50 protein-coding genes and 4 pseudogenes (1 of these 54 only partly in view) are annotated in these 57,531 nt (G+C 67.9%); 37 read left to right on the top strand and 17 right to left on the bottom strand.

The features are described from left to right. Positions 1-1,136, bottom strand: partial view of a TonB-dependent receptor plug domain-containing protein gene (locus tag ASE67_RS16725; protein ID WP_082457215.1) — the 5' end (the start) only. 1,774 nt of this gene lie to the left of the window's left edge; 1,136 of the gene's 2,910 nt are visible here — the first part of the coding sequence; it begins with the start codon at positions 1,134-1,136; the stop codon falls past the left edge of the window. 215 nt (positions 1,137-1,351) lie between these two features. On the opposite strand from ASE67_RS16725, the gene ASE67_RS16720 reads away from it, so the two are divergent. Genes ASE67_RS16720 through ASE67_RS16710 form a run of 3 tightly spaced genes read left to right on the top strand, consistent with a single transcriptional unit; the run spans position 1,352 to position 4,298 of the window. Beyond that, positions 1,352-2,578: an extracellular solute-binding protein gene (locus tag ASE67_RS16720; protein ID WP_055763919.1), complete on the top strand. Its 1,227-nt coding sequence runs from the start codon at positions 1,352-1,354 to the stop codon at positions 2,576-2,578. Next, a complete protein-coding gene (locus ASE67_RS16715; protein ID WP_055763917.1) occupies positions 2,575-3,456 on the top strand; it encodes a carbohydrate ABC transporter permease in 882 nt (293 codons plus the stop codon). Before ASE67_RS16720 ends, ASE67_RS16715 begins: the two co-directional genes overlap by 4 nt. Beyond that, entirely contained in the window at positions 3,447-4,298 is an 852-nt protein-coding gene (locus ASE67_RS16710; RefSeq protein WP_055763915.1) for a carbohydrate ABC transporter permease, read from the top strand. The genes ASE67_RS16715 and ASE67_RS16710 overlap by 10 nt, the downstream gene beginning before the upstream one ends. Here the strand turns inward: ASE67_RS16710 and ASE67_RS18810 are convergent. Further along, entirely contained in the window at positions 4,259-5,368 is a 1,110-nt protein-coding gene (locus tag ASE67_RS18810; protein WP_055763912.1) for an ABC transporter ATP-binding protein, read from the bottom strand. The genes ASE67_RS16710 and ASE67_RS18810 overlap by 40 nt on opposite strands. A 135-nt stretch (positions 5,369-5,503) precedes the next feature. Between ASE67_RS18810 and ASE67_RS16700 the strand changes: the two genes are divergently transcribed. Further along, positions 5,504-7,147: a M28 family metallopeptidase gene (locus tag ASE67_RS16700; RefSeq protein WP_055763910.1), complete on the top strand. Its 1,644-nt coding sequence runs from the start codon at positions 5,504-5,506 to the stop codon at positions 7,145-7,147. Positions 7,148-7,155: 8 nt separating this feature from the next. Here ASE67_RS16700 and ASE67_RS16695 read toward each other — a convergent pair whose 3' ends face one another. Continuing rightward, the gene (locus ASE67_RS16695) at positions 7,156-7,851 is read right to left on the bottom strand and encodes a hypothetical protein (RefSeq protein WP_055763908.1); all 696 of its coding nucleotides are present in this window, start codon (positions 7,849-7,851) and stop codon (positions 7,156-7,158) included. Positions 7,852-7,997: 146 nt separating this feature from the next. On the opposite strand from ASE67_RS16695, the gene ASE67_RS16690 reads away from it, so the two are divergent. Beyond that, the gene (locus ASE67_RS16690) at positions 7,998-8,654 is read left to right on the top strand and encodes a TerC family protein (protein ID WP_055763906.1); all 657 of its coding nucleotides are present in this window, start codon (positions 7,998-8,000) and stop codon (positions 8,652-8,654) included. 124 nt (positions 8,655-8,778) lie between these two features. Here the strand turns inward: ASE67_RS16690 and ASE67_RS16685 are convergent, their stop codons facing one another. Both ASE67_RS16685 and ASE67_RS16680 read right to left on the bottom strand, forming a co-directional pair. After that, positions 8,779-10,161 (bottom strand): M20/M25/M40 family metallo-hydrolase, encoded by a 1,383-nt coding sequence (locus tag ASE67_RS16685; protein WP_082457227.1) that lies wholly within the window; start codon positions 10,159-10,161, stop codon positions 8,779-8,781. A gap of 159 nt (positions 10,162-10,320) precedes the next feature. Continuing rightward, entirely contained in the window at positions 10,321-10,704 is a 384-nt protein-coding gene (locus ASE67_RS16680) for a MerR family transcriptional regulator (RefSeq protein WP_082457214.1), read from the bottom strand. A gap of 115 nt (positions 10,705-10,819) precedes the next feature. Here ASE67_RS16680 and ASE67_RS16675 point away from each other — a divergent pair, with 115 nt between their 5' ends. From ASE67_RS16675 to ASE67_RS16590, 20 genes and pseudogenes are all read left to right on the top strand, one after another. Continuing rightward, complete coding sequence (locus ASE67_RS16675; RefSeq protein WP_055763902.1) at positions 10,820-11,953, top strand: thiolase family protein; 1,134 nt, start codon at positions 10,820-10,822, stop codon at positions 11,951-11,953. Then, the gene (locus tag ASE67_RS16670) at positions 11,953-14,268 is read left to right on the top strand and encodes a 3-hydroxyacyl-CoA dehydrogenase/enoyl-CoA hydratase family protein (protein ID WP_055763900.1); all 2,316 of its coding nucleotides are present in this window, start codon (positions 11,953-11,955) and stop codon (positions 14,266-14,268) included. Before ASE67_RS16675 ends, ASE67_RS16670 begins: the two co-directional genes overlap by 1 nt. Before the next feature lie 182 nt (positions 14,269-14,450). Then, the gene (locus ASE67_RS16665; protein WP_055763898.1) at positions 14,451-14,645 is read left to right on the top strand and encodes a hypothetical protein; all 195 of its coding nucleotides are present in this window, start codon (positions 14,451-14,453) and stop codon (positions 14,643-14,645) included. Positions 14,646-14,742: 97 nt separating this feature from the next. Next, a complete protein-coding gene (locus ASE67_RS16660) occupies positions 14,743-15,063 on the top strand; it encodes a hypothetical protein (protein ID WP_055763896.1) in 321 nt (106 codons plus the stop codon). A 25-nt stretch (positions 15,064-15,088) separates the two neighbouring features. Then, on the top strand, positions 15,089-15,454 hold the full coding sequence (locus tag ASE67_RS16655) for a CsbD family protein (RefSeq protein WP_055763894.1): 366 nt from the start codon (positions 15,089-15,091) through the stop codon (positions 15,452-15,454). A gap of 7 nt (positions 15,455-15,461) precedes the next feature. Beyond that, positions 15,462-16,979: a PAS domain S-box protein gene (locus ASE67_RS16650; RefSeq protein ID WP_055764018.1), complete on the top strand. Its 1,518-nt coding sequence runs from the start codon at positions 15,462-15,464 to the stop codon at positions 16,977-16,979. Beyond that, complete coding sequence (locus tag ASE67_RS16645) at positions 16,976-17,167, top strand: hypothetical protein (protein WP_055763891.1); 192 nt, start codon at positions 16,976-16,978, stop codon at positions 17,165-17,167. Before ASE67_RS16650 ends, ASE67_RS16645 begins: the two co-directional genes overlap by 4 nt. A gap of 39 nt (positions 17,168-17,206) precedes the next feature. After that, positions 17,207-18,118 carry a hypothetical protein gene (locus ASE67_RS16640; RefSeq protein ID WP_055763890.1) on the top strand — a complete coding sequence of 304 codons (912 nt, stop codon included), beginning with the start codon at positions 17,207-17,209 and terminating at the stop codon, positions 18,116-18,118. A 67-nt stretch (positions 18,119-18,185) separates the two neighbouring features. Then, complete coding sequence (locus ASE67_RS17895; protein WP_082457213.1) at positions 18,186-18,326, top strand: entericidin A/B family lipoprotein; 141 nt, start codon at positions 18,186-18,188, stop codon at positions 18,324-18,326. 184 nt (positions 18,327-18,510) lie between these two features. Beyond that, positions 18,511-19,728 carry a thermonuclease family protein gene (locus tag ASE67_RS16635; protein ID WP_156348673.1) on the top strand — a complete coding sequence of 406 codons (1,218 nt, stop codon included), beginning with the start codon at positions 18,511-18,513 and terminating at the stop codon, positions 19,726-19,728. Then, on the top strand, positions 19,725-20,150 hold the full coding sequence (locus tag ASE67_RS16630; RefSeq protein ID WP_055763886.1) for a hypothetical protein: 426 nt from the start codon (positions 19,725-19,727) through the stop codon (positions 20,148-20,150). Before ASE67_RS16635 ends, ASE67_RS16630 begins: the two co-directional genes overlap by 4 nt. A gap of 149 nt (positions 20,151-20,299) precedes the next feature. Beyond that, positions 20,300-21,217, top strand: coding sequence for a dihydrodipicolinate synthase family protein (locus ASE67_RS16625; protein WP_235511973.1), 918 nt, complete (start codon positions 20,300-20,302; stop codon positions 21,215-21,217). After that, positions 21,217-22,212, top strand: coding sequence for a 4-hydroxyproline epimerase (locus ASE67_RS16620; RefSeq protein WP_055764015.1), 996 nt, complete (start codon positions 21,217-21,219; stop codon positions 22,210-22,212). Before ASE67_RS16625 ends, ASE67_RS16620 begins: the two co-directional genes overlap by 1 nt. Positions 22,213-22,242: 30 nt before the next feature. Then, positions 22,243-23,658, top strand: a complete 1,416-nt coding sequence (locus ASE67_RS16615; protein ID WP_055763883.1) for an amino acid permease — start codon at positions 22,243-22,245, stop codon at positions 23,656-23,658. After that, positions 23,655-24,887: an NAD(P)/FAD-dependent oxidoreductase gene (locus tag ASE67_RS16610; protein ID WP_055763881.1), complete on the top strand. Its 1,233-nt coding sequence runs from the start codon at positions 23,655-23,657 to the stop codon at positions 24,885-24,887. The genes ASE67_RS16615 and ASE67_RS16610 overlap by 4 nt, the downstream gene beginning before the upstream one ends. A gap of 263 nt (positions 24,888-25,150) precedes the next feature. Further along, positions 25,151-25,816: a GntR family transcriptional regulator gene (locus tag ASE67_RS16605; protein ID WP_055763879.1), complete on the top strand. Its 666-nt coding sequence runs from the start codon at positions 25,151-25,153 to the stop codon at positions 25,814-25,816. Positions 25,817-26,137: 321 nt separating this feature from the next. Continuing rightward, positions 26,138-29,086, top strand: a complete 2,949-nt coding sequence (locus ASE67_RS16600) for a TonB-dependent receptor domain-containing protein (RefSeq protein WP_156348672.1) — start codon at positions 26,138-26,140, stop codon at positions 29,084-29,086. 20 nt (positions 29,087-29,106) lie between these two features. Continuing rightward, positions 29,107-29,844 (top strand): annotated as a pseudogene (locus tag ASE67_RS18870) (sugar-binding domain-containing protein); the annotation flags it as partial. Then, entirely contained in the window at positions 29,836-32,247 is a 2,412-nt protein-coding gene (locus ASE67_RS16595) for a glycoside hydrolase family 2 TIM barrel-domain containing protein (RefSeq protein WP_443025612.1), read from the top strand. The pseudogene ASE67_RS18870 and the gene ASE67_RS16595, both read left to right, overlap by 9 nt. Beyond that, positions 32,244-34,511, top strand: coding sequence for a S9 family peptidase (locus ASE67_RS16590; protein WP_055763872.1), 2,268 nt, complete (start codon positions 32,244-32,246; stop codon positions 34,509-34,511). Before ASE67_RS16595 ends, ASE67_RS16590 begins: the two co-directional genes overlap by 4 nt. Before the next feature lie 176 nt (positions 34,512-34,687). Here ASE67_RS16590 and ASE67_RS16585 read toward each other — a convergent pair whose 3' ends face one another. Further along, complete coding sequence (locus ASE67_RS16585) at positions 34,688-37,369, bottom strand: DUF5695 domain-containing protein (protein ID WP_055763870.1); 2,682 nt, start codon at positions 37,367-37,369, stop codon at positions 34,688-34,690. Positions 37,370-37,443: 74 nt separating this feature from the next. Between ASE67_RS16585 and ASE67_RS16580 the strand changes: the two genes are divergently transcribed. From ASE67_RS16580 to ASE67_RS16570, 3 genes are read left to right on the top strand one after another with little or no spacing between them, the layout of a single operon-like run. Continuing rightward, complete coding sequence (locus ASE67_RS16580; protein ID WP_156348671.1) at positions 37,444-39,816, top strand: glycoside hydrolase family 127 protein; 2,373 nt, start codon at positions 37,444-37,446, stop codon at positions 39,814-39,816. Between the two features lie 17 nt (positions 39,817-39,833). After that, the gene (locus tag ASE67_RS16575; RefSeq protein ID WP_082457226.1) at positions 39,834-40,838 is read left to right on the top strand and encodes an Ldh family oxidoreductase; all 1,005 of its coding nucleotides are present in this window, start codon (positions 39,834-39,836) and stop codon (positions 40,836-40,838) included. Continuing rightward, on the top strand, positions 40,835-42,583 hold the full coding sequence (locus ASE67_RS16570) for a DUF885 domain-containing protein (protein WP_055763865.1): 1,749 nt from the start codon (positions 40,835-40,837) through the stop codon (positions 42,581-42,583). Before ASE67_RS16575 ends, ASE67_RS16570 begins: the two co-directional genes overlap by 4 nt. Positions 42,584-42,598: 15 nt before the next feature. Here ASE67_RS16570 and ASE67_RS16565 read toward each other — a convergent pair whose 3' ends face one another. The 7 genes from ASE67_RS16565 to ASE67_RS16535 form a co-directional block, all read right to left on the bottom strand. Beyond that, positions 42,599-43,720: a copper resistance protein B gene (locus ASE67_RS16565; RefSeq protein ID WP_055763863.1), complete on the bottom strand. Its 1,122-nt coding sequence runs from the start codon at positions 43,718-43,720 to the stop codon at positions 42,599-42,601. Continuing rightward, entirely contained in the window at positions 43,717-45,468 is a 1,752-nt protein-coding gene (locus ASE67_RS16560; RefSeq protein WP_055763862.1) for a copper resistance system multicopper oxidase, read from the bottom strand. Before ASE67_RS16560 ends, ASE67_RS16565 begins: the two co-directional genes overlap by 4 nt. A 30-nt stretch (positions 45,469-45,498) precedes the next feature. After that, positions 45,499-46,092: an RNA polymerase sigma factor gene (locus ASE67_RS16555; RefSeq protein ID WP_055763859.1), complete on the bottom strand. Its 594-nt coding sequence runs from the start codon at positions 46,090-46,092 to the stop codon at positions 45,499-45,501. Next, positions 46,089-46,526, bottom strand: a complete 438-nt coding sequence (locus ASE67_RS16550) for a periplasmic heavy metal sensor (protein WP_055763857.1) — start codon at positions 46,524-46,526, stop codon at positions 46,089-46,091. Before ASE67_RS16550 ends, ASE67_RS16555 begins: the two co-directional genes overlap by 4 nt. After that, positions 46,523-46,792, bottom strand: coding sequence for a hypothetical protein (locus ASE67_RS16545; RefSeq protein WP_055763855.1), 270 nt, complete (start codon positions 46,790-46,792; stop codon positions 46,523-46,525). Before ASE67_RS16545 ends, ASE67_RS16550 begins: the two co-directional genes overlap by 4 nt. 82 nt (positions 46,793-46,874) lie before the next feature. Then, positions 46,875-47,321: a PaaI family thioesterase gene (locus ASE67_RS16540; RefSeq protein ID WP_055763853.1), complete on the bottom strand. Its 447-nt coding sequence runs from the start codon at positions 47,319-47,321 to the stop codon at positions 46,875-46,877. After that, complete coding sequence (locus ASE67_RS16535; protein WP_055763851.1) at positions 47,318-47,878, bottom strand: TetR/AcrR family transcriptional regulator; 561 nt, start codon at positions 47,876-47,878, stop codon at positions 47,318-47,320. Before ASE67_RS16535 ends, ASE67_RS16540 begins: the two co-directional genes overlap by 4 nt. Positions 47,879-47,976: 98 nt before the next feature. On the opposite strand from ASE67_RS16535, the gene ASE67_RS16530 reads away from it, so the two are divergent. From ASE67_RS16530 to ASE67_RS18305, 9 genes and pseudogenes are all read left to right on the top strand, one after another. Continuing rightward, a complete protein-coding gene (locus tag ASE67_RS16530) occupies positions 47,977-48,765 on the top strand; it encodes an SDR family NAD(P)-dependent oxidoreductase (RefSeq protein ID WP_055763849.1) in 789 nt (262 codons plus the stop codon). Further along, positions 48,762-49,763, top strand: a complete 1,002-nt coding sequence (locus ASE67_RS16525) for an NADP-dependent oxidoreductase (protein WP_055763847.1) — start codon at positions 48,762-48,764, stop codon at positions 49,761-49,763. Before ASE67_RS16530 ends, ASE67_RS16525 begins: the two co-directional genes overlap by 4 nt. Next, complete coding sequence (locus tag ASE67_RS16520) at positions 49,753-50,607, top strand: alpha/beta fold hydrolase (protein WP_200922248.1); 855 nt, start codon at positions 49,753-49,755, stop codon at positions 50,605-50,607. The genes ASE67_RS16525 and ASE67_RS16520 overlap by 11 nt, the downstream gene beginning before the upstream one ends. A gap of 46 nt (positions 50,608-50,653) precedes the next feature. Beyond that, positions 50,654-51,637, top strand: a complete 984-nt coding sequence (locus tag ASE67_RS16515) for an aldo/keto reductase (RefSeq protein ID WP_055763843.1) — start codon at positions 50,654-50,656, stop codon at positions 51,635-51,637. A gap of 61 nt (positions 51,638-51,698) precedes the next feature. After that, complete coding sequence (locus ASE67_RS16510; protein ID WP_055763841.1) at positions 51,699-52,778, top strand: fatty acid desaturase family protein; 1,080 nt, start codon at positions 51,699-51,701, stop codon at positions 52,776-52,778. Between the two features lie 76 nt (positions 52,779-52,854). Continuing rightward, positions 52,855-53,061: a hypothetical protein gene (locus tag ASE67_RS18310; RefSeq protein ID WP_156348670.1), complete on the top strand. Its 207-nt coding sequence runs from the start codon at positions 52,855-52,857 to the stop codon at positions 53,059-53,061. Positions 53,062-53,196: 135 nt separating this feature from the next. Next, positions 53,197-53,481: pseudogene (locus ASE67_RS18865) on the top strand (insulinase family protein); the annotation flags it as partial. 34 nt (positions 53,482-53,515) lie between these two features. Further along, a complete protein-coding gene (locus tag ASE67_RS18665; protein WP_055763839.1) occupies positions 53,516-54,055 on the top strand; it encodes a hypothetical protein in 540 nt (179 codons plus the stop codon). 240 nt (positions 54,056-54,295) lie between these two features. After that, positions 54,296-54,952, top strand: coding sequence for a hypothetical protein (locus ASE67_RS18305; protein WP_156348669.1), 657 nt, complete (start codon positions 54,296-54,298; stop codon positions 54,950-54,952). 280 nt (positions 54,953-55,232) lie between these two features. On the opposite strand, the pseudogene ASE67_RS18860 reads toward ASE67_RS18305, so the two are convergent. The 4 genes and pseudogenes from ASE67_RS18860 to ASE67_RS17880 form a co-directional block, all read right to left on the bottom strand. Then, positions 55,233-55,652 (bottom strand): annotated as a pseudogene (locus ASE67_RS18860) (IS3 family transposase); the annotation flags it as partial. A gap of 79 nt (positions 55,653-55,731) precedes the next feature. Next, a pseudogene (locus ASE67_RS18855) lies at positions 55,732-55,954 on the bottom strand (transposase); the annotation flags it as partial. A 425-nt stretch (positions 55,955-56,379) separates the two neighbouring features. Further along, positions 56,380-56,757: a hypothetical protein gene (locus ASE67_RS18300; protein WP_156348668.1), complete on the bottom strand. Its 378-nt coding sequence runs from the start codon at positions 56,755-56,757 to the stop codon at positions 56,380-56,382. Positions 56,758-56,803: 46 nt separating this feature from the next. Continuing rightward, on the bottom strand, positions 56,804-57,214 hold the full coding sequence (locus tag ASE67_RS17880; protein WP_082457211.1) for an AraC family ligand binding domain-containing protein: 411 nt from the start codon (positions 57,212-57,214) through the stop codon (positions 56,804-56,806). Positions 57,215-57,531 lie beyond the last annotated feature (317 nt).

Here is a 57,531-nt window from a genome sequence, read left to right as displayed (position 1 = left end):
AGCGCGATGGTCGCGGGATAATTGCCGCCATAGCCGCTGAAGCTCGTCACCTCGCTCTGGACGAACTTGCCCTCGGCCGACAGTTTGAACGCGTCGGAAAAGTCGAACCGGGCAAGCGCGTTGACCGCGTGGCGTTCGGTGCGCGGCAGGATGTCGCCGACATAGCCCGCCACCGGCGTATCGTCGCCACCGACCGAATAGCCGTCGTTCAACAGGAACCGGCCGGGGGTATAGGCGGCACCGTCGCCGCGAAACACCTGGTCGCCGATCACGACATAGCCCTGGTTCGATCCGTAGGGGTAGCGCAGGTCGCGGACGGGCGCGACCTTGTAACTGCCCGAACGGGTCGGATCGTAATCGTCGGTGTTCACGAAATATTGCCGCTGGGCGAGCGCCAGATAATCGCGGTCGTCGTTCGCCAACGGATCGTCGGCGTTATATTCGTAAGCCAGCGTCAGGTTGCCGCGCCCATCGGCGAAATTGCGCCCGGCGATGACCGATGCGAAGCGGTTGCCGGCATCGCCGCGTTCCGAAATCCCCGCCTGCACCCGCGCCGCCACGCCATCGAAATTGCGGCGCAGCACGAAGTTGACGACGCCCGACACCCCGTCCGCGCCATAGATCGCCGATGCCGCGCCGGTCAGCACGTCGACCCGTTCGATCAGGTCGGTCGGGATGGCGTTGATATCGACCGCCGCCGTATCGGGCTGTCCCGCGACATGCCGCCGCCCGTTGACCAGCACCAGCGTGCGGTTGGGGCCAAGGCCACGCAGGTCGAGCAGGTTCAGCCCGACCTGCCCCAGCGCGCCATCGGCCTGGCTGCGCCCGGCGGTGCGCGTGCTGTCGAGCGAATTGGTCAGCGCCGGCACGCGTTGCAGGAAGGTGGTGACATTGGTCGTCCCCGATTGCCGCAGGTCGGCGGCACCGAACGACACCACCGGGTTGGGCGCGGCGTAATCGGGGCGGGTGATGCGCGATCCGGTGACGACGATCTCCTCGCCGCCTGTGCTGGCGGTGTCCTGTCCGTCGCTGGCCGCTTCGGTCGGGGCGGCGGGCGTGGTCGTCTGGGCCTGTGCATGGGCAGCGGCAAGGAGCGCCACCCCGGACAGGAGGTGGCGGCGCGTGATGGTCGGCATGGTCGAAACAGTCCCCCTGGACCGTTCGATCTTTGTCGAACGATCTTCACCACCACAACGCACCGGCGGGCAGATCGATACCGTACGGCGGCGGACCATGTTTTGCGAAGTTTCCCGATGTTTCCACGACATCGCGACTGGCGTGGACGCCGGCGATCCGGCACGGTCGCACGGTGACGGGTCCCCGGACATGCAGCGGGCCGACCCGCCGGACCATGCTGGCGCTGTTGCCGGCATTGGCGGTCGGCGGCGGTTGCGGCGCGGCGGCGGGGGTGGCCCCGTTGCGCGTGTGGGCGATGAGCTATGAGGGCGATTATTCGCCGCACCTGATGCCCGACTTTACCGCCGCGACCGGTATCCCGGTCGATGTCCAGTCGCTGCCGACCACCGCTTCCCACGAAAAGCTGCTGACCGCACATGCGGGCAACGCGCTGCCCGACGTCCTGATGCTGTTCAACGGGTGGGTGCGCGAATTCGCGATGATCGGGGCGGTGGCGCCGGTGCCGTCGCCTGCGCTGACCGCCGGGCTGATTCCGGGCATGCGCGAGGCGCTGCGCATCGACGGGATCGATTATGCCGTTCCCTGGTCGGTCGCGCCGCAGGTCCAGTATTTCCGCCGCGATATCGTGGCCGCCGCCGGCTATGCCACGCCGCCGCTCGACTGGGCGGGGTGGCTGCGGATGGCGCGCGCGATCAAGCGGCGACGGCCCGACGACTATGTGTTCCTGATGCTGCTCAACTGGCCGACCGCGCTGCTGACGATGATGACGCAGGCCGGTGCGACGATGCTGCGCGACCGGGCGACGCGCGGCAATTTCCGATCCGACCCGGTGCGCCATGCCTTTGCCTTCTATGCGCAGCTGTTTGCCGAGGGGCTGGCCCCGCGCGCGCTGTCGACCGAGGTGCAGGACCCGCTGGCGGCGTTCGCGCAGGGGTATTTCGCGATCTGGCCCAGCAGTCCCACGACGCTGCTCGACCTCAGCCGTCGCGCCGGGGAGATCCCGGCGACCCGCTGGGGCACCGCGCGGCTTGCCGGGCCGAACGGTCCCGGCCCGGTATCGGGCGACAGCGCCAGCCTGTGCGTCGCGGCCGGCACGACCCGGCCGGCCGCCGCCTGGGCGCTGGTCCGGCACATGACGTCGCGGGCGAGCGAGCTTACGTTCCAGCGGATGATCGGCAACCTGCCCGCGCGGATCGATGCATGGAATTCGCCGCAACTGGCGCAACCGGTGCTGGCGGCGTTTCGCGAACAGATGACGCAGCCCGCGCCGATCCCGCCCGCGGTCGAATGGGAACGCATCCAGATCGAGGTGCAGCTGGCCGCCGAGCGCGTGGTGCGCGGCATCCAGACGATCGACGAAGCGCTGGGCGCGCTGGACGCGCGGGTCGACCGGTTGCTGGCGCAGCGCCGCGCACTGGTCGATGCGGGAAAGATCGCATGACGCGCGAAGCCCGCGCCGGATGGCTGTTCACCCTGCCGGTGCTGACGATCATCGTCGCCGTGTTCGTGCTGCCGACGTTGCTGGCGATGGCGATCGCCTTCACCGATTATTCGATCTATGCGCTGGCCGATCCGGGCAACCTGCACGTCGTCGGGTTCGCCAATTTCGCGACGCTGTTCGCGACGCCGCTGTTCTGGCGTGCGATCGGCAATACGCTGCTCTTTGCGCTGCTGGGCGTGCCGATGGCGATCGGCGCGTCGCTGTTCGCGGCATTGCTGCTGAACGATGCGACCGTCCGGTGGAAACCGTTGTGGCGGGTCGTGCTGTTCGCGCCCTATGTCACCAGCATCGTCGCGACCGCCGTCGTGTGGCGGTTCCTGTTCAATACCCGGTTCGGGCTGGTCAACCAGGCGCTGGGCGTCGTCGGCGTGCCCGCCATCGACTGGCTGGGTGATCCGGCCACGTCGATCCCGGCGATCCTGATCTTCGTGACGTGGAAGATATTCGGCTACAACATGATCGTGTTCACCGCCGCGCTGGCCGCCGTGCCGACCGACCTGATGGAGGCGGCGCGCCTCGACGGGGCGGGGCGCTGGACGCGGTTCCGCCATGTCACGCTGCCCGCGATCGGGCCGACATTGGTGCTGGCCGGGGTGATGAGCGTCGCGGGGTTCCTGCAGATCTTTGCCGAACCCTATGTCATGACGCTGGGCGGGCCGGCGCAGAGTACGACGACGATCCTGTATTTCATGTTCGACGAAGGGTTCAAATGGTGGAACCTGGGACAGGCGAGTGCGGTCGCGTTCGTCCTGTTCCTGATGATCCTGGCGGTGACATGGGTTCAGACGCGCTATGCCCGGCGGCGCGAATGGCTGTGAACAGGAAACGCGCGATCGTTGCCAACGCGCTGGTCGTGGCCCTTGGCGTGCTGACGATCGCGCCGCTGGCGTACATGGTGATCGTGTCGTTCATGCCGCGCGGTGAATCGACCATGTTGCCGATCCCGCTATGGCCGTCGCGCTGGAGCCTGGAGAATTATCATGAGCTGCTGGTGCGGCGGCAGATCGACGGGGCGTGGTTCGATTACCGCATCCTGCCCGCGCTCAGGAACAGTATCGGCGTCGCTGCGCTCTCGACGCTGTTCGGCCTGCTGCTGACCGTCCCGGCGGGCTATGCGATGGCGAAGCTCAAGTTTCGCGGGCGCGAACGGGTGCTGAAGCTGCTGATCGCCGCGCTGGTCGTGCCGGGGCAGGTGGCGATGCTGCCGCTGTTCCTGATCTTTCGGCAGCTGGGGCTGGTCAACAGCTATGCCGGGGTGATCCTGCCGGGGCTGGCGGGCATTTTCGGCGTGCTGTTCGTGCGGCAGGCGATGCTGGCGATCCCCGACGAGCTGATCGACGCCGCGCGGATGGACGGGGCGGGGGAGGGGCGCATCTTCATCGGCATCGTGCTGCCGCTGCTGACCCCAATCGTCATCACGCTGGCGCTGTTCCTGTTCCTGGGCAGTTGGAACGATTTCCTGTGGCCGCTGATCGTGCTGGCCGACCAGCATCGCTATACGCTGCCGGTCGCGGTCGCCGCGATCGCGCGCGAACATGCCGCCGATGGCGAATTGATGATGGCGGCATCGGTGGTGACGACGATGCCGGTGCTGCTGCTGTTCCTGGCGCTCCAGCGCTTCTACCTGACCGGATTGCTGGGCGGCGGGGTCAAGGGATAGGCACGGCCGTCGGGCGCGAACAGGTGCGTGTCGGCGGGCGGCACCGCAAAGCGCAGCACCTCGCCCAGATGCACCGCGCGGTCGCCGGGCAGTTGTGCGACGATCGCCCCCGCATCGCCCCGCCGCCCGAGATGCGCGAACGACAGCGGGCCGAGGCGTTCGAACAGCTCGACCGCGCCGACGAACGCGCCGTCCGGATCGGGCAGCAGGTGTTCGGGCCGCACGCCCAGCGTCACCGCGCTGCCGATCGCGCTGTCGGGCACCTGCGCGCTGGTCCGCACCACTGCGCCATCGTCGATCCGGACGCTGGCGCCCGCCGCGTCGACATCGACGATGGTGGCGGGCAGCAGGTTCATGCCGGGCGATCCGATCGCGGCGGCGACGCTGAGGCTGGCGGGGCGGCGATAGACGTCGAGCGGCGCGCCGACCTGTTCGATCCGCCCGGCGTGCATCACGACGATGCGGTTGGCGAGGGTCATCGCCTCCAGCTGGTCGTGCGTGACATAGATCATCGTCATGCCGAGCTGCTGGTGCAGCCGTGCGAATTCGTGCCGCATCCGCGCGCGCAGCGCCGTGTCGAGGTTGGAGAGCGGTTCGTCGAGCAACAGCACCTGCGGCCGGCGGACGATGGCGCGGGCGATCGACACCCGCTGCCGCTGACCCCCCGACAGCGCGCGGGGCTTGCGCGCCAGCAGCGCGGTCAGGTCCAGCATCGCCGCCGCTTCGCGCACCCGCTCCGCGATTTCGGGCTTGGGCAGGCGCGCGACCTTCAGCGGAAAGGCGATGTTGTCGGCGACGGAGAGGTGCGGATAGAGCGCATAGGACTGGAACACCATCGCCACGCCGCGCGTCGCGGGCGGGGCATGGGTGACGTCGCGGCCGCCGATCGCGACGGTGCCCGCGCTGGGGCTCTCCAGCCCGGCGATCATCCGCAGCAACGTCGACTTCCCGCAACCCGACGGCCCGACCAGCACCACGAATTCGCCCGCCGCGATGGTCAGCGTCGCGGGCTGTACCACGATGGTATCGCCGAACCGCTTGGTCAGATCCGTCAGTTCGACATCGGCCATCATGCCCCTCCGTCCGTCGCCACGACCGGACAGCGCGTCGCCAGCCTATCCTGTTGCAACCGGTAGCGGATTTGCGCGCGGGGTCCAGCATCGGTACGATCGGGCATCCCTGCATCCGCCTGGAGTTCGTGCCCGATGAAGCGCCTGATCCTCACCACCCTGCTGCTGTCGACCGCCGCCGTCGCCGCGCCCGCGCCAAAGGCGCCGACCTTCGACACGCGGCGCATCTCGCGCGATATCGAAACGCTGGCGAGCGATGCGTATGAGGGGCGCGGGCCGGCGACGCCGGGCGAGGAAAAGAGCATCGCCTATATCGCGCAGCAGATGAAGGCCGCCGGGCTGCAACCCGCCGGGGACAAGGGCAGCTGGTATCAGGACGTGCCGCTGCTGAAGTCCGATATCGTCGGCACGCCGCAGCTGTCGATCACGGCCGCCGGCACGAAACGCCCGCTGACCCAGGGCAGCGAGATCGCGGTGCGCGCGGCGATGACCGGGCAGACATCGGTCGCGATCGCGAACGCGCCGCTGGTGTTCGTCGGATACGGCGTGAAGGCGCCCGAGCGGAACTGGGATGACTTCAAGGGCGTCGACCTTAAAGGCAAGATCATGGTCGTGCTCATCAACGACCCCGATTTCGACGGGGGCGAGGGCGATTTCGGCGGCAAGGCGATGACCTATTACGGTCGCTGGACGTACAAGTACGAGGAAGCGGCGCGGCAGGGCGCGGCGGGTGTCCTGATCGTCCACGAAAGCGCGCCCGCCTCCTATGGCTGGGCCACGGTCAAGAATTCGAACACCAACACGATGTTCGATATCGTGCGCAAGGACCCCGCCGCGTCGCATGTGCCGATGGAGGGCTGGATCCAGCGCGACCTGGCGGCCGATCTGTTCAAGCAGGCCGGGCTGGATTTCGAGGCGGCGAAGGCCGCCGCGCGCAAGGCCGATTTCCGCGCCATCCCGCTCAAGGCGACGCTGGACGCGGCCTATACGGTGAAGCCAGAGGTCATCACCTCGCACAATGTCGCGGGTATCCTGCCGGGCGCGAAGCATCCGGACGAGACCGTGATCTATTCGGCGCACTGGGATCACCTGGGCGTCGGACAGCCCGATGCGAAGGGCGACCGCATCTATAACGGCGCGCTCGACAATGCGTCGGGCGTCGCCGCGTTGCTCGAACTGGCGCGGGCATATGGCAGCGCGCCGAAGCCCGACCGCTCGGTCCTGTTCCTGGCGGTGACGGCGGAGGAAAAGGGGCTGCTGGGGTCCGAATATTACGCCGCCAATCCGCTGCGCCCGCTGGCGACGACGGCGGGGGTCGTCAACATGGACGGCCCGTTCGGCAGCGAAAAGACCCGTGACTTCAGCATGTACGGCATCGCCAAACTCGACCTGCTGACGATGCTGACCGAAACGGCGGGCACCGAGGGGCGGCGCTACACCCCCGATGCGCGGCCCGAGGCGGGGCTGTTCTATCGCTCCGACCATTTCTCGTTCGCCAAGCGCGGCGTGCCGGCCCTGTCCTACAGCCCCGGCCGCGACCTGGTGGTCGGCGGCGCGGCGCGTGGCAAGGCCCTGGAAGACGCCTATACCCGCGACCGCTATCACCAGCCCGCCGACCAATATGATCCGAAGTGGAACACGGGCAGCGTGCAGAGCGACATGACGATCCTCTACACGCTCGGCCGTCGCCTGGCCGATGGCCGGGTCTGGCCGAACTGGTCGACCGACAGCGAATTCCGCGCGACGCGCGACCGGACGGTAAGCGCGCGGGGGAAATAGGGGGGACGCTACCGCACCGGTGCCTGCCACGGCACCGGTGCGGTGGCCGGTTTCCAGCAGCCCTCCAGACTTTTTGCAAAGGCATCGGCCCACGCGCCGGCCGTGCCGGGCTTCAGCCAGCCTTCATAGCTGTGGCTGAGCAGGTAATCGCCTATCTCCAATCGGATACTGTCGGCGTGCAATATGATTTCCGGCAAGCGCCGGTCGAAATCGATTCCCGCGGCGAAGCGTAACGTGCCCATCGTCGCGAGATGCGCCATCGCCTTCGGGCATCGCCGCACGTCCGCCTCGACCCATTCCAGTCCCGCACCGTCCAGTCCCCGGCGCAGTTCGTCGTCGCTGGCAACGCGGCGCTGTTCCAGCGTCCCGATCAGGCGATAACCGCGCAGGCGCGGGCGGTCGGGTTGGCCGGGAAAAGGCGCGCGGAGCATCCGGGCGATCAGCCGCTGGCCGCAGTCGAGGTCGGCGTCGACCGACCCCGGATCGGTTCGGCAGCCACGCCGCACCGCAATAGCATAGATCGGGACCCGGCGATCGTCGCCGACATAGCGGATGGCGATCGCCGGTTTCGGCGTATCGGCAAAGAACCGTGCCGGATCGAACGCCAGCACCCGCGTCCGTTCCGCGACGTCGTAGCGCGGCGCGTCCTGTGCCGGGGCGGGCGCAGCGATGGCGAGGGCGGCAAGCGGTGCGAGGCGGAGCATGACGCATCCTGCCACGGCGCGGGTTGGTACGACAGGCTGTATTGCGACCAAGGAACCTCGCCCCCGCCCGCCGGTTCGACACGCCAGTATACTGAACGTGCGCGCGGCGCTGGTTCCGTGACGCTTTCTCGCTATAGGCTGCCCCGATGAACGAACTGTGGAACCATATCGTCGCCGATTTCGCCAATATCGGCAGCCCGTCGGCGCTGGCCGCCTTTGGGCAGGTCGTGTTGATCGACATCATGCTGGCCGCCGACAACGCGATCGTCGTCGGTGCGCTTGCCGCCGGGCTGCCCGCCGAGATGCGGCGCAAGGTCATCCTGATCGGCGTCGGCGCGGCGCTGGTGCTGCGCGTCGCCTTTGCGCTGGTCGTCACGCAGCTGTTGCAGGTCACCGGCCTCGTCTTTGCCGGCGGGTTGCTGCTGGTGTGGGTCGCGTGGAAGATGTGGCGCGAGCTGAAGGAAGGCGGCGATGCCGGCGACGAGGCCGCCGAGCTGAAGGCCCGCGCGCCGCGCACCTTTGCCAGCGCCGCCTGGGCGGTCGCGGTCGCCGACGTGTCGATGAGCCTCGACAATGTGCTGGCCGTTGCCGGTGCGGCTCGCGAGCATCCCGGCATCCTTGCCATCGGCCTGATCCTGTCGGTCGCGCTGATGGGTGTTGCCGCCAACGTGCTGGCCCGCGTGATCGAGCGGTATCGTTGGGTCGCCTATGTCGGCCTTGCGGTCATCGTCTATGTCGCGTGCAAGATGATCTACGAAGGGCTGGTCGACCCGTCGCGCGGCGTGCTTACGCTGTTCGGGTAACGCATTTACCGCCGTATATATGGCCGTCGCCCCGGGCTTGACCCGGGGTGGCGCTTGCTTTCCGTCGCGCAAGAAGAAGCGGGACCCCGGATCAAGTCCGGGGCGGGGCGGGCGTGATGCGTGCCTACCCCAGCGTTCTCAGCAGCGATTCCCACCATGCGACGCCCGGATCGAACGTCGCCACCGGCACGCGTTCGTTCAGCCCGTGGGCGAAGCTGTCGCTGGGCTTCATGAACACCCCGCCGACCCCGAAGCTGGGGATGCCATAGGCGCGGAAGTGCATCGAATCGGTCGCGCCCGCTTCCTGCGCTGGCACCACCAGCAGGCCGGGCGCGCGCTTTGCCACCGCCGCCTTCACCGCGCCCAGCACCTTGGGGTCAAGCGGGGAGGCGCCGGCCTCGATCGTGCCATTGTCGTTGAAGCGCACCGTGACCTTCGGATCGGCGGCCAGTGCGACCAGTTTCGCCTCGACAGCGGCGCGCGGGGTGCCGGGAAAGATGCGGCAGTTGATATTGGCGACCGCGCGCTGCGGCAGGGCGTTCGGCGCATGCCCGCCGTTGAACATGGTGGGCACGCAGGTGGTGCGGACCTGTCCGATATAGCGTTTGTCGGCAGACAGGATGTCGGCAGCGGCGGTGTCGGCGGGATTGGCGGAGAACGCCCGCATCGCCGCGCCCAGCGGCCCCGGCGTCATCGTCGCGGTGCCCGCCAGCGACGCCTTCGTGATTTCGTTCTGTTGTGGGGGGAAGCGATAGGCGGCGATGCGGGTCACCGCCGTCGCCAGATGGACGATCGCATTGTCCGGCCCCGGACGGCTGCTGTGCCCGCCGGGATCGGTGACGCTCAGATGCCAGTCGCCATAGACCTTTTCCGCCGCCTGCAACGCATAGACCACCGGCTTGCCATCGTCGCCCAGCTGCCCGCCGCCGGCATCGGCGTTGAGCACCAGCGCGGCATCCTTGAACGCCGCCGCCGCCGCCTTCGTCGTCTGCATCGTGGTTTCCTCGTCGCCGGTCAGCACCAGCACGACGTCGCGCTGCGGCACCCATTTCGCACGGCGCAGCTGCATCAGCGTGGCGACCGCCATCGACAGCCCGGCCTTGTTATCGAGACTGCCCCGCCCGAAGACATAGCCGTTCTCGACGACCGGCGTGAACGGATCGCGGGTCCAGTCCTTCGGATCGGCGGCCACCACGTCCATATGCGCCAGCACGACGACCGGTTTCGCCTTGCGGTCGCGCCCCGGCGTGCGCGCGGTCAGATAGCCGGTTTCGCCGAGCGCCACGAACTGCACCTCGGCGGGCGCGAAGCCGGCGGACAGCAGCTTCGCCTTCAGATACGCGGCATAGGCCGGCACCTGTCCGTTGCCGGCGACCGTCTGGAACTTCACCCCGTCGACCAGCAGGGTCAGCGCTTCCTTGCCCCCCGGCGTGGTGGCGCCGTCCTGTGCCTGTGCGGCGCCCGCGCACAACATGGTGGCCCCGATCGTCGCAAACAGTACGCGCATGATAGTCTCCATCCCCGGTTCGCCCAAGGGTGCGCGGTCCCGCCCGATCCCGCAAGGGGCACATTGGCGGCGGAAGGCAGATCGCCCTTCCGGCCGTACCCCCGCGCAGGCGGGGGTACGTATCGGGGCGGATGGCGCATCCTGCCCGGAGCGCCGCCGCTACCGCCCGCCCTTGCAGCGATGCGCCAGCGCGGTCTGTTCCAGTTCCTCCAGCTCGGCGACGGTCTGCTCCAGCGCCTGGCGTTGCAGGTTCAGCGCGTCGATCCGGCTGCGGCAGCGTTCGGCCAGCGTCCGCATCTGTTCATCCTGTCCGGGGTCGCTGCTGTAGAGGTCGAGGAATTCCTGGATCTCGCGCAGGGTGAACCCCAGGCGCTTGCCGCGCAGGATCAGGCGCATCCGCACGATGTCGCGGTGGCTGTAGGCGCGGTTGTTGCCGACGCGCACCGGGTGGATCAGCCCCTTGTCCTCGTACAGCCGCAGCGTGCGCGGGGTGATGCCCAGCGTGTCGGCGACGGCGTGGATGCCGCTCAGTTCCTCGTCCATCACCCTAGTCCCTGTCGGCCATTGCGCCCCGTCCATATACCCTATAGGTAACATAGCTATCGTATAGGGCATATAGCCATGACACGCATGGCAGACCGTGGAAAGGATCGCTTCGATGAAGGCCGTAATCGCAGGCTATGTTCGCTCCCCCTTTCACCTGGCGGGCAAGGGCGCGCTGGCGCGGGTCCGGCCGGAGGATCTGGCGGCGCAGGTCGTGCGCGGCCTGATCGAGCGCACCGGGGTCGATGCCGCGCTGATCGAGGACGTGGTGATGGGCTGCGCCTTTCCCGAAGGGGAACAGGGCTTCAACGTCGCGCGGATGGTGGCGCTGCTGGGCGATTTGCCGCTGTCGGTCGGCGGCATGACCGTCAACCGCTTCTGCGGATCGTCGATGAGCGCGATCCATATCGCCGCCGGGCAGATCGAGGTCGGCGCGGGTGAGGCGTTCATCTGCGCGGGCCTCGAATCGATGAGCCGGGTGCCGATGGGCGGCTACAACCCGCTGCCCAACCCTGCGCTCGCCGCCAAGAGCGCCGGGGCCTATATGGGCATGGGCGACACCGCCGAGAATGTCGCGACCCAGTATCAGATCACCCGCGATGAACAGGACGCGTTCGCCGTCGCCAGCCAGCGCAAGGCCGGTGCCGCACGCAGCTCGGGTAAGCTGACCGACGAGATTATCCCGATCCAGACCAAGGGCGGCGTGGTGAGCGAGGACGGCACGATCCGTCCCGACACCACCAGCGAAGCGCTGTCCGGCCTGAAACCCGCCTTCCGCCAGGACGGATCGGTCACCGCCGGCACGTCGTCGCCGCTGACCGATGGGGCGAGCGCGGTGCTGGTCACGTCGGAGGAATTCGCGACGAAGCACGGCCTGACCATCCTTGCCCGGATCAAGTCGATTGGCATTTCGGGCTGCGCGCCGGAAACGATGGGGCTGGGCCCGATCGGCGCGTCGAAAAAGGCGCTGGAGCGTGCCGGGCTGACCATCGACGATATCGATGTGGTCGAGATCAACGAGGCGTTCGCGGCGCAGGCGATCGCCTGCATCCGCGACCTTGGCATTAGGCAAGACGCGATCAACCTCGACGGCGGGGCGATCGCGATCGGCCATCCCTTGGGTGCTACGGGCGCGCGGATCGTCGGCAAGGCGGCGGCGCTGCTGGCGCGCGAGGGCGGTCGCTATGCGCTGGCAACCCAGTGCATCGGCGGCGGACAGGGCATCGCCACCGTGCTGGAGCGCGCATGATGGACGCGGCGATCCGCAAGGTCTGCGTCATCGGCGCAGGGGTGATGGGCGCCGGCATCGCCGCGCATGTCGCCAATGCCGGGGTGCCGGTGCTGCTGCTCGATATCGCCAAGGACGGTCCCGACCGTGACGCGGTGGCCAAGGGCGCGGTCGCGCGGATGCTCAAGACGGACCCTGCGCCGTTCATGTCGAAATCGGCGGCCAAGCTGGTCGAGACCGGCAATATCGACGACCATCTGGAGCGCATCGCCGAATGCGACTGGATCGTCGAGGCGATCGTCGAGCGGCTCGATATCAAGCAATCGCTCTATGCCCGGATCGAGGCGCTGAAGCGTCCCGGTACGGCGGTATCGTCCAACACCTCGACCATCCCGCTCGACCATCTGGTGGCGGGGCGGAGCGAGGCGTTTCGTGCCGATTTCCTCATCACCCATTTCTTCAACCCGCCGCGCTATATGCGGCTGATCGAGATCGTGCGGGGCACCGACACCGATCCGGCGGTGGCGGGCAAGGTCGAGGATTTCGTCGACCGGCATCTGGGCAAGCGGATCGTGCGGGCGAAGGATACGCCGGGCTTCATCGCCAACCGTATCGGCACCTATTGGCTGGCGGTCGCGATCAACGCGGCGATGGATTTGGGGCTTACCGTCGAGCAGGCGGACCAGATCGGCGGGCGGCCGATGGGCGTGCCCAAGACCGGTATTTTCGGACTGGTCGATCTGGTCGGCATCGACCTGATGCCGCTCCTGTCCAAGAGCCTGACCGCGACGCTGCCGCAGGGTGATCCCTATTTCGACACGGTGCGGCCGATGCCGCTGGTCGACAAGATGATCGCGGAAGGGTTCACCGGCCGCAAGGGCAAGGGCGGCTTCTATCGCTTCGACAAGGCGACGCGGACCAAATATGCGATCGACCTCGACACCGGCGAGTATCGCGAACAGCAGACGCCGGCCGACCTGCCCGCCGATGCGGCGAAGTATCTGGGCAAGCTGATCGAACTGGACGGGCCGTCGGGCGATTATGCCTGGGCGATCCTCGGGCGCGTGCTGCCCTATGCCGCGATGCTGGTGGGTGAGGCGGCCGACGATATCGTCGGCATCGATGACGCGATGAAGCTCGGCTATAACTGGAAATATGGGCCGTTCGAGCTGATCGACCGCATCGGCGCGGCGAAGCTCAGCGGCCGGCTGCGCGCCGAGGGGCGCGACGTCCCGCCGATCCTCGACACCGTGGGCGACCGGACCTTCTACCGGGTCGAGGGCGGCAAGCGGCAATATCTGACGCTGGATGGCGCGTACGCCGATGTGGTGCGCGGGGAGGGCGTGCTGCTGCTCGCCGACGTCAAGCTGCGGTCGGAACCGGTTCTGCGCAATGAATCGGCGGCGCTGTGGGACGTGGGCGACGGCGTCGTCTGCTTCGAATTTACCGGCAAGAGCAACGCGCTCGACGACAAGGTGGTCGCGCTGCTGAACGAGACGATCGCGGTGGTGAGCGATCGGTTCAAGGCGCTGGTGATCTATACCGACGCGGCGAATTTCTCGGTCGGGGCCAACCTGTTCCTGGCACTCTGGGCGGTGAAGTCGGGCGCGTGGGAGCAGATCGAGCAGATGATCGCCGGCGGGCAGGCGACGTTCAAGGCGCTGAAATACGCGCCGTTCCCGGTGGTTGCGGCGCCTGCCGGCATGGCGCTCGGCGGCGGGTGCGAGATTTCGCTCCACGCCGATGCGATCCAGGCGCATGCCGAGACCTATATGGGGCTGGTCGAGGCCGGTGCCGGCCTCGTCCCCGGATGGGGCGGGCATGGCGAATTGCTCGACCGGATCGCGAAGGCGAAGGGCACCCCGCGCGGGCCGATGCCGGCGGTGGGTGTGGCGTTCGAGACGATCTCGACCGCCAAGGTGTCCAAGTCGGCGGCGGAAGCGCGCGAGCTGCACTTCCTGCGGGCGCGCGACGGCATCACCATGAACCGCGACCGGTTGCTGGCCGATGCCAAGGCCAAGGCACTGGCGCTGGTCGAGGGCTATGCCCCGCCCGAACCGCCGGTCTATCGCCTGCCGGGGACAAGCGGTCGCATCGCGATTGCCGACGTCGTGCGCGGCTTCCGCGCGAAGGGGCTGGCGACGCCCTATGACGAAGTGGTGTCGGGCCGCGTGGCCGAGGTGCTGACCGGCGGCGACACCGACATCATCGACGTCGTGACCGAAGACGCGCTGCTGACACTGGAACGCCGCGTGTTCCTCGACGCGATGCGCGACACCCGTACGCAGGACCGCGTGACCCATGTGCTGCAGACGGGCAAGCCGCTCAGAAACTGACGCTCCTCGTCACCCCGGATCAAGTCCGGGGTGACGTTGTGTTTGGGTTGAGAGGCGCGAAGGCTGTGCGGGGGCACGGGCGCGCCGGCGCGACATCGGGGCGCAAACAGGTGCCGAACAACCATGCCGACAGGTAGTTCTGCACGATAGCCGGAACGATACCGTACCGATACTATCGCACCATGTCCCTGACCGCCCGTCCCGCCGCCCCGCTTCTCTCCGCGACGGAGGAGCGCACCTATCTGATCGGCCGGTCGGAAGTACATCGGCAACTCGCTGAAAATACCACCGAAATAGAAATACGCGCGATTCATTTGCGCATGTCGCGACTGTACGCCGAACAGGCGGCCCTGATCGTGATGGTACTTTCGGACTAGGTAATCCCGCAAAGATACCAGGAACGCTAGTCCTTCCGGTCGGTTGATGCGCCCTGACCGGTCGCGCCCCTGCGGCCGTGTCGTGGGAGACCGGTCCATGAAGGCAGTTGCGATTACCCTGCTCGGCACGCTTGCGCTGGGCGCCTGCGCCGCGCCTGCCACCCGTATCTCGACCGGACTCCAGCGCTATGGGCTGGACGCGCAGCGCGCCGATTGCGTCGGCACGCGCCTGCAGGGCGACCTGTCGCTCGGCCAGCTGCAGCAGCTCGGCCGTGCCGCCGCCGCGTACAAGAAAGACGATCCCAACCCGGCCGCGCTGACGGTCGGCGACCTCGTGCGCGTGGCGGGCGAGATCAAGGACCCGGCGATCGCGCTGGCGGTCGGCAAGGCCGCCGCAGGCTGCAACGTCCTCCCCTGATCCTCCATTCGGAAAGGAAAGCATCATGAACAAGGATGAATTCGAAGGCGGCGTCCGCTACGCCACCGGCAAGGTCGAAAAGACCGTCGGCGATGTCGTCGACCATCGCGGCCTGCAGGTCGACGGCGTGGTCGATCAGATCGCGGGCGGCGCGCAGCATAGCTATGGCCGCGTCCGCGAGATCATCGAGGATGCGATCGACAGCGCGCCCGCAATGGCCGACGAAGCCCGTGCGAAGCTGAAGACCGCCGACCGCCAGGTCGCCGACCGCGCACAGCACGGTGGCAAGGTCGCGCAGCACACCGTCGAGGACAACCCGCTGCTGTGGGCCGCCGGTGCCGCCATCATCGGCTATGGCCTCGCCTGGCTGCTGCACGGGCGTCGCGGCTGATCGCACGATGGACGAGGCTGCGTTCAAATCCCTGCGCGAGACCGCCGACCTGCGCCACCTGCGCCAGATCGTCGCGGGCCTCGACGAAGGGGTGATCCTGATCGATCCCGACCAGAGCCTGCTCTGGGCGAACGATGCCGCGCTGTCGATGCACGGGGTCGGCGACCTCGCCGAACTGGGCGAGACGGTCGAGGAATATCGGTCGCGGTTTCAGCTGCGGTATCGCAACAACCACCGTCTCGAAGCGGATGACTATCCGCTCGAGCGGGTGGTGGCGGGCGACCGTTTTTCCGAAGTGGTGGTCGAAGTGACCGTCGCGGGCGAAGACGAACCGCGCTGGGTCCATCAGGTGCGCAGCCTTGTCCTGAACGACAGCGACGATGGCGAACCGGCCTGTCTGGTGCTCATCATCCAGGACGTGTCGGCACGGTACGAGGCGGAGGACCGGTTCGAACAATCGTTCAACGCCAACCCCGCGCCCGCCGTCATCTGCCGCCTGAGCGACCTGCGCTACGTAAAAGTCAATCAAGGGTTCCTCGACATGACCGGGTTCGACCGGGATCAGGTGCTGTCGAAGACGGTGTACGACATCGACGTGCTGCGCCTGGGCGATCGGCGCGATCTGGCCAAGGAACGCCTGGGCGAAGGGCGCACCATTCCGCAGATGGAGGCCGAACTGGAACTGCCCGACGGCGGGACCAGGCTGGTCATCGTCGCCGGACAGCCGATCGACATGGGCGAACAGCCGTGCATGTTGTTCACCTTCGCCGACCTCGAGCCGCGCCGCACCGCACAGGCCGCGCTGCACCACAGCGAGGACCGTTTCACCCGGATGTTCCAGCTGGCACCGGTGCCGATGGCGATCGGCGCGCGCGACGGGCATCTGCTGTGCGAGGTGAATGCCAGCTTCACCGCGATGACCGGCTATTCTGCCGACGAGATCATCGGCCGCCCGCTGGGCGAGGTCGAATTGTGGGAAAGCAGCGAAATCCGCCATGGCATCGAACGGGCGATCGATGCCGGCCACGACCTGCGCGGGCACGAGGCGCGGATTTTCGCGCGCGACGGCGCGATGATCGACTGCCTGATTTCGACCGAGGCGATCCGTCTGGGCAAGGATGCGTGCGTGCTGTGGGCGTTTCAGGACATCACCCAGCGCAAGGCGACCGAGCTGGAACTGGTCGAGGCGATCGAGGCGGTGATGAAGGACACCAGCTGGTTCAGCCGGTCGATCATGGAAAAACTTGCCCGGTTGCGCACGCCGCAGGCGGCGAACGACGGCCCCGGCCTCGACGACCTGACCCCGCGCGAACGCGAGGTGCTGGCGCTGATCTGTCGGGGATATGACGACAAGACGATCGCGCGGACGCTGGACGTCGCGAGCAACACCGTGCGCAACCATGTCGCGCGCATCTATGCCAAGATCGGGGTCAATCGCCGCATCGCCGCCGTCGCCTGGGCACGGGCCCGGGGCTTCGATGGCGACACGCTCGACCGGCCAACGGAACAGGAGGCCGCACCATGACACAAGACAAGAAGCGCTCTTCCGAAGAGCAGGCAAAGGCCGCCGCGAAGGCGAAGGCGTCGGTGCTGGAGGCGATCGGTACGCTGATCGGCGACGACACCGCCCGCCGCGACGGGGCCAAACAGAAACAAGCGCCGGACGCCACGAAGCCGGACGCAGCAGGGGATGATGGGAAGGGAGAGCGCTGATCCAGCGCCCCGACCCTCAGGAGTTCAACAGGAGACATCATGGTTCACAATGTTACCAACGGCCTTGGGCCGATCGACGAGACGCATATCGGCAAGACCGCGACCCGGCTGTCGTGGGGCGCGATCTTTGCCGGCGTCGTGCTGGCCGTCGCGATCCAGCTGGTGCTGGGCATCCTCGGCGCCGGCATCGGGCTGACGATGGTCGATCCGGTCGACGGTACCACGCCGGGGGCGGCCGGGTTCGGCATCGGTGCGGGCATCTACTGGCTCATCACCACCGTCATCGCGCTGGGTGCGGGTGGCTATGCCGCCGCACGGGTCGCGGGCGTGCATGAACGCTTCGACGCGCTGGTCCACGGGCTGGTCGTGTGGGGCGTCACGTTGATCCTGACGCTGTACCTGCTGACCTCGGCGGTCGGTGGCATCATCGGCGGCGCGTTCCGCACGGTCGGTGCGGTTGCCGGTACGGCGGGCAGCGCAGTCGGTGCCGCAGCCTCGGTCGCGCCTGCCGCTGCCTCGGCCGCGGGTGTCGATGCCGGCGACGTGAAGGAAGCAGCGCGCGACGTGCGCAGCGAAGCCGCACAGTATCTGTCGGACGCGCCGAATGATCCGGCGCAGATGACCCCGGAACAGGCGCAGGCCGAAATCGCCAAGCAGCTCCCCGCGCTCGCCCGTGGCGGTGCCGAGGGCCAGCAGGCCGAAAGCCGCATCGTCGATGTGGTCGCCGCCCAGCGCAAGATCAGCCGTCCGGAGGCGCAGGCCCAGGTGACGCGCGCCAAAGCACAGTTCGTCCAGACCAAGAACGACGCCGTCGCGACCGCCAAGTCGGCGACCGACAAGGCCGCAGGCGCTGCCGCCGGCACGTCGTTCATCCTCGTCTTCGCACTGCTGATCGGTGCGGCGGCCGCAGGTTTCGGTGCAACCACGGCAACCCGTCGTCGGTTACGCTGAATGTACAAGCGGCGGGCCGGCGTATCTGGCCCGCCGCACCCGGTTCCTACTGCAAGGGAGAAATGACATGACCAAGAAGATCGCCCTCGGGCTGGTGCTCGCCGCTTCGGTATCGCTCGGTGCGTGCAATACCGTGAACGGTGCCGGCAAGGACCTGAAGTCGGCCGGTTCGGCCGTCTCGGGCGCCTCGGGCCAGGCAAAGAAGTAAGGCGTCTTCCTGCGCCGTCCGGCATCGGGCGGAGCGGAATCGTCGAACGACCGACGGCGCGGTGGGTAACCACCGCGCCGTTTTGGTGTGCGTGGGGCTTCCTGATTAGGGGATAGTCAAAACGGACGACAGGCCCGCCCACCCTCATGATCGGGATCGAACAGCGAGGCGCTCTCAGCCATACATGACGGCTATCCGTCTCTTCGGTATCGATGCGCCGGAGATGCCCAGCCACTCCCGACGCGGCCAGCGGGGCGTTGCGGGTGACCCGGTTGCATCCGGGGTGGCGGTAATCGCGCGGGGGCTGGCGACGATCGAGCGGCGCGGCTGCGATCATTATGGTCGGACATTGGCACGAGTGCGGCTGAACGGCGTTGACGTGTCAGATCACATGCTGAACTCGGGAACGGCACAGCCATACCGATGGGAGACGGAGATGGGTTTGCGGCCACAACCGGAACGTCTTGCGACCGATCCGATCAATCGTGCGGCATTGGTAAGGGTGGTCGACAGTGTGCCCGAAACGCGCGGGATGGGCGTGCTGCTGCGCCACCGCGGTCGGATCGAAAAGCTGCGTGCAGTCGGCGGTTCGGGCGGGTCCATCCTGTTCGAATTGCGCGAGCGACAGATCAACCCGGCATATTTCCAGCGATTGCGACCGGATCGGGTGCCGTCGCTGACCGCCGGGCAGCGTCAGGCTGGGTGGAGCGTGATGCGGCAGGGATCTCAGCCGTTGGCAGGCGTCTGGCCGGGCGGGGTTCCGTCGCGTCCGACGATGCCAGCACCGGTTTCGCGAATACCTAACCGGAACGCGAGCAGCGTGCCGCCGAGCGAATGGCGTTCGCTCGGTCTGAATTGCGCCGGGGCAGTGGTCGGTTGGATCGGCGTGGTTGGCACGGGCGCGCTCGCACCATTCACCGGCGGCTTGACGGTTGGTGCCACCATCGTGCTGTATGCCGGCGCATTGGCGGGCAGCGGGCAGTGCATGGCGTCGGTCTACCGCGTCAACAATGCGCGCCGTGGCCGGAGCGACATCAACGAAACCCTCGACAAAAGCCCGGTCTATATCTGGTCGATGCGAGGGGCCGACGCGATCGGTTTGGTCGGGGCAGCAGGGGGGCTTGTCGGCGTCGCGAAGACAGGCGCGGCGCTGAGCAAGACCGGCGTCAAGGCTGGAGACCTTGCGGCTAGATCTTTGACCCGCGCCGCTCGCGCCGAGTTGAGCGCAGCGATGGGCATTAACGGCGTGAAGCTGGGCACCCGAATGATCAACAAGGTGGTACGCCAGCGCCTGCTGGACGGTGCGGGGGGCGTGCTGGGGGTGGTAAGCAGCGCAGACGGCGGTCTCATCCGTGAGCTGATCGTGTGGGTGATCGCGGACAAAGAGAAAGGGAACGCATGATAGACAATTATGCGCAGCGTCTAAAGAGAGACCGCTGGACCGGATGGGCCGTCGCGATCGCGGTGTTCGCCATCGTGCCGTCCATGGTGGGTATCACCACCATCCTGCTGCCTGGGTCGCATACCGACGTGAAGGTCAATCCGCTCTACTGGCTCATCCTGGCGGTACCATTGCCCTGGACATCGGCGCTTTTGAGCTACCGGCCCGGCCCGCTGCGCTGGTTGCGCGCGGCGCTGCTGTCGACACCGGCGCTGGCGCTTGCTGTTGCCGGGATCGCCTGGGCTTCGGGGCTCGGCATCACGCCGTATCTCTACATGATCGCGGTAACTGCCGCCCTTTGTCTTGCAGGCCTGTGGGCCTATCCTCGCAGCATACTGGCGCGCGAAGGCGTACCAGACGCGAACGGAAACCGATCGGTCTGACCGGCTCCCCGCACTACTGCTATGCACCGCAGCAATCCCGACCTACGCTGACACGATCACCACGCACTCGAATTCGATTGCGAGCGCCACTTTTATATCGTATACGATCGGCGCTAGTTATGGAGGTTGATGTGGTTTCTGGTTCGAGCATGTGGACGGGCGTCTATCCTGCGGCGACGACGCAGTTCGCGCCGGACGGGTCGGTCGATATCGATGCCACGCAGCGCGGGCTGGTCGCGCTGGTCGAGGACGGCGTCGACGGGCTGATCCTGCTCGGCACCTGTGGTGAGAACAACTCGCTCGACGTCGCGGAAAAGCATGCCGTGCTGCGCGCCGGCGTCGAGGCGGTCGGCGGGCGCGTGCCGCTGGTGTGCGGTGTGTCGGAATTCACCACCCACCGCGCGGCGGCCTTTGCAAAGGAGGTCGAGGATATCGGCGTCGACGCGCTGATGCTGCTGCCCGCCATGGTCTATGTGCCGACGCCCAACGAACTGGCGACGCATTTCCGCACCGTGGCGGAGGCGACCGGCCTGCCGATCATGCTCTACAACAACCCGCCGGCGTACCGGGTGTCGGTCGATTTCGCGACGCTCGAACTGCTGGAGCCGGTGAAGAACATCGTCGCGGTCAAGGAAAGCGCGCCCGATCCGCGCCGCTTCACCGACGTCATCAACCGCTTCGGCGACCGCTATGTCGTGATGGCCGGCCTCGACGACGTGGCGCTGGAGGGCATGTTGCTGGGGGCCAGCGGTTGGGTGTCTGGCCTGACCAGCGCGTTCCCGCAGGAATCGGTCGCGCTGATCGCGGCGGTCTATCGCGGCGACTGGGAAGAGGCGCGGCGCATCTATCGCTGGTTCATGCCGCTGCTCCACCTCGATGCCGAACATGACCTGGTGCAGTCGATCAAGCTGGCCGAGGAGATCATGGGCCGCGGGTCGGAACGCGTCCGCCTACCGCGCCTGCCGCTGGAAGGCGCACGCCGGGCCGAGGTGATCGCGATGGTCGAGAAATGCGCGGCGACGCGGCCGGTGCTGAAGACGGCACCCCTGGAGACGGCGGCGGCCTGATGCGGCACACCTTCTTCTGCATCGACGGCCACACGGCGGGCAATCCCGTCCGCCTGGTGGCCGGGGGCGCGCCGCTGTTGCGGGGTGCCACCATGGCGGAGCGGCGGCAGGACTTCCTCGCCCGCTTCGACTGGATCCGCACCGGCCTGTGCTTCGAGCCGCGCGGGCACGACATGATGTCGGGCGGGTTCCTGTACCCGCCGTGCGGCGATGCGGATGCGGCGATCCTGTTCATCGAAACGTCCGGCTGCCTGCCGATGTGCGGGCACGGGACGGTCGGGATGATTACCTTCGGGCTGGAACACGGCCTGATTACCCCGCGCGAACCCGGCCGCCTGCGCGTCGAGGTGCCGGCCGGGGTGATCGAGATCGACTACGTGGCCGACGGCAACCGCGTCCGCTCGGTAAAAATCCGCAACGTCCCCGCCTATCTGGCGCGGCAGGGGCTGGAGATCGACGTGCCGGGGTTCGGGCCGCTGTCGATCAACGTCGCCTATGGCGGCAATTATTACGCGATCATCGAACCGCAGGGTGCCTATACCGGCCTCGATGATCTGGGCGCGGCGCGGATCGTCGAGCTGAGCCGCACGATCCGCGAACTGGTGCGCGGCGTCTACGAACCGGTCCATCCGCTGGAGCCGACGATCCGCGGGGTCAGCCATGTGCTGTGGGCGGACAAGCCGAGGGGCGACGGCGCGGACGGGCGCAACGCGGTCTTCTACGGCGAACGCGCGATCGACCGCAGCCCGTGCGGCACCGGCACCTCGGCACGTCTCGCCCATCTGGCGGCGACCGGGCGGCTGAGCGTCGGCGATACCTTCGTCCACGAAAGCTATATCGGCAGCCGCTTCGTCGGCCGGGTCGAGGGCGCGGCGATAATCGGCGAGCAGGCGGCGATCGTGCCGTCGATCGAAGGGTCGGCGATCGCGACCGGCTTCAACACGATCTGGATCGACCGCGAAGACCCGTTCTTCGCCGGCTTCACGGTGGTATGACGACGCCATAACGACAAACAGGAGGGGCGCATGGCACGAGGATTACTGGGACCGCTCAAGCCCCTCGACGCGAACGAGGCCGAACCGGATCGCAAACTGCGCAAGACGCTGAGCTGGCCGCACCTGATTGCGCTCGGCATCGGTGCGATCGTCGGCACCGGCATCTATACGCTGACCGGTGTTGGTGCGGATCGCGCCGGGCCGGCCGTCATCCTGTCGTTCGCGATCGCCGGGGCGGTGTGCGCCTGCGCCGCGCTCGCCTATGCCGAAATGGCCACGCTGATCCCCACGGCGGGCAGTGCCTACACCTACAGCTATTCGGTGATCGGCGAGAGTGTCGCGTGGATCGTCGGGTGGAGCCTGATCCTCGAATATTCGCTCGCCTGTTCGACGGTCGCGGTCGGGTGGTCGGCCTATCTGGTCGGATGGTTGCAGAGTGCGGGCGTCCACCTGCCCGCGATGCTGTTGTCGGGGCCGCATGGCGGGGGCATCGTGAACCTGCCCGCCGTGCTCGTCGCGCTCGGCATCGCGGGGATGCTGGTGGCGGGCACGCGGGAGAGTGCGACGCTCAACATCGTGCTGGTCGCGATCAAGATGGTGGCGCTGGCGGTGTTCGTCGTCGTCGCATTGCCCGCGTTCAACGGCGGCAATTTCGAACCGTTCATGCCCTACGGCTTTGGCAGCCAGGTGCAGGGCGGGGCGACGCGCGGGGTGATGGCCGCCGCCGCGATCGTGTTCTTCGCCTTTTACGGGTTCGATGCGGTCGCGACCTCGGCGGAGGAGGCGCGCAATCCGGGGCGCGACCTGACCATCGGCATCATCGGGTCGATGGCGGCGTGCACCGCGATCTACATGGGTGTCGCGGTCGCGGCGATCGGCGCGGTCAGCTATATCGATCTGGGCCGCTCGGCCGAGCCGCTGGCCTATGTACTGCGCACGCTCCAGCATCCCTTTGCCGCGTGGGCGATCGGGCTGGCGGCGCTGATCGCGCTCCCCTCGGTCATCCTGGTGATGATGTACGGGCAGAGCCGCATCTTCTTCGTCATGTCGCGCGACGGGCTGTTGCCGCGTTCGCTCAGCCGGGTGTCGGCGCGTACCGGATCGCCCGCGCTGGTGACGATGGTGACCGGGGTGTTCGTCGCCGCCGTCGCCGGCTTCTTCCGCCTCGACGAGATTGCCGAGCTGGCCAATGCCGGCACGCTGCTGGCGTTCATCGCGGTCGCGGCGTGCATGATGATCCTGCGCCGCCGCGCGCCCGACCTGCAACGCGTGTTCCGCTGTCCCGCGCCGTTCGTCGTCGGCACGCTGGCGATCCTGGGCTGCCTCTATCTGCTGGTCAGCCTGCCGGTACACACGCTGGAGCGGTTCGCGCTGTGGAATGTCGCGGGGATCGCCTTCTACCTGCTCTATGGCCGGACGCGCAGCATGGTGCGGGCGCGCGCGTGACGGCGACGGCGATCGTCATCGGCGACGGCGTGGTCGCACTGAACGTCGCGCTGGCGCTGCAACGACGCGGCACACAGGTGACGATCGTCGCGCCCGATGCGCCATGGCGCGGCGCGTCATGGGGCAATGCCGGGCATATCGCGGTCGAACAGGTCGAACCGCTCGCGTCGCTGGCGACGGTGACGAGTGTGCCCCGGCGGCTGTTCTCGCGCGGCGGTGCGCTGGCGCTGCCGCCACGGGCGATCCGGACATGGCTGCCCTTCACGCTGCGGCTGCTCCGCGCCGCCGCCCCGGCACGGTTCGCGCGCGGGAAAGTGGCGCTGTCCGCGATGCTGGCGACCGCGATTCCGGCGTGGCAGCGGGTGCTGGCGGCGGCCGGGCGGGGCGACCTGTTGCGCGTCGCGGGGCATTTCGTGGTGTGGGAAACGCCCGAGAGCGCCGCGCGGGGCCAAGCGGCGTGGGCTGCGGCCGATACCGGCACCGCGACCTGTCGCCCGGCAACGCCCGACGAGCTGGCCCGGCTTCAGGCGCTGACCACGGTGCCGATCGCCGGCGCGATCCGCTTCGAAGGCAGCGGACAGATCGTCGATACCGCCGCGCTGGGCACCGCGCTGCTCGGGCAGTTCGTGGCGAGCGGCGGCACGATGATCCGCACCCGCGCCAGCGCGATCGTGGAGGCGGACGGCGGCGCGCGCGTCGTGCTGGAGCAGGGCGCACCGATCGAGGCGGCGGTGGCGGTGGTCGCCGCCGGGGCGGCATCGGCCGCGCTGGTCAAGGCCGTAGGCCTCACCGCGCCGCTGATCGCCGAGCGCGGCTATCATGTCGAGGGCGATCCCGGCGACTGGCCCGCCGACCTGCCGCCGGTGGTGTTCGAGGACCGCTCGATGATCGTCACCCGCTTCGCCGACCGGCTGCGCGCGGCGAGCATCGTCGAATTCGCCCGCGCCGACATGGCTCCTGATCCGCGCAAATCGGCGCGCATCCGCGCTCATGTCGCTGCCCTTGGCCTGTCGCTCGCACCGCCGGTCGAACCGTGGATGGGCGCGCGGCCGACGCTGCCCGATTACCTGCCCGCGATCGGGCGGCGCGGCGCGGTCGCCTATGCGTTCGGGCACCAGCATCTGGGTCTGACGCTGGCGGCGACCAGCGGCGAGGCGCTCGCCGCGCTGCTGCACGACGCCCCGCCGCCGTTCGACCTGTCGCCCTTCACCCTCGATCGATTTCGGTAGAGTGGGACGACATGCGCCCCACCCGTTTGTGCTGAGTAGGGGCTGAGCTTGTCGAAGACCCGTATCGAAGCACTTGTGGCGGTCCTTCGATACGCCCCTTCGACTTCGCTCAGTGGCTACTCAGGACGAACGGGTACGCCTGAAGTCATCATGCTCGGGCACTTCCGCCAATTTCCAAAGGAAGTCCAAGCGATGGTTGCGCTGGCGGACAGGGGGAGTAGGTGTTCGGACACGGTATACCACCGTGCACCGGGACTTTCCGCATGACCGCTATCGTCGTCCGCAACCTTTCCGAACAGCTGGTCGACCTGCTGCGCGACCGCATCCTTGCCGGACAGCTGGATGCCGACCGCGCGATCCGGCAGGATGCGCTGGCCGCCGAACTGGGCGTCAGCAAGATCCCGCTGCGCGAGGCGCTGACGAGGCTGGAACAGGAAGGGCTGGTGCGATCGCGCGCCAATCGCGGCTATTTCGTCCGTGACCTGACCATCGATGAGGCGGAGGAGGTCTATGCCCTGCGCCTGAAGCTGGAGCCGGAGGTCGCCGGCGTCGCGGCGATGCGCGCGACCGAGGGTGAGCGGACGCTGGCGATCGCCACGCTGGCGCAGCTGGACGAGGTGACCAACGCGCATGGCGACGGCGTGGGCGCGTTCAACCGCGCGTTTCACCTGGCGCTGCTGCGGCCGTCGCGCCAGACGATCACGACGACGATGCTGGAGCGGTTGCATGTGCTGGGCGAACGCTATGTCCGCCGCCACCTCGAACCGCTGGGCCGCGACCAGCGCGCGAACGACGAACATGCCCGGCTGCTCGAATGCTGGCTAGCGCGCGATGCGGCGGCAGTCAGCGCGCGGATGTACGCGCATATCGAACAGACCGTGCTCGACCTGCGCCGCGAATTCGCCAACGACGGCGGCGACGCGGCGTAACGCCGCCGCCCTGTGACGTTGGCGTCCCACCCCTTCGTTCGTGCTGAGTAGGGGCTGAGCTTGTCGAAGACCCGTATCGAAGCACCCTTGGCGGTCCTTCGATACGCCCCTTCGACAAGCTCAGTGGCACCTCAGGGCGAACGGGTATGTATTTTCCGCCAACAGCCCCGACGACCGATTCCGCCTCTTTTGCCGCAACTTAGCGCAATGAAGCCACACACCACGACCCCATGTTGCACTTTTTATGCATGGATATCGTATAATATATTTGAGCATCGCGTTGGGTTATGGCATTCTTGCCCGACAATCATGGGGGTGACGATGCGACGTACGACGAGATTGCTGGCATCCGCTGCGGTGACCGCGCTGGTTTTGGGGAATGCGCTGCCCGCGCTGGCGCAGGCGACGACCGGGGGGCAGGTCGCGGGGGACGCATCGGCGCCCGGTGACGATACCATCACCGTGACCGGTTCGCGCATCGCGCAGCCCGGTGCCAAGAGCAACAGCCCGATCACGACCGTCGACGCCGCCGAAATCAAGCTGCAGGGCGCGACGAACATCGAAAGCGTCCTGAACCGCCTGCCGCAGATCACCGCCGATTCGAACGAGAATGTGTCGAACGGGTCGGACGGCACGGCCAGGGTCAATCTGCGCAACCTTGGCAGCAACCGCAACCTCGTGCTGGTCAACGGCCAGCGGCTGTTGCCGATCCAGGCGACCGACCTGAACTTCATCCCGTCGTTCATGATCCAGCGGGTCGACGTGATGAGCGGCGGCGCATCGGCCGTCTACGGGTCGGACGCGGTGTCGGGCGTCATCAACTTCGTGCTGCGCGACAATCTGAACGGCGTGAAGACCGACGTGCAATACGGGTTTTCGGCGCACCACAACGACAATGCCGGGTACCGCGACCGCGTGCGCGCCGCCGGGTTCACCCCGGCGCTCAGCAGCCCGGTCGACGGACAGCGGTTCGACGCGAATATCGCGATGGGCGCGAACTTCGCCGAGGATCGCGGCAATGTGACCGCCTATTTCGGCTATCGCGACGTGCGGCCGATCCTGCAGTATAACCGCGACGTGTCGGCCTGCGCGCTCGACCCGGTGTTCAGCGGCAATCCGTCGGCGGCAACCGCGCTGACGTGCGGCGGGTCGTCGAACAACCAGTTCGGCCGGTTCGTGCCGCTGCGCGACGGCATCGCGGCCGGCGGGTACAACAACACTACCGATGGCAACAAGACCTGGGTCCAGTACAACCCCAGCTTCCGCTACAATTACGCGCCGCTGAACTATTTCCAGCGTAACGACACCCGCTTCACCGCCGGTGCCTTTGCGAAATATCAGGTGAACCCGGCGGCCGAAATCTATGGCAGCTTCATGTTCATGGACGATCGCACCAATTCGCAGATCGCTCCCTCGGCGCTGTTCCAGGGCTATCCCTATTCGATCAACTGCAACAACCCGCTGATGAGCGCGCAGCAGGCGACATTGCTGTGCGGCGCGGCGGCGGCGGGGACGAACGTCACGCAGGACGTCTATATCGGCTATCGCCCGGTGGCGGCACCGGCACAGCCGCGCCGCGACGACCTGCGCCATACCGATTACCGCGTGACCGGCGGGGTGAAGGGGCAGATCGCGCCCGGCGTGCGCTATGACGCGAACGCGCTGTTCTCGACCGTGATCTTCAACGAAACCTACCAGAACGACATCGACCCGGCCCGCGCCAACCGCGCGCTGAAGGTCGATCTGGTCAACGGTGTGCCGACCTGCCGTTCGGTGATCGACGGCAGCGACCCGAGCTGCGTGCCGCTGAACGTGTTCCAGTTCCGTGGGCCGAGCGCCGAGGCGCTGAACTACGTCTATGCGCCGACCAGCACCGAGGGGCTGGATCGCGAGACCGTGCTGGCGGGCACGATCAGCCTCGATGGTGGCGAATTCGGCATGAAGCTGCCCTGGGCCGAAAACGGCATCGGTGCGGTATTCGGCGTCGAGCATCGCCGCGAGAGCCTGGAATTCCGCGCCGACGCGCTGGCGATCGCCAAGGGGACGAAGGAAATCTCCGGCGCGTTCAACGTGACCGAAGGGTTCACTGAAATCCGCGTGCCGATCGTCGAGGATCGCCCGTTCTTCGACGAATTGTCGCTGACCGGCGGCTATCGCTTCTCGAAGTACAGCACCACCGGCAAGGGGATTTCGACCTACAAGGGTGAGATCGCATGGGCACCGTCGGCCGACCTGCGGCTGCGCGGCGGCTATAACCGCGCCATCCGTGCGCCCAACATCTCCGAACTGTTCGGTGCGCAAAGCCCCGGCAACGTGACGACGCAGGACCCGTGTTCGGGCACCAATCCGGCCGCGACCTTCCAGCAGTGCCAGCGCACCGGCGTCACCGCCGCGCAGTACGGCAAGATCATCGAATGCCCCAGCGAACAGTGCACCGGGTTCTTCGGCGGCAACCAGGCGCTGCGCCCCGAAGAGGCCGATACCTATACCGCCGGCATCGTGCTGACCCCGCGCTTCGCCAAGCGGCTGATGCTGTCGGTCGATTATTTCAACATCAAGGTGAAGGACTATATCGGCGTCATCCCGGTGTCGCTGACGATCAGCCAGTGCATCGCGACCGGCGATCCGTTCTTCTGTTCGCTGTTCAACCGCAATCCGCGCAACGGCGTGCTGTTCGGCGGCGATGCGGCGACGGCGGGCTATGTCACCTCGACCACGCAGAATACCGGGTCGCTCGGCACCAGCGGCCTCGACGTTGCGGCCAGCTATGCGTTCGATACCGCGATCGGCCGGTTCGGTGCGAACATGGTGGGCACGTGGCTGCGTAACCTGACCACCGAACCGCTGACGGGTCTCGGCAAATATGACTGCAAGGGCCTGTATGGCGGCACCTGCGGCCAGCCCAGCCCCGAATGGCGGCACCAGGCGCGCTTCACCTGGACCTCGCTCGACGACAAGGGGTCGATCTCGCTCAACTGGCGCTACATCGGCGCGACCGACCTGTCGTTCAACACGACCGATCCGTTCCTTCAGGGATCGACCTACAAGGTCAATGCGCGCCTGCCGGTCGCCAATTATTTCGACCTGGCGGCCAGTGCCAGCGTGCTGGACGACGTGACGCTGCGCATCGGCGTCAACAACCTGCTCGACCGCGATCCGCCGGCGATCGCGCAGGGCGTGCTGGCATCGTTCGGCAACGGCAACACCTATCCGGGCGTGTATGACGTCGCGGGCCGGACCTTCTTCGTCGGGCTGTCGGCGGAGTTCTGACGAACGGGCGGCCGGGGCGTATGCTCCGGCCGCCGCATGCACGGAAAGAAGTACACATGATCGGTCGCGTCGCGCTTGCCCTGCTGGTGTCCCCCTGGGCGATGGCGGTCGCGACCGCGCAGACCGCTGCGCCTACGCCCCCGGCGGAATGGGAACGGCCCGAGGTGATCCGCATCGGTGCCGAACCGATGCACGCGACCTTCGACGGATATGAAACGGTGGCGCTGGCGCAGCGTGGCGACGCGCACGCCTCGCGCTATCACCTCTCGCTCGACGGGCCGTGGCGGTTCCACCATTCCCCCACGCCGGAGGCACGGCCGGTGGGGTTCGAGCGGCCCGAGTACGATGTCAGCCGCTGGGGCACCGTCGCGGTGCCGGGCATTTTGCAGGCGGAGGGGCAGGGGACGCCGGTGTTCGTCGGCAGCGGCTATCCCTTTCCGATGGACCAGCCCCGCATCGACCACCGGCTGAACGAGGTCGGATCGTACCGGCGCACGGTGATGGTGCCTGCGCACTTTGCCGGGCGGCGGCTGCTGCTGACGATCGGTGCGGCGGGCGCGGCCTATTATCTGTGGGTCAATGGCCAGCGGATCGGCTATTCGGAAGACTCCAAGCTGCCCGCCGAATTCGACGTCACGTCCGCGATGCGCACCGGGGCCAATACGGTCGCGATCGAACTCTATCGCTATGCCGATGGCAGCTATCTGGAGGATCAGGATTTCTGGCGGGTCAACGGGATCGAGCGCAGCGTGACGCTGTACGCCGCGCCCGCCACCCATGTCCGCGACATCGATGTGCGCGCGGGACTGGCCAACGGCTATCGCGACGGGACGCTGAACCTGACCGTGGCGCTGGGCGGCAAGGCGGCGGCCGGAATGCGGGTGCGCGCACGGCTGCTGGACGGCGACCGCACGCTGCTGGTGCGCGAGGGCACCCCCGATACGGCGCGCGCGGTGCGCTTCGACGCCACCCTGCCCGCGATACGGCCGTGGAGCGCGGAGACGCCCGACCTCTACACGCTCCTCCTCGAACTGATCGATGCGCATGGACGGGTGGTCGAGGCGACGCAGCGGCGCATCGGTTTCCGCACCGTCGCGGTCGTCGATGGCGAGGTGCGGGTGAACGGCCGCCGGATCACGATCCGCGGCGTCAACCGCCACGAACACGACCCGCGCACCTTTCGCATCGTGTCCGACGCGACGCTGCTGCGCGACCTCGAACTGATGAAGGCGGCGAACGTCAACGCGCTGCGCCTGTCGCATTATCCCAACGATCCGCGCATCTACGACCTTGCCGACCGGGTCGGGCTGTACCTGATGGACGAGGCCAATATCGAGAGCCACGGCTATCTGAGCCAGGCGCAGCAGAGCGGCGATGTCGAAGGCACGCTGCTCGGCTACAAGCCCGAATGGAAGGCCGCGCATCTCGACCGGGTGGAGCGCATGGTCGAACGCGACAAGAACCATCCCTCCATCATCTTCTGGTCGCTGGGCAACGAAACCGGCATCGGCTCCAGCTTCGAAGCGGCGGCACGCTGGGTAAAGGCGCGCGACACGACCCGGCTCGTCAGCTTTCTGGGGCACAGCATGAGCGGGTGGCGCCACCCGACCAACCCCTATGTCGATATCTTTGCGCCGATGTACGACGATATCGAAAAGCTGGTCGATTATGCCGAGCGGCCCGAATATACGCAGCCGCTGATCCTGTGCGAATATGCCCATGCGATGGGCAACAGCCTGGGCAATTTCCAGGACTATTGGGACGTCATCCACGCCCACCGCAAATTGCAGGGCGGGTTCGTCTGGGACTGGGTGGACCAGACGATCCTGCGCAAGGACGCGCAAGGCCGCGACTATTGGGCGCAGGGCCGCGATTTCGTGAAGGATGGCGACGACAGCCCGGTCGGCGACGGCGTGATCGGTGCCGACCGTGTCCCCGACCCCGAATATCACGAACTGGCCAAGGTCTATGCCCCGATCGCGTTCGAACGCGCCGGCGATGGCTACCGCGTCATCAACCGCCACGACCATATCGACCTGTCGCGCTTCACCCTCGACTATGCGCTGCTGGAGGATGGGCGCGAGGTCGCGACCGGCACACTGACGACACCGGCGGTCGCGGCAGGCGCACGCGCGCCGCTGTCGATCGCGCTGCCGGCCCCGCGCGATCCGGCGGCGGAGCGGATGCTGGTGCTGCGCGCGCGGGCGGGCAGGGGGGCGATCCCGCTGGTCCCCGCCGGCCATGTCGTGGCGTGGGAGCAGTTCGCGCTGTCGCCACCGCGCGCACAGCCGGCGTTCACCGCCGCCGCCACCCCGGTCGATGCCGGTGACACGCTGGCGCTCCGCGCGGGCGATGCGGTGCTGGAGGTCGACAAGGCGACCGGGCTGGTGCGGCGCTATGCCCGCGGTGCCACGACGCTGCTGACCGGCGGCGCCCCCGATTTCTGGCGCGCGCCGACCGACAACGACATCGGCACCGGCCTGACCAAGAGCCACAAGATGTGGCAGGTCTTCAGCCAGCAGCGCCGCGTCGACGCGATCGCCATCGACGGCGATGCGATCGTGGTGACGCACGACATGGGCGTCGGATCGGTCAAGGTCACGACGCGCTGGACGATGGATGCGGCCGGGGTGGCGCGCGCCGCGCTGCGGTTCATGTCGCTTCGCGACGACTTGCCCGATCCGCCGCGCATCGGCGTACAGTTCGCGATGCCCGCCACGCTCGACCGCATCCGCTGGTATGGGCGGGGCCCGTGGGAAAGCTATGCCGATCGCAAGACGTCGGCGCTGATCGGGCGCTATGCCGGGCTGCTGGCCGACCAGTATCACGGCTATGCCCGGCCGCAGGAATCGGGGACCAAGCAGGACGTGCGCTGGATCGAGGTTACGGGCGCGACCGGCACCGGGCTGCGCGTGGCCGGCGACCGGCCGCTGGCGGTCAACGCGCTGCCCTTTCCCTATGCCGACCTGATGGAAAAGCCGCCGGCTGCGGCGCACAGCAGCGATATCCGCCCGCATGGCGACGGCACGCTGCTGGTCGATGTGGCGCAGGGCGGGGTGGGCGGTGATACCGGGTGGAGCACGGACGGGCGGCCGCACCTGCGCTACCGCGTGCCGCTGACCCCGGTCGACTGGACGATCACGCTGGGGGCGGTGCGATGAAGCGGACACTGTGCGCGCTGCTGGCCGGGGCGACGCTGCTCGCGCTGGCCCCGCCGGTCGCGGCGCAGGGCGACCCGCGCATCGCCCGGTCGATTGCGCTGCGCGACCAATGGCAATGGCTGACCCGCGACATCGCCTTTCCGGCGGAATGGGACGCCGACGGGCGACATTTCCATTATCGCAAGACGGTGGCGGGCGGCTTCGCCTTCGTCGATGTCGACGCCGCGACGCAGGCGAAGGCGGCGGCGTTCGATGCGGCGGCGGTGGCGCGGGGGCTGGGCACGGCGCTGGGGCGCACGGTCGATCCGCTGCGGCTGCCGTTCGACGGCTTTGCGTTCGAGGACGGGCGCGCCGCGATCCGCTTTGCGATCGACTATGCGCCGTGGCGCTGCACTCTGGGCACGGTACGCTGTGCCCCGGTCACCGAGCCGCAGCGCCGCCCGCGCGGGTTCGACGTGGTGCGCGACCTGACCGTGCCTGCGCTGAACGTGCCGCACCGCGCACCCGATGGCATGCGCGAGGCGCTGGTGATCGACGACAATCTGGTGGTGCGCGCCGCCGGCAGCGGTGCGCAGGCGTGGCGCAGCCAGGATGGCAGCCCCGGCGATTTCTACGATCCCGAAACCATCGCGTGGTCGCCCGACGGCAAATGGATCGCGCTGTACCGCGTCCGGCCGGGCTATCGCCGGATCGTGACGCGCGTCGTGTCGTCGCCCGCCGGACAGGTGCAGCCGGTGCTGGCGCAGCAGCTCTACCCCAAGCCCGGCGACGCGATCGACCACGAACGCCCGGTCGTGTTCGACGCAGCCACTGGCCGGCGGATCGAGGTGGACGACGCGCTGTTCCCCAATCCGTGGCAGCTCGGCCCGATCGAATGGCGCAGGGACGGCGGCAGCTTCGCGTTCGATTACATGCAGCGCGGGTTCCAACATGCGAAGGTGATCGCCGTCACCGCCGCGACCGGCGCGGCACGGGCGGCGGTGACCGAGGATGCGGCGACCTTTATCCACAACGAACGCCGCTTCGCACATGACGTGGGGGGAGAAGGGCGCGAACTGATCTGGGCGTCGGAGCGCGATGGCTGGCGGCACCTCTACCTGATCGACGCGACGACCGGGCGGGTCAGGCGGCAGATCACGCGCGGGCAGTGGGTGGTGCGCGATATCGCGCGGGTGGACGACGACCGCCGCCGCATCTGGTTTTCGGCCAGCGGCACGGTGCCGGGCGAGGACCCGTATCACAAACACTGGTTCCGGGTAGATTTCGACGGGCGCAACCTGACCCGCCTGACCGATGGCGACCAGACGCACGAGGCGCGGTTCTCGCCCGACGGCACGCGCTTCGTCGACGTACATTCGCGCACCGACGTGCCCGAGGTCGCCGACCTGCGCGATGCGGACAGCGGCGCGGTGATCGCGACATTGGAGCGCGGCGACGTCCGCGCGCTCACGGCGGCGGGCTATCGCCCGCCCGAACGCTTCGTGGCGAAGGGGCGCGACGGCACGACCGATATCCACGGGCTGGTCGTGCGCCCGCGCGACTATGATCCCGCCAGGCGCTATGCGGTGATCGAGAATATCTATGCCGGCCCGCACGACAGTTTCGTGCCCAAGGGCTATTGGCCGTTCGGTGCCTTTTCGGGCGGGGACAAGGCGATGGGGATGCAGCAGATCGCCGATCTGGGCTTCATCGTCGTGATGATCGACGGCATGGGCACCGCCAACCGGTCAAAGGCATTTCACGACGTCGCGTGGCACAATCTGGCCGATAGCGGCTTTCCCGATCGCATCGCGTGGATCCGCGCGCTGGCGGCGAAGGAGCGCGCGATCGACTTGTCGCGGGTCGGCATCTATGGCGGGTCGGCGGGCGGGCAGAGCACGCTGAACGCGCTGTTGTTCCACCCGGACTTCTACAAGGCGGGGGTGGCGTTCGCCGGGTGCTTCGACAACCGCATGGACAAGATCGACTGGAACGAACAATGGCTGGGCTGGCCGGTGAACCCCGGCTATCTGGCGGCATCGGGCGTGGTCCATGCCGACAAATTGCAGGGCAAATTGCTGCTGGTGGTCGGTGAACAGGATTCGAACGTCGACCCCGCCTCGACGATGCAGGTCGTCGACGCGCTGATCCGCGCGGACAAGGATTTCGAGCTGCTGGTGATCCCGAACGGCGAACACGCCGCCGGGCGTTCCACCGGGCCGGTGGCGTACGGCCAGCGGCGCGAATACGACTTCTTCCTGCGGACGCTGGGCGGCACGCGGTAGGGGCGCGAAGGGCCTGTCCTACAGCGACCCGACCTGCCACAATCCCTGCCGTTCTTTGACAGCCGGGCCGCTATTGCGCAGCACTCGCAACGTCATGCGAAAGCGTGGCGAGTGTGAACTTTGTGAACTTTGCCCGAAAAATCCTTTGTTTTCAGGGGGGGCAGGGATCGGCGGCGCTATCGCGCGCGCAGCGCCACCGTCGTCGGTGCGCCCGACAGCGCGATCGTCGTGAAGCCGCGTTCGGCCGTGCCGCGATCGATCGTATAGGGCGCGCCGCCCGCCGGTGCCTCGACCAGCAGGTGCGCGGCGGGGGTCGTGGCGGTGGCGGGGTCGAGGGTCAGTTCGATGCGGCGCGCGGCGGGCAGCCAGCGGGCGCGGGCGATCGTGCCGGCGGCCAGCGTGATCCACTGCCCGGCGGGGGCGACGAACAACCGGGTGCGCGCGCCGTCGTGCGGCACGATCTCCACGCCCGCGCCCGCTTCACCGACGGTGCCGCCGAACCCCAGCCAGCCAAAGGTCGCATCGCGCACCAGATAGGTCGCGGCGGCATAGGCATGGCCGAAATAGCCCATGCCGTAATCGCCGCTATACGCGTCCCAGCGCATCATGTCGGGTTCGGAATGGAACGCGGCGGAGGCGAAGCCGTCGCGGTCGATATTGGTGATCCCGCCCATGAACCCGCCATAGGCGACGCGCAGCAGGTGCAGGTCGGCGGGATCGCGGCGGAACGCATCGAACAGCGGCACGGCGTTCAGCGCCGACCCGTAATGGTGCAGCTGCCGTTCGATCCGCGGCACCTTTCCACCGTACAGGAAATCCCAATAGCGCCGGGCATTGCCGTTATAGCCCCAGTGCGGCACGGTCGGGTCATAGCCCAGGATCACCTCGCGCGTGACCGCCGCCTCACGGGCGTGGCCGAAATGTTGCATCCACGCATACACCTCCGGCTGCCCGGTCGAATCCCACGCCATCTCGCTGCCGAATGGATAGGCGAGGGTGCGCCAATGGTCGGCGCGCGCGCGCATCAGCGCCTCGATCTCCGCCGCCTGCGCGGTCATCCCCTCACGCTGCAGGTCGGTCAGGATTTCGAGGAACACCTCCCCCTCCATCTGCCCGAACTGCGCATAATGCGGGGCGTCGCGCATCATCGCGACGGTCGTGCGCGCGGCTTGGGTAAGGTAGAAGCGCCAGTCGTGGCGCGTGACCAGCCCGGCATGGTGCCGCGCCAGTCGATAGAGCACCCAATGCCCGACCGCGACATGGGGGTAATTGTACGAGCGGCCAAGGTCGTCGGCCTGCTTGCGGTTCCACGATGCCCAGGTCGACCAGTCGGTGCCCCGGTCGTAATAGCCGGCGAACGCCTTGGGATCGTAATAGAACAGGCTCTTCTTCACGCCGCCGCTTGCCGTCTGCAACTTGCCCAGCACGGTTGCGTCGACCATGTGCTCCAGCTTCACGACCTCTTGGCGCTCGGGATGGTCGAGCTGCTTCATGATCGCGGCGACCCACGACCCGCCGCCGCCCTCGTCGCTCATCCCCGCGATCCACACGCGCTTGTCCTGCGTGACGATGCGGTTCGTGTCGCGATCATAGGTCAGGATCGCCGGCGCGCGGCGGAACGGGTCGGCGGGGTCGTCGAACCACTGACGCGTCGTCGCGAAGCGGCCGAGATCGGCCGACACCTGCGCCAGCGGCTTCGTCACGTAATAATGCACGCTCTGCACGCTGCCATCGGCATAGGTGATCGCGACGCGCGCACGGCCCCATCCGGTGCCCGTCACCCGCCAGCGCCGCCATCCCGCGGGGCCGGCGACCGGGGTCAGCGTCAGCGCATCGGCCGGGGTGACTGCGACGCCGCGCACGGCTTGGTCTGCACGCACGAACAGGTCGGCGGGGCTGTCGGTCGGGACGACATAGCCCGGCAGGCCGATGGCGAGCGGCCGGCGCTCCGCCTGCAGCGTGGCCTCGATCGCGCGGATCGACGGCGCGCTGACGAGGCGGACGCCGATGCTGCGCCGCTCGCCGGGCGCGAGGGTGAAGCCGGTCGCCGGGTTCCACGGCTGTCCCGCATCGGCCATGGCGCGACTGGCGACCATCCAGTCGTAAAAGCCCTCGAACGTCTGCTGCCGCTTCGTCGCGTCGGTAAAGATATCGCCCGCCGCCGCGCCCTTCGCATCGCGCAGGATGCGATATTGCTCCAGCGGCGTGCGCCCGTCGGGCAGGACCAGCAGCGCCGGCCCCTTGCCGCTCAGCCGCGTGACCTGCAGATAGCCGGCGTCGTTGCCGATATAGGGGTCGACGAAGCTGGCGTGCGCATGCGCCTGTTCCAGCGTGCGGTCGGTGATGATGTTGTCGAACACCATCGGCATGCCCAGCGCCCCGATCTCCACCGGGGTAGTGCCGCGATTGTGGAGGGTGAAGCGCAGCACCGGCGCGCCCCGATCGCGCAGCCACGCCCGCTCGATCGACAGCGGCAGCCCGGCGCCCATCGTCGCGGTCAGGTCGGCGCGCGCCAGCACATTCCCCCCGGCGGGCAGCACGCGGACGGGCACGCGGTGGCGATAGGAGGAAAAGTCGCGCCACGCGCCGCCGGGGCTGCGCAGCCGCAGATGCAGGTCGCCGATCTGGGCATAGCCATCGCCGCGCCGCGCCGCTGCCCGGTCGCCCGGCACGAAATCGAAATCCGGTTCGCTGCGGGGCGACAGATGCAGCAGCGTCTGGTGCAGCGGGTCGAGCGTCACCGTCAGCGCGCCGGCGACCTGGGGCACAGGGCCGGGCGCGGGCGTGGCGGCCCCCAGCATCGCGCCCCCGGCCAGTACCGCCGCCACCCCGCTGCACGCTGTCAAAACCCGCCGCATCGCGTCATCATCCCTGTCGTCCGATCGGTTGACTCCGACCCAGTTCCGCGTATCGTATACTATATCTTTGGGAGATGGAAATGCTGGTTGGTCGTCGTGCGTTCCTGTTGTCGTCGGCGACGCTGCCGATGCTGACGCTGCCCGCCGCGGCCAAGCGTGGGGCGGGGCTGCCGGCAAAGGCCACGCCGTTCCCGCTGTCGGCGGTGCGGTTGCGCCCGTCCGATTACGCCCGCGCGGTGGAGGTGAACAAGGCCTATCTGATGCGGCTGTCGCCCGACCGGCTGCTCCACAATTTCCGTGCCTTTGCCGGGTTGCCGACCAAGGCACCGGTCTATGGCGGATGGGAAAGCGATACGATCGCCGGCCACACGCTCGGCCACTACCTCTCCGCGCTGGCGCTGATGCACGCGCAGACCGGTTGCGCGGAGTGCGCGACGCGCGCGGCCTATATCATCGGCGAACTGGCGCGGTGCCAGGCGGCGCATGGTGACGGCTATGTCGCGGGCTTTTCGCGCAAGCGCAAGGACGGCGCCATCGCCAACGGGAAGGAGATCTTCCCCGAGATCATGGCCGGCGACATCCGTTCGGCCGGGTTCGACCTCAATGGTTGCTGGGTGCCCTATTACAACTGGCACAAGCTCTATACCGGGCTGTTCGACGTCATCGACCATATCGGCCCGAACGACCGCGCGATGGCGATCGCGACCGCGCTGGGCGGCTATATCGAACGCGTCTTCGCCGCCCTCTCCGACGATCAGGTGCAGGTGATGCTGGCCTGCGAATATGGCGGGCTGAACGAAAGCTTCGCTGAACTGCACGCGCGCACCGGCGATGCGCGCTGGCTGCGCCTGGCCGAGCGAATCTACGACAAGCGCAACCTCGACCCGCTGACGCAGAAGCGCGACCAGCTGGCGAACTTCCACGCCAATACGCAGGTGCCCAAGCTGATCGGCCTCGCCCGCCTGCACGAGATCACCGGCAAGCCCGAACAGGCGACCGCCGCGCGCTTCTTCTGGGAACAGGTCGTGCGCCATCACAGCTATGTGATCGGCGGCAATGCCGACCGCGAATATTTCAGCGGCCCCGACACGATCGCGCAGCACATTACCGAGCAGACGTGCGAGTCCTGCAACACCTACAATATGCTCAAGCTGACCCGGCATCTGTTCGCGTGGGAGCCGGACGGCGCGCTGTTCGATTATTACGAACGCGCCCATCTGAACCACATCCTTGCGCATCAGGAGCCGGTAAACGGCGGCTTCACCTATATGATGCCGCTGATGTCGGGGACGAAGCGCGAATATTCGGCGCGCGACGGCGAGGAATTCTGGTGCTGCGTGGGGACCGGCATGGAAAGCCATTCGAAGCATGGCGAAAGCATCTTCTGGTCCGGCGACGACACGCTGCTCGTTAATCTCTACATCCCCGCCGATGCGACATGGGCGGCGCGCGGCGCGACGATCGGGCTGGCGACCGGTTATCCGTTCACGGGTGAAGCGACGCTGACCTTCACCACGCTTAACCGGCCGGGCAGCTTTCCGGTCGCGCTGCGCGTGCCGGGCTGGGCGAAGCGGCACGACGTGCTGGTGAACGGCAAGCCGGTCGATAGCGCGGCGGCGGGTGGCTATGCGATCGTCACGCGGCGGTGGAAGGCGGGCGATGCGGTGACGATCCGCCTGCCGCTCGACCTGCGGATCGAGGCGACGCCGGGCGATGCGCAGACGATCGCGTTCCTGCGCGGGCCGCTGGTGCTGGCGGGTGACCTTGGCCGGGCCGACGGGACGTGGGACCAGCCCGACCCGTCGATGGTCGGCGACGACCTGATCGCCGCCTTTGCCCCCGTCGCGCCGGAGGCTGCGCAATATGCGACGAAGGGAATCGTGCGGCCGGGCGACCTGAGCTTCGTACCCTTCTATCGCCAATATGACCGGCGATCGGCGGTCTATTTCAAACGCTTCAGCGATGCGCAGTGGAAGACCGAGGAAGCCGCGTTCCTCGCCGAACAGGCGCGGCAGAAGGAACTGGCCGCGCGGCAGGTCGACGTGATGCACCTGGGCGAAATGCAGCCCGAGCGCGATCACCAGCTGACGTCGGACATTTCCTATCCGGTCGCCTATCGCGGGCGCAACGGCCGCGACGCGCGCACCGGCGGCTTCTTCGAATTCACCATGGCGGCAAAGCCCGGCCCGCTGGTGTTGCAGGCGAGCTATTGGGGCGACGAGCGCAAGCGCAGTTTCGACATCCTCGTCAACAACCAGCGGATCGCGACGCAGACGCTGGACGGCGACCGGCCAGGCGCGTTCTTCGACGTCGACTATCCGATCCCGGAGGCGCTGACGAAGGGCAAGGCGCAGCTCAAGGTCCGCTTCGTGCCGCATGACAAGAATACCGCCGGGCCGGTCTTCGGCGTCCGCCTGTTCGCGGCGAAGCGGGGCGTGACGGCGTGAGCGACGCGCGGGTACACATGACGCTGGACGCGGTGCGCGCCTATGCCCGCGCCACGCTGACGCGGGTCGGGCTGGCCCCGGCGCATGTCGCGGCGGTGGCGGAGACGATCGTCGCGGGCGAGCGCGACGGGTGCGGCGCGCACGGGCTGTACCGCCTGCTGGTCGCGGCGTATTCGGTGGGGTGCCGGGTGGTGGTGCCCGATGCGGTGCCGGTGCTGGATCGGCGCGCGGGCGGCGTGGTGCGCGTCGACGGGCGGGGCGGCTTTGCCCAGCTGGCGTTCGACACCGGGCGCGACGCGCTGGTCGATGCGGCCCGCGCCAACGGCATCGCCGCGCTGGCGATCACCAACGTCGTCCATTTCGCGGCGCTGTGGCCGGAGGTGGAGGCGCTGGTCGAACGCGGGCTGGTCGCGCTGGCGGTGACCGCCAACCACGCCTGGGTCGCGCCGGCGGGGGGGACGCAGCCGGTCTTCGGCACGAACCCGATCGCCTTTGGCTGGCCGCGCGCGGGCGGGGTGCCGTTCGTGTTCGATTTCGCGACCAGCGCGGTGGCGCGCGGCGAGATCGAACTGCACCGCCGCGCGGGCTCTGCAATTCCCGCGGACTGGGGACACACCCCCGATGGCAGCGACACGACCGATCCGGCGGCGGTGCTGGCCGGCGCGATGCGGACGTTCGGCGGGCACAAGGGGTCGGCACTGGCGCTGATGGTCGAATTGCTCGCCGGGCCGCTGATCGGCGACCTGACCAGCGCGGAATCGATCGCGTGGGATGCGGGGCGCAAAGGGTCTCCGCTGGGTGGCGAACTCATTATCGCGCTCGACCCCGCCGGGTTCCTGGGCGACGCGGCGGCCGAACAGATGGCGCGCGCGGAAAGCGTGTTCGCCGCGATCGAGGGGCAGGGCGCACGCGTGTCCGGCGCGCGCCGCCACGCCCTGCGCCCCGTCAGCGAACGCGACGGGGTGTGGGTGTCACGGGCGCTGCTCGACGACATCGACCGGACGATGGGGGACGTGGCATGACGATGATGGTGGCGATGGCGCTGATGCTGGCGGGGCCGGGTGCGGTTCCGACGACGACGGCAATCCCTGCGCGCGACGCAGCGTTCCGGCGGTTGTCGGACGGCGAATATGCGTGGCGGCGCACGCTGACCGGGCCGGGCGAGGACGCGCCCGCCAGCCCGAACGCGACACTGCCCGACGTGTCGCCGGCGGCGCAGGCGGCAATGACCCGCCGCTGGACCGATACGCTCGCCGCGCTCGACCGGATCGATCCGGCGACGCTCAGCCCGGCGGCGCGCGACGACTATATCGTCTATCGCGCGCAGGTCGCGACCCTGCTCGCGCGGCAGCAGTTTCGCGAATACGAAAAGCCGCTGAACGCCGATACCAGCTTCTGGATGAGCGTCGCCGACATGGCGCGCGCCGACTATCGCGACGAGGCGGCATTGCGACTGTATCTGTCGCAGCTGGCCAGCCTGCCGCGCTATTACGACCAGCAGATCGCCAATATGCGCGCCGGGCTTAAGCGCGGCTTCACCCCGCCGCGCATCACGCTGCAGGGGCGCGACACCGGCGTGGCCGAGGTGGTGAAGGCCGGCGCGGGCGAGGCATCGCCCTTCTACGCACCGTTCAAGACGCTGCCCGCGACGATCCCGCCCGCGCGACAGGCGGCGCTTCGGGCCGAGGCGAGGCGGGTGATCGCGGCGGCGGTGGTGCCGGCGCACGCCACGCTGATGGCGTTCCTGCGCGACACCTATATTCCGCGGGCACGCACGGGGCTCGCCGCCTATGACCTGCCCGACGGGCGCGCCTATTACCGGTCGAAGGTCCGCGAGTTCGTGACCCGCGACCTCAGCCCGGAGGACATCCACGCGATCGGGCTGCGCGAGGTCGCCAAAATCCGCGACCGGATGCAGCAGGTGATGACGCAGGTCGGGTGGCAGGGCGACCTGCCGTCGTTCCTGAACCACCTGCGCACCGATCCGCAATTCTATGCGAAGACGCCGCAGGAGTTGCTTGACCGCGCGGCATGGATATCCAAGACGTTCGACGGCAAGGTCGCGACCTATTTCGGGCGGCTGCCGCGGATGCGCTTTGCGATCAAACCGGTCGCCCCCGATATCGCGCCCTTCTACACCAGCGGGCGCGGCGGGCCGGGCATCTATCTGGTCAACACCTATGACCTGCCATCGCGTGGGCTCTATTCGCTGCCTGCGCTGACGCTGCATGAAAGCGCGCCGGGCCATGCGTTCCAGATGCCGTTCGCGATGGAGCTGACCGACCTGCCCGAATATCGCCGCAACGAATATCTCTCGGCCTATGGCGAGGGCTGGGCGCTATATTGCGAGGCGCTGGGCGAGGATATGGGGATGTACGCGACCCCCTATGAAACGTTCGGGATGCTCAGCTACCAGATGTGGCGCGCCGCGCGCCTGGTCGTCGACACCGGCATCCATGCGAAGGGGTGGACCCGCGAAGCGGCGCAGGCGTATCTGCGCGACAATACCGCGCTGTCGAACCACGAGATCACGACCGAGGTCGATCGCTATATCGCGTGGCCGGGACAGGCGCTGAGCTATTATATGGGCGAGCTGGCGTTCCTCGACGCGCGCGCGCGGGCGCAACGGGCGCTGGGCGACAAGTTCGACTATCGCGCGTTCCACGATGCGATGCTGAGTCTCGGATCGGTCCCGCTGCCGATGATCGACGCGCGCGCCGACCGCTTCATCGCCGACAAGGGCAAGGGACCATACCCGATGCCGTGACGGGTGCGCGCCCGGTCAGAACCAGGCGCGCACCCCCGCGACGACGCTGATCCCGCCGCTGTCGCCCCCGCGCGCACGGGCGAAGCGGGCGGTCGCGCCGAAGCGGCGTTCCCATGCCACGCCGAGATAGGGTGCGACTTCGCGGCGCCCTTCGTAGCGCAGGCGCAGGCCCGCCGCGACATCGCTCAGCCCCGCGCCGGTGCCGGTCGCGGCCACGTCCTGCGCCGCGACATTCGCCTCGATCCGGGGTTGCAGCACCACATAGTTGGTGATGCGCTGGTCGTAATAACCCTCGATCCGGCCGAGCAGGTCGCCCTTCGTCGACAGGAACAGCGCGCCGCCGACCTCGAAGAAACCGGGGGCCAGCCCCTCGATCCCCAGCGTCGCATAGGTTTGCGACGGGGCGGGGCGGATATTGTGGCGGATGCCGGCCTGCAGGTTCCAATAGGGATCGAGCGCGCGGGCATAGAGCGCCTGCACCTCCGCGGTACCGACCGCGCGGCCGATATCGCCTTCGCCCTCCGACTTCAGCCACAGCCGGTGGAGATCGCCGCCGATCCAGCCCTGCCCCTCCCAGCGATAGCCGTCGCGCCCCTCGCGCAACTGCACCTCGGCGATATCGAGCAGCAGCTGGTGAAAGGTCATGCCGCCATGTTCGCGCGTCAGGTGGTTCGCACGGGCGGCAGCCATCGCCTGCGCCCCCCAGAACCGGTCGGCCAGGTGGTCGCGCGCCGGGGCGGGGGCGGGCTTGTCGCCGGGCGGCAGGTCGGTGCCGACCGGATCGCCCGTGCCCGCCATCCCCGGCATGGCGTGCCCCGCATGCGGGTCCGGCATGGTCATGCCCGACATGTCGTGCCCGGCATGCGGGTCCGGTGCCGCCTCGGGCATCGCCATCCCCGGCATCGCCGACATATCGTGCCCCGCATGCGGATCGGGCGTCGTCGCCGGCTTGGGCGACCGCTTCGTCGCGCGCTTCACCGGCGCGGCGGGCCGGGGCTTTGCGGCGGGCTTGCGCGCCGGTTTCGCCGCCGGGCGGGCGGGCATCGTCATGCCGGGCATGTGCATGGAATGGTCCATCGTCTGCGCGACCGCCGGCAGCGGCGACAGCAGCGCGACCCCGGCGAGCAGCCGGATCATGCCGCCGCCTCCGCCCGGCGCACTTGCACGACGCGCATCATCCCCGCATGCATGTGATAGAGCATGTGGCAGTGGAACGCCCAGTCGCCTTCCTCGCCGGTCACGTCCCAGCTGACCGTGCCGCCGGGCTGGACCAGCACGGTATGCTTGCGCGGGGCATGGTCGCCCTTGCCGGTCACCAGGTCGAAGAAATGGCCGTGGAGATGGATCGGATGGCCCATCATTGTATCGTTGATGAGCGTCACGCGCACCCGTTCGCCATGCAGCAGCGCGATCGGGTCGGGGTTCTCCGACAGCTTCTCGCCATCGAAGCCCCACATATAGCGCTCCATATTCCCGGTCAGGTGCAGCCGGACCTCGCGGTCGGGGGCACGGGTGTCGGGATTGCGCTCCAGCGCCACGAGGTCGCGATAGGTCAGCACGCGGTGCCCGGCATCGGCCAGCCCCTGTCCCGGTTCCCCCGTACGGTCGACCGGCATCGGGGAAATGGTCTGCACCCCCGGCCCCTTGCGCACCTCCGGAGCATTCGAAAAGTCGCGCATGTCCATCGCACCCATCGCATGGTCGGCCGCAGGGGCGGGGGCGTGCCCCATCGCGGCATGATCCATCCCCGCCATGTCGTCGCCGCCGCCATGGTCCATGCCCATGTCCTTCATCGTCGCCAGCGGGCGGGGGCGAAGCGGCGGCACGGCGGCGGCCATGCCGACACGCGGGGCCAGCGTCGCGCGCGCCATGCCCGACCGGTCGATGCTCTCCCCCACCACGGTATAGGCGCGCAGGTCGTCCGGCACGACGATCGCGTCATAGGTTTCGGCCGGGCCGAACTGAAACTCGTCGATCGCGACCGGCTGCACGTTCAGCCCGTCGGCGGCGACGATCGTCATCGCCAGCCCCGGTATCCGCACGTTGAAGGTCGTCATCGCCGATGCGTTGATGAAGCGCAGCCGCACCCGCTCGCCCGGTGTGAACAGCCCGGTCCAATTGTCGGTCGGCCCATGGCCGTTGACCAGATAGGTATAGGTCGATCCGGTCACGTCGGCGACATCGGCCGGGTCCATCCGCATCGCCCCCCACATCGCGCGGGTCCCGGCCGACTGGTCGCGCCCGGCGAGCAGCCCGGCCAGCGTCTGGCGCTGGCGATTGAAATAGCCCGGCTCCTTCTTCAACCGGTCGAAGATCATGTGCGGATGGCGGAAACTGTGGTCGGACAGCACGATCACATGCTCGCGGTCGAACGCTACCGGATCGGCACCTTTCGGATCGATCACGATCGGGCCGTACAGCCCCTCCTGCTCCTGCAACCCCGAATGGCTGTGATACCAATAGGACCCGCTCTGGATCACCGGAAAGTCGTAGGTGAAGCTGGACCGCGCGGCGATCCCCGGAAACGACACGCCCGGCACCCCGTCCATCTGGAACGGCAGCAATAGCCCGTGCCAGTGGAGCGAGGTCGCCTCGTCCAGCGTGTTGACGACGGTGATCCGCGCCCGCTGCCCTTCGCGCAGGCGGATCAGCGGGGCGGGGGAGCTGCCGTTGATCCCGATCGCATGCGCCATCCGCCCGTCGACCTGCCGCATGACATGGCCGATCGTCAGCGTGATGGCATCGCCCGATACGATCGGCAGCGGGGCGGCGATCCCCGCCGATCCGTCCTGCGCCCACAGCGGCCACGCACTCCCCAGCGCCAGCGCACCCCCGCCGAGCGTAGCACCGCGCAGCAACTGGCGGCGATCGAGAACAGGCGACATGGACACTCCATCGAACGGGGACACTTCGCCTTACGCGCGCGCGTCCCCGTCCCCTTGGGGCGTGCGCAGTTTTTCGGCCAGCGCCGCGCGGGCGCGGTGGATGCGGGTTTCGACCGCCTTGGCCGAAATGCCCAGCATCGCCGCGACCTCGGCCTGCGGCAGCCCTTCGATGCCGTGCAGGATCAACGGCGTCTTCAGAGTGTCGGGCAGCGTCGCGATCATCCGCGTCACCCGGTCCAGTTCCTGCCGGTCTGCGGCGCGGTCGTCGATCGCGGCGGCGGGGTCGGGGATCGCCTCGGCCTGTCCGTCATGGTCGAGGCCGAACGACAGGAACCGCCGCACCGCCCGCCGCCGGGCCCAGTCGCGGCATTTGTTCAGCGCGATCGTCGACAGCCATGCCGGCATCGCGCGGCCACCGTCATAGCGCGCCAGCGCCCGGTGCGCGGCGACGAACGTCTCCTGTACGATATCCAGCGCCTCGTCGGCATCGCCGGTCCACGCCCGCGCGATGCGAAACACCGCCGTGCGGTGGCGGCGCAGGATTTCGGCAAAGGCCGGTTGCCGCCCGGCGATGCTCAGCGCCGCCAGATCGCCATCGGACAGGGTGGACCAGTCGACGCTCACCCCCGACCGTCGGTCAGCGCCTTCACCACCGCCGCGTCGAACCGTGCCGCCTGGTCGGGGCGCAGCAGCCGGCGCATGGCGAACAGATGCGCCAACGTCGCCTTTTGCAGCGCGCCCATCGCGGCGTGGCTCTGGTCGACGGCGGCGGCGACGCGCGGGCCGGCGGCATGTTCGGCGGCGATCGCCTCGGCAAGCCGGGCATTGGCGGCGCGCAGCTCCAGTTCCAGCGCGCGGCGGCGGGCGGCGAACTGCGTCTCCAGCGCCGCGATCCGCTGTTCCTGCGCGGCGTCGAGCGACAATTGGTGGTGCAGCACGTCGTGCAGCGCCGTGCCCCCCGCGTCCTGCACCGGAAAGAGTGCGCGCCCGACGAACACCCCGCCGACCGCCGCGACGAACGCCAGCACGATGCCGAGCGCGAGGTGCGGCTTCCTCATTCGCCGACCAGCAACGTCGAGGGGGCAAGCGGCGATCCGCCCGCCAGCGGCGCCAGCGACGCGGACTGCTGCGCGCCGGCGGGCAATTCCCCGCCGACCATGCCCAGCGTCAGCGCGGCGGCGGCGACCGCACCGATGCCGATCACCCCGCGCCGCGCTTCTGCCCGCGCGGCCACCCGTGCGAACACCGCCGCATCGATCGCGTCCAGCGCATCGGGGGCAGGGGCGTCGGCCAGCCTTGCCAGCATCCGGTCGAGATCGTCCATCCTGTCCACTCCGCAAAGCCCTATCACCCGATACGCACCCGCGCCCAGTGCCCCTCAAGCGATGCCGGACGGACGGTCGCGGCTAGAGCGGGAATACCAGCAGCGTCGACGTCGCCGAGGCGCACAGCCGGCCCTTCGCATCCGTCAGCCTGGCCTCCGAAAACCCGACGCGGCGGCCGAGCGATACCAGCTTGCCCTCGGCCCGCACCGGCCCGCTCGTCTCGCTCAGCGCCCGGTGGTACGCAACCTTGAGTTCGAGCGTCGTATAGCCCTGCCCCGCCGCAAGGCTGGAATGCACCGCGCAGCCGCATGCACTGTCGAGCAGGGTCGCGGCATAGCCGCCATGCACCGACCCGATCGGATTGAAGACCCGCCGCGTCGGCATCCCTTCGAACACCACCCGGCCGCGTTCCAGTTCGACCAGATAGAATTCCAGCGTCTCGCCGATCGGCGGATGCCGGTTCGCCGCCATCAACGCGGCCAGCTGATCGTGGCCGTCGAGCGCGGCCAGTTCCTCGGTAATGTTCATGCCGCCTGTCCCTCCACGTCACCAAGCCATTCTCGCGTGTCGGCCAGAATCCGGTCGGACATTGGGTCGTCGCCAACCGCGCGCGCCAGGATCAGCGCGCCGACCATCGCCGACCAGTTGCCGATCGCGGCGCGGCGGCGCTCGGCATCGCTGTCACCCGGCATCAACGCGGTCAGCCGGTCGATCTGTGCCGACAGCCCCGCCGCCATCGCCGTGCGCGCCGCGGGCTGTTGCGTCCGCAGCAGCCCGGCAAGCGCGGCGGTCGGACAGCCCTGCGCCGCCGCGTCGCGGTGCTGCGGCACCAGATAGGCGTCGAGAAACCGGGCGAAGTCGGTCGGCTCACCGGCATCCTGCGATGCCATGCTGTGCGCGACGCTCGCCGCGATCAGCGCGTCCTTCGATGCGAAATGACCATAGAAGCCGCCATGGGTCAGGCCGGCGGCGTTCATCACATCGGCCACGGTGACCGCATCGAAACCGCGTTCGCGAAAGAGGCGCCCAGCCTCGTCGAGGATGCGCGCGCGGTTCGCGGCCATCTGTTCGCGGGAAACTCGCATGAAAACCTCTCAACGCCGATTGACTCTTAAATGATGACCATCATATATCATAATTCATGACGATTGTCATCTAAATCCTGTCACGAAAGCCGATTGCCATGTCCAAGCCCAAGGTCCTCATTACCGGCGCGTCCTCCGGCATCGGTGCGGTCTATGCCGACCGCTTCGCGAAGCGCGGTCACGATCTGGTCCTCGTCGCGCGCGATCAGGCGCGGCTCGATGCGCTGGCGGAGCGCCTTCGCGCGGAAACCGGGGTGTCGGTAGAGGTCGTGCGCGCCGACCTTGCCGTGGAGCCGGACATCGCAGCGGTCGAAACGCGGTTGCGGGACGATGCCGCGATCGGCGTGCTCGTCAACAATGCCGGCCTGTCGATTGCCGGCAGCTTCGATACGCAGTCGTCGCCCGATCTGGCGAAGCTCGTCGCGGTCAACGCGACGGCAGTCATGCGGCTCGCCCATGCCGTCGCCCCACGCTTCGTCGCGGCGGGCGAGGGGGCGATCGTGAACCTCGGCTCGGTGGTCGGCTTCGTGCCGGAATTCGGGCAGACCGTCTATGGTGCGACCAAGGCGTTCGTGCTGTTTCTGTCGCAGGGCCTTGCGCACGAACTGGGGCCGAAGGGCGTGTATGTGCAGGCGGTGGTGCCCGCCGCGACCGCGACCGACATCTGGAGCCGTGCCGGCGCCGACGCGTCGCAGATTCCACCGCTGATGGCGGTCGATGCGCTGGTCGATGCCGCGCTGGTCGGGTTCGACCGGCGCGAGGGCGTCACCATTCCGCCGCTGCACGACGGCGCGCTGTGGGACGCGTATCAGGCGGATCGCGCCGCGATGATCCCCGGCTTCGGCGAAACCATGCCCGCGCCGCGCTATACGGAGACGGTAGCATGAAGGCCTATGTCCTCGACCGCTATGGCAAGGGGCAGGCGCTGCGCCTGGCCGACCTGCCCGATCCCGTGATCGGCGACCGCGACGTCCTGGTCGCGATTCAAGCGACGGGCCTGAACCCGCTCGACAACAAGATCCGCGACGGCGCGTTCAAGCCGTTCCTGCGCTACAAGCCGCCGTTCGTCCTCGGCCATGATTTCGCAGGCAAGGTCGTGGCGGTGGGCGCGGGCGTGCGCGGCTTCAAGGTGGGCGATGCGGTCCATGGCCGTCCGCGCGACGGGCGGATCGGCACGTTCGCGACGCGGATCGCGGTCGATGCGGCCGACGTGGCGAAGGTGCCGGCCAACCTGTCGATGGCTGAGGCCGCCGCGCTGCCGCTGGTCGCGCTGACGGCGTGGCAGGCGCTGGTCGAGATCGCGAACGTGCGCGCCGGCCAGAAGGTGCTGATCCATGCCGGTTCGGGCGGGGTGGGCACGATGGCGATCCAGCTGGCCAAGCATCTCGGCGCAACCGTCGCCACCACGACCAGCGCGACCAACGCCGATCTGGTCCGCGGCCTCGGCGCGGATGTCGTGATCGATTACCGGACGCAGGATTTCAGCGAACAGCTCGCGGGCTATGATGTCGTCCTCGCCAGCCTCGATGCCAAGACGCTGGAGAAATCGCTGAAGGTGCTGAAGCCCGGCGGCCGGCTGATCTCGCTCGCGGGGCCGCCCGATGCCGCCTTCGCGCGCCAGCAGGGGCTGAACCCGGTGATGGGTCTGGTCATGCGACTGCTGAGCGCCGGCATCCGCCGCAAGGCGAAGCGGGTGGGCGTCACCTATTCCTTCCTGTTCATGCGCGCCGATGGCGACCAGCTGGCCCGGTTCGACGCGCTGGTCGAACAGGGCGCGATCCGCCCGGTGATCGACCGGACCTTCCCCTTTACCCAGCTGAACGCGGCGCTCGACCATGTCGACAGCGGCCGGGCAAAGGGCAAGGTGGTGGTCGATGTCGCCTGACGTGCCCGCCATCGCGCAGGACTGGCGGACCACGCCGACCCGTACCATCACCGCCGCCGGGACGCAGTTCGCATACCGGCAGCTGGGCGGGGGGAGCGGCGTGCCGGTCGTGCTGCTGAACCACTGGGGCGCCAATCTCGACAATTTCGATCCGGCGATCGTCGCTGCGCTTGCCGCCGATCGGCCGGTCTATGCGCTCGACTATCGCGGGATCGGGCGCTCGGGTGGCCGCGCCCCGCTGACGATCGCCGAGATGGCCTATGACATGGTGGCCGTCATCGCCGCGCTGCGCCTGCCGTCCGTCGACCTGATCGGCTTCTCACTGGGCGGTTTCGTCGCGCAGCAGATCGCGCTGGATGCCCCGCGCCTCGTCCGGCAGATGATCCTCGCCGGGACTGGCCCGGCGGGAGGCCGCGGGATCGAGCGCGTCGGCGCGGTATCGTGGCCGCTGATCCTGAAGAACATGGCCCGGCTGCGCGACCCGAAGCACGACCTGTTCTTCACCGCCAGCAACGCGGGACAGACCGCGGCCAAGGCGTTCCTTGCCCGGTTGCAGGAGCGCACGACCGACCGCGACAAGCCGGTCGGGCCACGCGCGTTCCTGCGCCAGTTGCGGGCGATCGTGGCATGGGGGCGGCAACCGCCGCAACCGCTCGAAACGCTCCGGCTGCCGGTACTGGTCGTCAACGGCGATCACGACATCATGGTGCCGACGGCCAATTCGGCGACGCTGGCCGACCATATTCCGGGGGCGCGGCTCGTCCTCTACCCCGATGCCGGTCACGGCGGCATCTTCCAGTATCACGACGCCTTTGTCGGCGAGGCGAAAGCCTTTCTCGGCTGAACCAGCCCATGGCGGGGAATTGCCTGCCCACCAGAGGAGACCACCCATGGACTATCGCACGTTCGGCCGCACCGGCCTGCAGCTGTCGCAGCTTGCGCTGGGCACCGGCAATTTCGGCACCCGCTGGGGCGATGGTGCCGAACCGGATACCGCACGCGCAATCCTCGACGCCTATGCCGATGCCGGCGGCAATTTCATCGACGGGGCCGACGCCTATCAATTCGGCGAGTCGGAAGAGATACTGGGAGAGGCGCTGGCCGGGCGGCGCGACGATTTCGTGCTGGCGACCAAGTTCACCAACGGCGCGGTGCCGCAGCCGGGGCCACTGGCCAAGGGAAACAGCCGCCGCACGATGACGACGGCGGTCGAGGCAAGCCTGAAGCGGCTGCGCACCGACCGGATCGACCTGTTGTGGGTCCACTGGCCCGACGACGTGACCCCGGTCGACGAGATCGTGCGCGGGCTGGACGACCTCGCCCGCGCCGGCAAGATCCTGTACGCCGGGCTGTCCAACTTTCCGGCATGGCGTCTCGTCCGGGCCGCGACGATCGCCGAGTTGACGCGCGCGGTGCCGATCGCGGCGGCGCAGTTCGAACACAGCCTCGTCCACCGCGAGGCGGAGGCGGACCTGTTCCCCGCCACCCGCGCACTGGGGATCGCCGCGACCACCTGGTCGCCGCTCGGCGGTGGCGTGTTGACCGGCAAGTATCGCAACGGCGAGACGGGCCGCGCCGAAGGATTTGGCGGACGCGTGTTCCAGCCCGAAAACAGCGACCGCCGCACCGCGACGATCGATGCGGTCCTCGCCATTGCCGCCGAACTGGATACCAGTCCCGACCGCGTGGCCCTTGCCTGGGCGATGACGCACGGCAGCGTGCCGATCGTCGGCCCGCGCACCATCGAACAGGCGCGCAGCAATCTCGGCGCGCTCGACCTGCGCCTGTCGGCCGATCAGCTCGAACGACTCGACCACGCCAGCGGCGGCGCGGCGGTGCGTGGGACAGGCCATGCGCCCCGACCCGTCGCCTGAGAACGGCGGCGGGTACGATCGGCCCCTTTCCCGGCGGATCAAAATCGCCGATGGACGACGGATGACCGAACAGATGCAGGATGGTGGCGATCGGCCGCGGCGCGTTATCGCGGATCAGGTGCCGGAAGACCGCGCGCTGCTGGCGGCGGCCGCCGCGATCGGGCGTGACCTCGCCCGGCCCGATCCGCGCATCTACTGGCTCGACATGGTGGTGACCGCCGTGATCGCCTATGGCGCGCTGGCTGCGATGCTGCTGTCGCCGCTCGGCCCGGTGACCATCGTCGCGGCACCGATCGCGATCCTCGCCTTTTACCGGGGGATCAGCTTCATCCACGAATTGTCGCACCTGAAACGCTCGGCGTTGCCGGGGTTCGCGACCGCGTGGAACCTGCTGTTCGGTATCCCGCTGCTGACGCCGGCGTTCCTGTACGACGACGTGCATGTCCTGCACCATGCGCGCACGAACTACGGAACCGAACGTGACCCGGAATATCTGCCGCTGGCATCGATGCGGCGGCACGAGCTGGTCTTTTTCCTGCTGGTTTCGATCCTCGCGCCGTTCGGCCTGCTGGTGCGCTTCGCCCTGCTCGCCCCGCTCAGCCTGTTCAGCCGGCCCCTGCGCCGATGGGTTATCCAGCGCGGATCGGCGCTGGCGATCAATCCGGCGTTTCGCCGCCGCATCCCGACCGATGCCGTGCGCCGCGCGATGATCGTTCAGGAAGTCGCCGCCAGCCTGTGGGCGATCGCGATCGTCGCGCTGACGCTCACCGGGACGATCCGCCTGGGCAACGTGCTGCTGTGCCTTGCCGCGGGATCGGCCGTGGCGCTCGTCAACCAGCTGCGCACCCTCGTCGCCCATCGCTGGGAAAATGACGGCGGCGAACCGCTGAGCCTGACCGGACAATTTCTCGATTCGATCAACGTGCCGCCGCCGGCACTGTTGCCGGCATTATGGGCACCGGTCGGGCTGCGCTATCACGCGCTGCATCACCTGTTGCCGTCGATCCCCTATCACGCGCTCGGCACCGCCCATCGGCGGCTGCGCGAACGGCTCGGCGAAACCGCCGCGCTTGCCGGAGTGGATCATCCCGGCCTGATCGCCCCGCTGCGCACCGTCTGGGGGGCGGTGCCGATCCGCTGACCCTCGTGCGGTGACGAACCACAGCATCGACCGGCGTCCGAGGGTCAGTGTCACCATCGGCCCAACCGATGACGCCATGATCCATCCCCTTTTGTTCAGCATGTCGGTCAGCGACTGGTCGACCGATCCCCGCTTCAAAAACGGAATTGGCGTGGCGGTTCGCCTGAACGTCAGGATGCCGGACTGTGCCGGAATCAGGAACAAGGTGCACCCCCGCCATGTGGTCTCCGGCTTTTTTCCCGATCGTCCTTGCCGCCGCGCCCGATACGGCAGCGCCGGATGAACAGACCTGGCGATTCGATGTGCCGCGACAGGCCGGGAACATGCAGTTGCTGGTCGTGAGCAACGGCAGCATCGCACAATCGGCCGTTCTCGCTATGCGACGCTTCCCGCCCTGCTGTCGCTGGCGGCACCGACGATGGCCCGCGACCTGGCAAGGATCGAGCCGGTCCCCGTCGTGACGCTGGCCCGGTCGATTGCGATCGGGTTCAAGACGTTCACCCTGCCAAACGGGCTGCGCGCCGGGGTTCGCATCGATCGCAGCGCCAAGACCGTTGGCGTGCAGGTCGACTATGTAGCCGGATCGACCGCCGAATCATCGGGGAGGACCGGGTTTTCGCATCTGTTCGAGCATCTGACGTCCAACGGGAGCGAGAATGCGCCCGAGAACCATTCGGTGCCGATGCTGAAACTGGGTGCGACGATCAACGGCGTGACGCAGTTTGACCGTATCGCCTTTGCCAACGACGTGCCTGGAACAGACGCTGTTCCTCGAAAGCGACCGGATGGGCTATCTGCTCCGCGCGATCAATCAGACCGAACTCGACGAGCAGCGCGGCGTCGTCCAAAACGAGAAGCGGATGCACGACGATCGGCCGCCGACGTCGGTGCCGACGCTGCCCGCGCGGGCGAACGAGACGGTGAACGACCGCGTATCGCAGCCCTATCTGTATCGAGCCTGGGCGGTAGCGCGGATCACAGCGTCCGACGCGGCAGCGCTGCAGGTCGCGGCGGTGGCGAGCCGTGCGCTGGACGCGGCGATCGTAAAGGCGGCACGCACACCGCGATCGCCCGGCTCGATCGAGCGTTACCTAGCCGGCGAGTTCACGCAGCGCATCACCGAAGCGGCGATGAACGGCGGCGGCATCGGTCAGGTCGTCAACGGAATGCGGATGGGGCAGGGGCCGGACTGGTATCGGTGGTGGCAGGCGGCGCTGGTTGCCGTTGCGCCTGGTGCCGCCGCGACCAAGTGGCGGGAGCGCCCCCCTATGCGCTGACCGTCCTGCCCGGCTCGCCACCATTCGCCGCGCCGGTCGTCGTACGCCCGCCGTAACCGGCGATCTAACGCCGCGCGGCGCCGGGGCTGCGGGCGTTTCACGACGCGTGCTGCGCCCCGATAAGGCGACGATGTTCGCCGTCAGCGACCTGCCGCTCGAACAGGCGCGTGCGATGCTGGAGACTGCGTTGGGGTCAAGGACCGCGCGGGGCCGTCCCCCGCCGCGCCGGTGCCCGTCATCATGCTGATCGACCGACCGGGATCGGATCAGACCGCGATCTTCGGCAGACAGAAGGTGGCCACGCTGTCGCCCGACACGCTGCTGGCGGCGGGGGTGGCGACCAGCGCGCTGGCGGGCGACGGCATGGGCCAGATCGCGCGCGCGCTGCGCGAGACGAAGGGATGGACATACAGCGTTGCCGGACAATTCGACGTGCAGGCGTTCTGCACCGGCTACCGACTGGTCAACCCGGTGCAGCAGTACGAGGCGGGTGCGTCGCTGGCACTGATGCGCGACTATCTGACCGGCTTTGTGATGCCGCAGGATGAGCTCGACCTTGCGGTGAACGGGCGCGTCCGCTCGCTTCCGGGTGAACTGGCGGCGTTGAAATCGATCCTCGACGCGATGTGCAGCAACGACCTGTATCGCCGCCCCCGGCGATTATGTCGCCCGACAGGTCACACGCTACCGTACGCTGACGCTCGAACTCACACGCAGCGCGCTCCACACTGCGATCGATCCGGCGAAGATGAGCTGGGTCGTGGTCGGCGACGCGGCCAAGGTGCGCGGCGCGCCCGACGCAATCCAGTTGCCGGTGTCGGTCGTCGCGGCAACGACCGCCAAACTGCGATTCTGCCGCGATCATCATTTTGTCACCAACGTTACTCAAGATCGTAAGGAAATTCCCGCCCGGCTCGTCTCCCCTATCATGAAGTGACGTCGCTGGGGTGGCCGGGGGAATGATCATGCATTCAGGCAGTTCGTTCTTTGCGTTTCTCACGGGAGCGGCGATGATGACGGTCGCTCCCGCCACCTTTGCGCGGCAACAGGCGCAGTCGGTTCCAACGTTCGACCTGTCGGCCCAGCCTGCCGATACCGTCATTCCCGCGCTGGCTCGGTAGGGTGGCATCCAGATCCTGGTCGACGGGGCGGTGGTGCGCGGCGTTCGGACGAGCGCGGTGGCCTCGTCGATGATGGTAAGGATGCGGATCTTGCGCCCGTCGCGGGTACGCCCCTCGATGAAGTCGTATGCCCATACATTGCCCAGATATTCCGGCTGCAGTCTGATGCACGAACCGTCGTTCAGCCACAGCCCCCCGCGGTTCGGCTGCTTCTGCGGGACCTTCAACCGTTCGCGCCGCCAAATCCGTTCCACCCACTTGTGGTTCACCGACCAGCCAGCGGCTATTCAACAACGCAGTCACCCGGCGCGATAGCCGTAGTGCCCGTACTGCCTGGCCAGCGCGACGATATCGTCGGTCAGCGCCTTTTCGTCATCCGCCCCGCACGGAAAGTTCCGCTATATTGATCGATGCTGCCCGAGCACGCGGCATACACCCGGCTTGCATATATCCAGCACCGCCCGAACCCGGTCGATGCCTTGCAGGGTTCAAAAGGTTCCCTTTGCATTCGGGCTATGATCCATCCCGCGGATAGATCATTCACGCCCTCATCCCGAAGGACCAACTTGTCCAGTGCCAAGTCCGAGATTGCGCGTCGCAGGCGGGCGTTCTTCTTCTCCGGATCATTCATTCGCCACGCCTGATCCGTCTTTAGGCCGCCACATTCCTTGCACCAGCGATATTAGGTCTGCTCGCTGACCGCGATTCGCCAGCAGGCCTCGGCGGTCGTCCCGTCCTGACTCAGCAGGATCTCAACCTCACGCAGCCTCCCAATAATTTCCTTAGGCTTGCGCTTCTTGGCTGGCTTTCGTCGTCCCTTCCTTGGTCCAGACTGTCATAGTCGGTGGACCACTCAGAAGGGTGCAGCGCAAGCGCGGTCGACGTGGACGAGCGAGTCCTGCCAATGCACGTCAGTGGGATGCTCAATCAGAAGTACATTTTGCGTACCCGTCAGCCATTCTCACGCGGCATCGGGCATGTTAGCCGGTTTGCGCCACCCGGTCCGTCCCGGGCGGTGAGGCGTAGGAACCTCAGGTCATTGCAGCCGGTCGACAACAGGTGTCGGCCGGGTGGCGGTCACGCATGTCCAGGGCTCGCCTAAAGGTGGCGGCGCCTTGTGCAATGCAGGGTTCCTAACACCCGGCTCCACGGGCCGGAGACCGCCTCCTGACGACAGGGGAGGTGGATATGGTTCCAGGATCTTCAACAACAGCCTCGATGCTTGCCACGGCCTTGCTGGCAGTGGTTCCCGGCAGTGGCGTTCCAGCATCCGGCATCGCCGACTTTCTGACGACCATCGGCGGCGATACCGAGATCAGGACCAGTGGGTCGATGCTCTCCGATCCGTCGCCACAGCTCTATCCACTGGCGCGCGATGGCAGCGAGATCATCGGCTATCGTTTCTTCGCCGAAAAACTGGCCGCCAACGGCTCCGCCACGGCCGAACGGGCAAAGGCAGCGTTTGCGCAGGAGTGTGCTGCCAAGGGCGGCCATATCGAGCCCGAGGGCGGCACGGTAGCGCGCGGCTTCCGGGAACGCGTGCTGGGTCGCAGGCTGCCGCCACGGGGCAGCTACAAGCATTTCTGGTCGGGAGTGTCGGCGGTGTGTGCCCGCAGCCCGTCCGAGGTCATGACGCCCAGGCTTCCAGCTCGAATGTGGTCGCCATGTCGATCCGATCCGCAAGCCCGCGAGCAAGTCGGTGGGCATAGGGATCGCGCAGGCAGACCGCAGCGGCCTCCGAGCCCGTCCCGCCGGATATGGCAAGGAAACGGCCCCGGCCCCTGTGAAACCGATCTTGATGTGTCGTGCCGGGTGGATTGTAGATCAGGACCGGCGTGTCGGACACTAGCGGCGCACCGACCGCCGACGACATATAACCACCTGCCAGTACCAGCACGAAATGTGCTTCGTCATGGCTGTGTCGGCGGACTTCCTCTTCTGGCGCGTTCGCGCTCAGCAGATGGAAACTGAAATTTGCGGTCTGCCGCCCCGCCGGGCCGCTACCCCAGAAATCTGTTCTGCCCCGTCTGATGACCATTCAAAGGGTGTGCATCATCTATGATTGTCGCGCTATCCAAGATACCCGGCACGTCCCTCCCGCGCGCGACGGGAAATCGAGAAGCTTTTCGCGTTCCTGAAATTAGACTCCGTACGCGACACCCGCGAATGGCAGCTGTCGGCTGAACCCGCGGGGCGGCGAGGCCGCCGTGGATGGCAGATCTGTCCCACTTCACGTCGTTCCGCGCCAGCCTCCGCGGCCCCTCGGGGGCGCAATCAATTCACATGGACGAACGAGCGAAGTTGGGAACCGCAACATGGCCGCTGAATGGCGGAAAGTCGGTCTCGGCCGCCGTC

The sequence above is a fragment of the Sphingomonas sp. Leaf23 genome, assembly GCF_001421585.1.
Classification (GTDB): Bacteria; Pseudomonadota; Alphaproteobacteria; order Sphingomonadales; family Sphingomonadaceae; genus Sphingomonas.
This window is presented reverse-complemented; position numbering and strand designations above follow the sequence as displayed.

Coding starts and splice junctions, on each gene's coding strand:
- ASE67_RS18300 (WP_156348668.1), bottom strand. CDS start 56,757: ATGCTTGTAGCTGCCCCGTGGCGGCAGCCTGCGACCCAGCACGCGTTC.
- ASE67_RS16715 (WP_055763917.1), top strand. CDS start 2,575: ATGACGCGCGAAGCCCGCGCCGGATGGCTGTTCACCCTGCCGGTGCTG.
- ASE67_RS16510 (WP_055763841.1), top strand. CDS start 51,699: ATGACCGAACAGATGCAGGATGGTGGCGATCGGCCGCGGCGCGTTATC.
- ASE67_RS16565 (WP_055763863.1), bottom strand. CDS start 43,720: ATGATCCGGCTGCTCGCCGGGGTCGCGCTGCTGTCGCCGCTGCCGGCG.
- ASE67_RS16580 (WP_156348671.1), top strand. CDS start 37,444: ATGGAAATGCTGGTTGGTCGTCGTGCGTTCCTGTTGTCGTCGGCGACG.
- ASE67_RS18310 (WP_156348670.1), top strand. CDS start 52,855: ATGATCCATCCCCTTTTGTTCAGCATGTCGGTCAGCGACTGGTCGACC.
- ASE67_RS16590 (WP_055763872.1), top strand. CDS start 32,244: ATGAAGCGGACACTGTGCGCGCTGCTGGCCGGGGCGACGCTGCTCGCG.
- ASE67_RS16625 (WP_235511973.1), top strand. CDS start 20,300: ATGTGGACGGGCGTCTATCCTGCGGCGACGACGCAGTTCGCGCCGGAC.
- ASE67_RS16645 (WP_055763891.1), top strand. CDS start 16,976: ATGACACAAGACAAGAAGCGCTCTTCCGAAGAGCAGGCAAAGGCCGCC.
- ASE67_RS16665 (WP_055763898.1), top strand. CDS start 14,451: ATGTCCCTGACCGCCCGTCCCGCCGCCCCGCTTCTCTCCGCGACGGAG.
- ASE67_RS16650 (WP_055764018.1), top strand. CDS start 15,462: ATGGACGAGGCTGCGTTCAAATCCCTGCGCGAGACCGCCGACCTGCGC.
- ASE67_RS17880 (WP_082457211.1), bottom strand. CDS start 57,214: ATGGTCATCAGACGGGGCAGAACAGATTTCTGGGGTAGCGGCCCGGCG.
- ASE67_RS16720 (WP_055763919.1), top strand. CDS start 1,352: ATGCTGGCGCTGTTGCCGGCATTGGCGGTCGGCGGCGGTTGCGGCGCG.
- ASE67_RS16560 (WP_055763862.1), bottom strand. CDS start 45,468: ATGTCGCCTGTTCTCGATCGCCGCCAGTTGCTGCGCGGTGCTACGCTC.
- ASE67_RS16700 (WP_055763910.1), top strand. CDS start 5,504: ATGAAGCGCCTGATCCTCACCACCCTGCTGCTGTCGACCGCCGCCGTC.
- ASE67_RS16530 (WP_055763849.1), top strand. CDS start 47,977: ATGTCCAAGCCCAAGGTCCTCATTACCGGCGCGTCCTCCGGCATCGGT.
- ASE67_RS16685 (WP_082457227.1), bottom strand. CDS start 10,161: ATGCGCGTACTGTTTGCGACGATCGGGGCCACCATGTTGTGCGCGGGC.
- ASE67_RS16670 (WP_055763900.1), top strand. CDS start 11,953: ATGGACGCGGCGATCCGCAAGGTCTGCGTCATCGGCGCAGGGGTGATG.
- ASE67_RS16570 (WP_055763865.1), top strand. CDS start 40,835: ATGACGATGATGGTGGCGATGGCGCTGATGCTGGCGGGGCCGGGTGCG.
- ASE67_RS16550 (WP_055763857.1), bottom strand. CDS start 46,526: ATGAGGAAGCCGCACCTCGCGCTCGGCATCGTGCTGGCGTTCGTCGCG.
- ASE67_RS16540 (WP_055763853.1), bottom strand. CDS start 47,321: ATGAACATTACCGAGGAACTGGCCGCGCTCGACGGCCACGATCAGCTG.
- ASE67_RS16655 (WP_055763894.1), top strand. CDS start 15,089: ATGAACAAGGATGAATTCGAAGGCGGCGTCCGCTACGCCACCGGCAAG.
- ASE67_RS16575 (WP_082457226.1), top strand. CDS start 39,834: ATGACGCTGGACGCGGTGCGCGCCTATGCCCGCGCCACGCTGACGCGG.
- ASE67_RS16605 (WP_055763879.1), top strand. CDS start 25,151: ATGACCGCTATCGTCGTCCGCAACCTTTCCGAACAGCTGGTCGACCTG.
- ASE67_RS16600 (WP_156348672.1), top strand. CDS start 26,138: ATGCGACGTACGACGAGATTGCTGGCATCCGCTGCGGTGACCGCGCTG.
- ASE67_RS17895 (WP_082457213.1), top strand. CDS start 18,186: ATGACCAAGAAGATCGCCCTCGGGCTGGTGCTCGCCGCTTCGGTATCG.
- ASE67_RS16620 (WP_055764015.1), top strand. CDS start 21,217: ATGCGGCACACCTTCTTCTGCATCGACGGCCACACGGCGGGCAATCCC.
- ASE67_RS16545 (WP_055763855.1), bottom strand. CDS start 46,792: ATGGACGATCTCGACCGGATGCTGGCAAGGCTGGCCGACGCCCCTGCC.
- ASE67_RS16660 (WP_055763896.1), top strand. CDS start 14,743: ATGAAGGCAGTTGCGATTACCCTGCTCGGCACGCTTGCGCTGGGCGCC.
- ASE67_RS16615 (WP_055763883.1), top strand. CDS start 22,243: ATGGCACGAGGATTACTGGGACCGCTCAAGCCCCTCGACGCGAACGAG.
- ASE67_RS16675 (WP_055763902.1), top strand. CDS start 10,820: ATGAAGGCCGTAATCGCAGGCTATGTTCGCTCCCCCTTTCACCTGGCG.
- ASE67_RS16695 (WP_055763908.1), bottom strand. CDS start 7,851: ATGCTCCGCCTCGCACCGCTTGCCGCCCTCGCCATCGCTGCGCCCGCC.
- ASE67_RS16710 (WP_055763915.1), top strand. CDS start 3,447: ATGGCTGTGAACAGGAAACGCGCGATCGTTGCCAACGCGCTGGTCGTG.
- ASE67_RS16585 (WP_055763870.1), bottom strand. CDS start 37,369: ATGCGGCGGGTTTTGACAGCGTGCAGCGGGGTGGCGGCGGTACTGGCC.
- ASE67_RS16535 (WP_055763851.1), bottom strand. CDS start 47,878: ATGCGAGTTTCCCGCGAACAGATGGCCGCGAACCGCGCGCGCATCCTC.
- ASE67_RS18305 (WP_156348669.1), top strand. CDS start 54,296: ATGCTGATCGACCGACCGGGATCGGATCAGACCGCGATCTTCGGCAGA.
- ASE67_RS16520 (WP_200922248.1), top strand. CDS start 49,753: ATGTCGCCTGACGTGCCCGCCATCGCGCAGGACTGGCGGACCACGCCG.
- ASE67_RS16525 (WP_055763847.1), top strand. CDS start 48,762: ATGAAGGCCTATGTCCTCGACCGCTATGGCAAGGGGCAGGCGCTGCGC.
- ASE67_RS18810 (WP_055763912.1), bottom strand. CDS start 5,368: ATGGCCGATGTCGAACTGACGGATCTGACCAAGCGGTTCGGCGATACC.
- ASE67_RS16635 (WP_156348673.1), top strand. CDS start 18,511: ATGACGGCTATCCGTCTCTTCGGTATCGATGCGCCGGAGATGCCCAGC.
- ASE67_RS16640 (WP_055763890.1), top strand. CDS start 17,207: ATGGTTCACAATGTTACCAACGGCCTTGGGCCGATCGACGAGACGCAT.
- ASE67_RS16680 (WP_082457214.1), bottom strand. CDS start 10,704: ATGGACGAGGAACTGAGCGGCATCCACGCCGTCGCCGACACGCTGGGC.
- ASE67_RS16630 (WP_055763886.1), top strand. CDS start 19,725: ATGATAGACAATTATGCGCAGCGTCTAAAGAGAGACCGCTGGACCGGA.
- ASE67_RS16515 (WP_055763843.1), top strand. CDS start 50,654: ATGGACTATCGCACGTTCGGCCGCACCGGCCTGCAGCTGTCGCAGCTT.
- ASE67_RS16690 (WP_055763906.1), top strand. CDS start 7,998: ATGAACGAACTGTGGAACCATATCGTCGCCGATTTCGCCAATATCGGC.